Origin of the sequence: Streptomyces sp. NPDC088116, from assembly GCF_044741745.1 — a bacterium.
GTDB lineage: Bacteria > Actinomycetota > Actinomycetes > Streptomycetales > Streptomycetaceae > Streptomyces.
The window spans coordinates 992,197-1,048,150 of the sequence record NZ_JBIUTF010000002.1 but is presented as its reverse complement, the minus strand read 5'-3'; the positions used below and the strand labels follow the sequence as shown (position 1 = coordinate 1,048,150).

The window sequence follows — 55,954 nt, the reverse complement described above, 5'->3', positions numbered from 1 at the left end:
TTCCACCCGGAGTCGGTGCTGACGCTGAACGGGCCGGGGATTGTGGCGGGGCTGATCGCGGGGGCGGCTCGCTCCGCGGGTGGGCGGGGTGCGTCCGGGCGCGGGGTGGTGGAGGTGGGGGCCTCGTAGGTCGGTGCGGTTTCGCCGTCCGGCGGGGGTGGGGTCGGGTGTTTCGTAGGTGGGTGCGGTGCCGTGCGTGGTGGGTGCGGTGCCGTGCGTAGTGGGTGCGGTGCCGTGCGTTGTCGGTGCGGGGGCCGGGGGCTCCGGAGGCACGTGTCCGGACTGCATGCCGTGCTTCCCGGGGACACCCCCGGACCCCCGTACGGCGCGTGCGGATTTGTTTGTTGGGTGCGGGCCGGCGTGCGCCACGCATCACGCTTTACGTCCGGACACGTCACCTCCTGCGACCCCGTCCCCCTCCCGCCGGACCGCTGTCTGCGGGCCGGTGTCGGATGTGTGACCTGGTCTAGCCGAAGAAGACCGATACCTCCTCGTACAGTTCCGGGCCCACCGTTTTCAGTCGTGCCGTCGCCTCCGCGATCGGTACGCGCACGATGTCCGTCCCCCGCAGCGCCACCATCTTTCCGAAGTCGCCGTCCCGTACCGCCTCGATCGCGTGCAGCCCGAAGCGGGTGGCCAGCCAGCGGTCGAAGGCGCTGGGGGTGCCGCCGCGTTGTACATGGCCGAGTACGGTCGTCCTGGCCTCCTTGCCCGTGCGTTTCTCGATCTCCTTGGCCAGCCATTCGCCGATGCCCGACAGCCGGACGTGGCCGAAGGAGTCCAGCGTGCCGTCCTTGAGGACCAGGTCGCCGTCCTTGGGCATCGCGCCCTCGGCTATGACGACGATCGGGGCGTACGACGCCTTGAAACGCGAGGTCACCCAGGCGCAGACCTGGTCGACGTCGAAGCGCTGTTCCGGGATGAGGATGGCGTTCGCGCCGCCGGCCAGGCCCGAGTGCAGGGCTATCCAGCCCGCGTGGCGTCCCATCACTTCGCAGACCAGGACGCGCATATGGGACTCGGCGGTGGTGTGCAGCCGGTCGATGGCCTCGGTGGCGATGCCGACCGCGGTGTCGAAGCCGAAGGTGTAGTCCGTGGCGGACAGGTCGTTGTCGATGGTCTTGGGAACGCCGACACAGGGGATGCCGTGCGTATCGGTGAGCGTGGCCGCCACGCCCAGGGTGTCCTCGCCGCCGATCACGATCAGCGCGTCGACGCCGTGCGCGGCGAGGGTCTCCCTGATCCGGCGGATGCCGTCCTCCGCCTTGAGGGGGTTGGTGCGGGAGGAGCCGAGGATGGTGCCGCCGCGCGGCAGGATGCCGCGGACGGTGGGGATGTCGAGCCGTACGGTGTCGTCGTCCAGGGGGCCGCGCCAGCCGTCGCGGAATCCGGTGAATTCGTAGCCGTATTCCTGGACGCCCTTGCGTACGATGCCGCGGATGACCGCGTTGAGCCCGGGGCAGTCGCCGCCCCCGGTCAGTACTCCGACTCGCATGGAAAGCACTCCCCTTCGCCGTCGGTGAGGCACCCGGGCCACGGAAAAGTGACTCAGGTCACTCCGGCATGGTGCGCAGGGTGAATTGCGATGCACCAGAGGGCGGACAGGACCTAGGGTCTTTCGTTTGGATCAGGCCGGATCAGGGAGCGGGGTCTGGTGCCGTGGATCGCAAGGCGGAGGAGTGAGGCGACGCGGAGCGTCGTGGAGTGACGCGGAGCGTCGTGGAGTGACGACAACGCGGCGAGGAGCGGTGCCAGGGCACGCGAGCCCGGCAAGATCCAAACGAGAGGCCCTAGATGTCGTCCAGGCCGCGCTCTATGGCGTACCGCACCAGCTCGACGCGGTTGTGCAGTTGGAGTTTGCCGAGGGTGTTCTGCACGTGGTTCTGCACGGTGCGGTGCGAGATGACCAGGCGCTCGGCGATCTGCTTGTACGAGAGGCCCTTGGCGACCAGGCGCAGTACTTCGGTCTCCCGCTCGGTCAGTTGGGGGACGGAGGGCTCGTCGGAGCGGGCGGGGGCGGGCTCCGAGGCGAGCCTGCGGTATTCGCCGAGCACCAGGCCGGCCAGGCCGGGGGTGAAGACCGGATCGCCCATCGCCGTGCGGCGGACCGCGTCTGTCAGCTCGTCCGTACTGGCCGACTTGAGCAGATAGCCGGTGGCGCCGGACTTCACCGCCTCCAGGACGTCGGCGTGCTCACCGCTGGCGGAGAGGACGAGGACGCGCAGTCCGGGAAGGGAGCTGATCAGCTCCTTGCAGACCGTGGCGCCCGGCATACCCGGCAGGTTGAGGTCGAGGACGAGCACCTGCGGGGTGGTGGCCGTGGCGCGGCGGACCGCCTGCGGGCCGTCTCCCGCCGTCGCGACCACGTCGCAGCCGGCCGCGGCCAGGTCACGGGCGACAGCGTCCCGCCACATCGGATGGTCGTCGACCACCATGACCCTGATCGGCTTCGTACCGGGCACGCTCTGCTCACTCATCGTTCCGCCTTCCCCCGTGGGACCTTCAACTCGACTTCTGTGCCCTGGCCCGGCACCGAGATCAACTCGGCGGTGCCGCCCAGGTCCCGCAGCCGGCCGCGGATCGAGAGGGCGACGCCGAGGCGTCCCTCCCCCTCGGCCTGGGCGAGCCGGCCTTCCGGGATTCCCGGACCGTCGTCCCTGACGGTCACGATCACTTCGTCCGGCCAGTCCTCGACCAGAATCCAGGCGCGGGCGTCGGTGCCCGCGTGCCTGTGGACATTGTCCAACGCGGCACTGACAGCGGCCGCCAGCTCCCTGGCCGCCGCCGGTTCCAGCAGCACCGGAGCGCCGGGCTCCGCGAAGGTGACCTTCGAGCCGGAGTACGGCGCGAGCAGCGAACGCAGATCGCACGGGCCCCGCTCGTCGGCCCGGCCGTCGTCGGAGGGCCGGCCGCGCCCGGCGGCAGAGGTCGCGGGGCCGTGGTCCTCCGGCGTCCGGGAGGCGGGCACCAGTCCGCTGGAGACGAGGGTCCGCAGAGCGATTTCCTGCTCCCCCGCCATCCGTCCCAGCTCGGCCGCCTCGCCGCCCAGCGCCGTACCGCGCCGCTGCACCATCGCCAGCACCTGGAGCACGCTGTCGTGGATGTCCCGGGCCAGCCGCTCGCGCTCGCGGGTCGCCGCCTCGATCTCCAGGGCGCGGGCCAGGGTGCGTTCGGAGGCGCGGGCGACCTCGACGACGTATCCGATCGCGATGGAGGCGACCCACACGAGCAGGACGTCGTGGAGGGTGTCGCGGCTGGGGTGGGCGCGCTCCAGGATGTTGGCGACGGCGACGAACGAGGAGGCGACCGCGGCCCAGCGCCAGCCACCCTTGAGGGCGAAGGCGAGGACCGAGCCGGCGGTCCATATCGTCGGCAGGGTGGGCCCGTCGATCTGCTGGGCCTGCGCGTCCGCCAGTGGCGTGAGCATTATGCCGGTGAGCGCGACGACGAGGTCGGCGACCAGGAAACGCCTGGTGCAGCTGACCGCGTTGGCCACCTTGGAGAACGTGACGAGGGTCCATACCGCGAGGAACGCGAGGAACGCCACGGCGATCCAGGGGCGTTCGAACTTGTCGCGCTCGAGGACGAAGATCAGGACCGCGTAGACCATCGTCAACGGCCGGTACGCGCTCAGCGCCCGCCACAACGGCTGCTCAACCGACATGGCCCCCCCTTTTTCGCCTTGGTCCCCATGGACGGCTTCGGGGCGCTCGCCGGGTCCTCCGGCGCCCGCTGCCCGGGACGGGGCAGCGGCTCGCGCCTCGGCTCACTCGCCCTGTGCCGCGCCCCCGGACTCCTTGCCCGCGGATGCCTTTGCCTCTTCGGCCAGTTGACGCTTCGCCGCCGTCGCGTAGATGTCGACGTACTCCTGGCCGGAGAGCTTCATGATCTCGTACATGACCTCGTCGGTGACCGACCTCAGGATGAAGCGGTCGCCCTCCATGCCCTGGTAGCGGGTGAAGTCCAGCGGCTTGCCGATCTTGATCCCCGGGCGCATCAGCTTGGGGACCACCTGGCCGGGCGGCTGGATCTTCTCGGTGTCGATCATGGCGACCGGGATGACCGGCGCGCCGGAGGCGAGTGCCACGCGCGCCAGGCCGCCGGGCTTGCCCCGGTAGAGACGACCGTCGGGCGAGCGGGTGCCCTCCGGATAGATGCCGAAGAGTTCGCCCCTCTCCAGGACCTTTATCCCGCTCTGGATCGCCGCCTCGCCCGCGCCTCGCGCGCCCGAGCGGTCCACCGGCAGCTGCCCCACGCCCTTGAAGAAGGCGGCGGTGAGCTTGCCCTTCACACCGGGGGACGTGAAGTACTCGGCCTTGGCGATGAAGGTGACCTTGCGGTCGAGTACGGCCGGCAGGAAGAACGAGTCCGAGAAGGACAGATGGTTGCTCGCGAGGATCGCCGGTCCCTCGGCGGGAATGTTCTCGATGCCCTCCACCCAGGGCCTGAAGGCGAGCTTCAGGGATCCCCCGATCGAGAACTTCATTGCGCCGTAGATCAACTCGAATGCCTCCTGTTGTGCTGTCGCACGACCTTAACCCGTGGGGCCGATGTGCTCTCCGTCATGGGGGCCGGACGGACCTGGTCGGTGTCGGTCCGGTCGCGTACGGTGAAGTACATCTTCCGATCCTCACGAACAGGAGACCCCGGTGCCGGTCCTTCCTGGAGCCGAGCCGTACCGCCATGAGGGCGGCGAGGTCGGCGTACTTCTCTGTCACGGATTCACCGGTTCCCCGCAGTCGCTGCGCCCCTGGGCCGAGTATCTGGCCGAGCGCGGGCTGACGGTGTCGCTGCCGTTGCTCCCCGGGCACGGCACCCGCTGGCAGGACATGCAGGTGACCGGCTGGCAGGACTGGTACGCCGAGGTGGACCGGGCGTTGCGGGAGTTGCTGGAGCGGTGCGGCCAGGTGTTCGTGTTCGGCCTGTCGTTGGGCGGGGCGCTGGCGCTGCGGCTCGCCGCGAAGCATGGGCGGTCGGTCAGCGGGGTCGTCGTGGTCAACCCCGGGATCAAGGTGCACGGATGGGCCGCGCACGTGCTCCCCGTCGTCCGTCATCTGGTGCCGACGGCCAAGGGGGTGGCGAGCGACATCGCCAAGGAGGGCAGTGACGAGATCGGTTACGACCGGGTCCCGCTGCACGCCGCGTACTCACTGCGGAATTTCTTCCGGCTGGTGGACTCGGAGCTGCCCCAGGTGACCCAGCCGTTGCTGCTGCTGCACAGCGTGCGGGACCACGTGGTGCCACCGGCCGACTCGGCCCGGGTCCTCTCCCGGGTCTCGTCCCGGGATGTCCGTGAGGTCCTGCTGGAACAGAGCTACCACGTCGCGACGTTGGACCATGACGCGGAGCTGATTTTCGACGAGAGCCACGCGTTCATAGGCCGGCTCGCTCCGAGAGTCGGGAAGAAGGGGAGCACCAGCGGTGGCTGAGCATGACGCGGACCGCGAGCCGCAGCCGATCGACGAGGACGCGGCCTGGGCGGCGATCGTCGCCGGATACGGCGAGGAACCGGCGGATCCGCCGGGCACCAAGCCGTTCAAGCCGGTGGAGGATCTGGCTCTGCTGGAGAGCGAGCGGAACGGCTCGGGACCGGAAGGACCTGAGGGACCTGAGGGACCTGAGGGACCTGAGGGACGGTCCGAGGCCGGGCCGGACGCCGAAGGTCCGGAGGACTCCGGCCGGGACCAGGACACGGACAAGGGCCGGGCGAGGGATCGCGAGAAGGACCTGGACAAGGGGCTGGGGAAGGCCTCGGAACCGGCGAGGGATCCTGGTGACGAGAAGCCCCCGCTGGGCAGTTCGATCGCCTTCGCACCCGGTGTGGGCGGCGCGGGGCCGCGCGACTATTCGATGCCCGAGCCGCGCGACGAGGACCTCGACGGCGGTGACGGGGACGGTGACGAGGGGCATTTCGTACCGCCGGAGCCGCCGCCGCTTCCCGAGGCGGATGTGACGGCGAAGTTCGCCTGGCTCGCGGTGATCGGCGGGCCGGTGCTGATGCTGCTCGCCGTCCTGCTGCGGTGGGACATGACGTGGTGGCTGACCACGATCTGTATCGGCGGCTTCCTGGGCGGTTTCGTCACCCTGGTGGCCCGGATGGAGAAGGACGACGACGAGTCCGACGATCCGGGGCGCGGCGCGGTCGTCTGACGGGGAGGACGGCCGTCGGACGGGAAGCTGTCGTGCGTCGACTCGCCCGCCGTACCCGCCGGTTCAGGGGCGGGTACGCGCCCGTTCAGGACGCCGGCACGCGGAGCGCGGCCAGCACCGGAAGGTGGTCCGTCGCCGCCCTCAGGTCGCGCTCGGTGAGGCCCGGCAGTCCGCGCGGCACACCGCAGCCGAGAATCCCGACGCCCCGGGTGGTGAAGATCGCGTCGATCCTTTGACGCGGATCCGAGGGCGTCGAGGTGTACTCGTCCCCCCATGGCTGGGCCGTCCAGCAGTCCTGGAGTTCGTCCGCCAGCAGGCGGAAACTGCGGCCGCCGGGCCGCTCGTTGAGGTCCCCGGCCACGATCGTGTACGGCACGTCCATGGCCCGTACCCGGTCGAGGAGCATCCCGGCCTGCGCGTACCGTTCGTCGCTCCGCAGGCTCAGATGGCAGCTGAGCAGAGCGACACGGGCCCGGCCGATCCGTACCACCGCCGTCGCGAAGCCGCGCCGGTGCAGCCCGGGGGTGCGGGGCAGCAGGATGTCCTCGGTCCGCTCGACCGTGGCGCGCAGCGAGCAGAACAGCATCGGTCCGGTGGCGGGGGCGCCGCCGCCGAGCACGACGAGGCCGGTGTGCGCGGCGAGCCAGGCCGCGTGCTTGCGCCAGCGGAAGAACCGCGGTGCCTCCTGGACGAGGAGAAGATCGGGGGCGCAGGACCGGATCACCCGGGCCAGCGCCGCACGGTCGTCGCGCATCGATCGGATGTTGTAACTGAGCACCCGGACCACGGCCGAACCGTCCGGCTCGGTACGGGAGTCGGGCAGCGGAGGCATCGCCATGATCACAAGATACGGGAGCGGGGCGCGGCGGCAGGTGCCCGACACCGCGGCGCCCCAAGAGGCCGGTCCGCCCCGGACGCGGCCGTGCCCGTCGCGCCCCGGTCCGGGGCGCGACGGGCACGGTCGTACGACGTCCGGCCGGTCAGCCCTGCCGGGCCAGGTCCGCGGCCCCCACCAGCCCTGCCTCGCCGCCCAGTTGGGCCGCCAGAACCTGGGCGTGCGGACGCCACTCGCCGCCGATCAGCCAGCGCCGGAACGATTTGCGGATCGGGTCGAGGACCAGCTCGCCCTCGTCGGAGACGCCACCGCCGACGATGAACGCGGACGGGTCGAAGAGCGAGGCCAGATCGGCCAGCCCCGCCCCGGCCCAACGGGCCAGTTCACGGAAGGAGTCGATGGCCACCGGGTCGCCGGCCCGAGCCGCCGAGCTGATGTGCCTGCCCTGGATGCCGTCCGGCGTACCGTCGCCGAGGCCGAGCAGCACCCCCGCGTTCTCGGGCGTCGCGTTGGCCCGCTGGCGCGCGTACCGGATGAGGGCGCGCCCCGACGCGTACTGCTCCCAGCAGCCCTGGCTGCCGCAGCCGCACAGCAGGCCGTCGGGCACGACCCGGATGTGTCCGAACTCGGCTGCCACACCGAAGCGTCCGCGGCGCAGCTTGTTGCCGATGATGATGCCGCCGCCGAGTCCCGTGCCGAGCGTGATGCAGATGACGTCCTCGTGGCCCTGGCCGGCCCCGAACTTGTACTCGCCCCAGGCGGCGGCGTTGGCGTCGTTCTCCACGACGACCGGCAGACCGACCCGCTGCTCGACCTTGTCCTTGAGCGGTTCGTGACGCCAGTTGATGTTCGGCGCGAAGAGGACGGTGGCGCGCTTGTCGTCGACGTAACCGGCGGCACCGATACCGACGGCCTCGATCTCGTGCCCCCTGCCCGCGCCGGAGACGGCGGCGCAGATCGCGTCGACGATGCCTTCGGCGGTGTGCGGGGTGGGCACTTTGTGTGTTTCCAGGATGACGCCGTCTTCGTCGACCACGCCGGCCGCGATCTTCGTGCCGCCGATGTCGACGCCGATGGTGAGTCCCATGTGTCCCTCAGTTTTCGGTCGAGCCCCGCAGGGTCCAACCGTACCCGAGGACGGGCATCCGGCTGTCAGTCCAAGTCGATCCGGCCGTCCGGACCAGGCCCTTCGTCCCGGGGGTCCGTGGGATCGTCGGACGTCTTCGTCTCGTGCGCGGCACCCTCGTCGTCCGACGACGGATCCGAGGAGGAGGGATCCCCGGCCGACGGGCCCCGGGTCCAGCGGCTCTCCTGGGTCTCGACGGCGGAGCGGTAGGCGGCGAGCAGTTCGCCGCCCGCGGCCGCGAGGTGGTCGAAGATCTCGGGGTTGCGCTCGATGACCGGCTCGACGGCCGCCTTGGCCTGGCTCACGAACTGCTGTACGGCGCCTTGCGCGGCCATGCCGAACAGCGGGCCCGGCAGCGACGAGACCTTGTCGGCGACCGCGTCGACCAGCTTGCGCAGTTCCTCGGCGGCGGCACCGGGCTGCGGCCCGTAGGTGGCGCGGCGGCGGGCCTTCTCCGCCTCCAGATCTTCGGCGCACGCCGTGGCCCAGGCGTCCGAGTCGGCGGCGGGGCGCTCGGTTGCATCGCTCATGGGGTACTCCTGCGTCCGGGACAGGGTCCTTCCGCCATGGGCAGCGGAAGGGTTCGTACCTTTGACGGTACCCGAACGGCGATACGTCGTTCAGTCCGTACGCGGCCACAGAGCGGGGTCGGGCGTGAATCTGACCCGCAGTTCCCCGTCCGTGAGGGCCGCGCCGGTGACCGTGCAGCGGCGCAGCGCGGACGGCAGAGGAACGATTCGGCGGAACGGGCCCACGGTGAGCAGGAGTTCGTCCTCCCGGCGCACCAGCGACAGCTCGCTCTTGACCGCTCCCGGCAGTGGCAGGCACCAGACGAGCAGGTTCTCCTCGGCGAGCCTGTCCTCTGTCCGCCACGGCACGGCGGCCGGGCCCGGGGCGTCGTCGGACAGCCCGGCGCCGAGGCCGCCCGCCGGCCCGTCGCCCTCGGTGTCCGCCGGTCCGCCGTCAGGGCGATCGAGGAGGCGCAGGTCGTCGAGCCCTTGCGGATCCCGTCCCAGATGCCCGATCTCCCGGACGGAGGCCTCGGGCGCCCACTCCTCGTCCCATTCCTCCAGGCACTTGCGCTGCTGCGCGACGAGCGTCGTGAGCCAGGGTTCCGACGTGTCGCGCGGATGTATCCGGTTCGGTACGAGGGTGTCGACCCGCAGGCCGGCCAGGGCGAGTCCGGTACGGGCGGTGCGCAGTGCCCGCGCCGCGGTGGGCCCCGGCTCGGCGACCAGTCGTACCGTCGTCGTCCGGTCCTCGATCAGCGCCTGTACGGCGGCCAGCTCGGCGTCCCGCCGCGCGGCGGTCTCGTACAGCCACTGCGCCGGCATCGGTACGCCCGCGAGCTGGGCCATCATCGGGCGCAGCGCGCGGGCCGCCTGCCGTTCGCGCGGCAGCAGGCGGCGGAGATAGCGGCGCAGCTGTTCGGGCAGGGCCAGTACGGCCAAGGCGTCGCGCAGCGGCGGCAGATCGACGACGAGGACGTCCCAACGGCCCTCCGCGGCCCGGCGCAACGCCTGGAGGAGGGCGGACTGTTCGCTGCCGGGCAGTTCGGTGAGCTCCTCGTCGGCCAGCTTGCGGGCACCGAGCAGTTCGAGCGCGGTGGCCGCCTTCTCCTGGAATGTGAGGAGTTCCGTACGGAAGTGCTCGCCGGAGTCGATTCCCGCGGCCCACAGCCCCGGTGTCACCTCGACGGGGCCCGCGCCGCGAAGGGCGCCGGGCGAGGTGCCGAGGAGATCGGCGAGGGGATCGGCGGAGAGCAGCAGGACGCGCCTGCCGCGCCGGACGGCGGCCAGGGCGGTCGCCGCGGCGACGGTGGTACGGCCCGCGCCGCCGGGGCCGGTGACCAGGACCGTACGCATCGGGATCAGGCTCCGGAAGCGGATTCGACGCGCTTCTTCAGGCCCGCCAGGGCGCGGTCGATGATGACCTTCTCCGCCTTGCGCTTGATCATGCCGAGCATCGGGATCTTGACGTCGACGGTGAGCCGGTAGGTGACCTCGGTGTGGCCGGAGCCGACGGTCGCGAGGTGGTACGAGCCGTCCAGGGCGCGCAGCATCTGGGACTTCACCAACGTCCAGCTGACCTCGTTGTCCCCGGTCCAGGTGTACGCGAGGGTGTGGTCGTCCTTGATCGCTCCGGCGTCCAGCACCAGCCTGACCTGCTCGGCGCGGCCCTTGGCGTCGGTGGTGAGCACCTCGGCCTCCTTCACCTCGCCGGTCCAGTCCGGGTAGCGGGCGAAGTCGGCGATCACGCCCATGACGTCGGCCGGTGCCGCCTCGATCGTGATGCTCGAACTGGTGTGTTCCGCCATCGCCGTGCTCCTCCGGTGCTCGGGCTGTCCCGGCATCTGGGTGGGTGAGATGTGCAGGCTATCGCGAGCGGACCGGTCACCATTCCATGGCCCAGGGCCGCCCGGTCGAAGCGAAGTGCCCGACGTTCACGCACTCCGTGTTCCCGACACGCATCCGGCGGGCGAGCGGCTGATGGACATGGCCGAAGAGCGCGTACCTCGGCCTCGTCCGGCGGATGGCGTCCAGCAGGGCCCGGCTGCCGCGTTCGAAGCGACGGGCGACGGTGTCGTACGTCAGGTCGGGCAGGTCCGGCGGGATGTGCGAACACAGCACGTCCACCTCCCCGAGCGCCTCGACCTTGGCCGCGTACTCCTCGTCGGAGATCTCGTACGGGGTACGCATGGGGGTGGTGAGTCCGCCGCCGACAAAGCCGAAGACACGGCCGCCCAGCTCGACGCGCTCACCGTCGAGCACCGTGGTGCCCGCTTGCGCGAACTCCGGCCACAGGGACGGGATATCGACATTGCCGTAGGTGGCGTACGTCGGAGTGGGGAGGACGGCGAACATATCGGCGTACTGGCGTCGCACCGCTCCTTCGATGGCGGTCGCCGGATCGGCACCGATACCGGCCCACAGTTCCCGGCCGAAGTCACGGGCCTCCTCGAAGCGGCGGGCGGTGCGCAGCGCGACGAGCCGGTGAGCGTTCTCGACACCGAAGAGTTCGGGGAAGATCCCGCGCGAATGGTCCGCGTAATCCAGGAAGAGCACGAGGTCACCGAGGCAGATCAGGGCATCGGCGCCGGTGCCCGCCGCCGCCAGGTCCGCCGTGTTCCCATGCACATCGCTGATCACATTGACTCGCATGACGATCACCCTAGAGCCGTGTCCCCCACCTCGGTAGAGGGTGCCGGACCTGCGGATACCACCCCGGAGCCACCCAGGGTGGACTACTCTGCGCCAAGTACCGTCAATACTGTGTGACCCAGGGAACATCTGGCCGGGCCCCCCTATCGGTATGCCGGTACCGGTGGGTAACGTCCGGGAAGTCCAGAAGTGCTCGCCCCACCGAGCACTTGCCCGATCTTGGACCGCAGCCGGCGCGTGCACGGAGCCGTGGCGCCGGCGCCCGACGAGGAGCAGCAGTCTTGCGCGAGTTCGGCCTTCCGGCCCTGTACGAGGTCCCCTCGGACGGCAATCTGACGGATCTCATCCGCCGCAATGCCGTTCAGCATCCCGATGTCGCGGTTCTGGCCCGCAAGGTGGCCGGCGTCTGGACGGACGTGACCGCCACCCAGTTCCTCGCCGAGGTACGGGCTGCCGCCAAGGGCCTCATCGCCGCGGGCATCGAGCCCGGCGACCGGGTCGCGCTGATGTCCCGCACCCGCTTCGAATGGGTCCAGCTCGACTTCGCGATCTGGAGCGCCGGCGCGGTCACCGTCCCGGTGTACGAGACCAGCTCCGCCGAGCAGATGCAGTGGATCCTCGGCGACTCGGGCGCGGTCGCCGCGATCGTCGAGAGCGAGGGGCACGCCGCGGCGGTGGAGTCGGTACGGCTCGGACTGCCGGCCCTGCGGAACGTCTGGCAGATCGACAAGGGCTGCGTCGACGAACTCACCGCGTCGGGCGCGGAGATCACCGACGAGACGATCGACCTGCGGGCCTCGACGGCGAAGGCCGACGATCCCGCGACCATCGTCTACACCTCCGGGACCACCGGCCGCCCCAAGGGCTGCGTGCTGACCCACCGCAGCTTCTTCGCCGAATGCGGCAACGCGGTGGAACGCCTCAAACCCCTTTTCCGTACGGGCGAATGCTCCGTCCTCCTCTTCCTCCCGACCGCCCACGTCTTCGGGCGGCTGGTCGAGGTGGCGGCCGTGATGGCACCGATCCGGCTCGGCTGCGTACCGGACATCAAGAACCTCCCGGAAGAACTCGCGTCCTTCCGGCCGACGCTGATCCTCGGTGTGCCCCGCGTCTTCGAGAAGATCTACAACTCGGCGCGCGCGAAGGCCCAGGCCGACGGCAAGGGCAAGATCTTCGACAGGGCCTCGCAGACGGCGATCGCGTACAGCCGCGCCCTGTCCACCCCGCAGGGCCCGTCCTTCGGCCTCAAGCTGCGGCACAAGATCTTCGACTGGCTCGTCTACAGCAAGCTACGCGCGGTGCTCGGCGGACGCGGGGAGTACGCCATCTCCGGCGGCGCGCCCCTCGGCGAGCGGCTGGGCCACTTCTTCCGGGGCATCGGCTTCACCGTCCTGGAGGGCTACGGCCTCACCGAGTCGTGCGCGGCGACCGCCTTCAACCCCTGGGACCGGCAGAAGATCGGCACGGTCGGACAGCCGCTGCCGGGCTCGGTCGTCCGGATCGCCGACGACGGCGAGGTGCTGCTGCACGGCGAGCATCTGTTCCAGGGGTACTGGAACAACGAGGAGGCCACCGCCGAGGCGCTGGCCGACGGCTGGTTCCACACCGGTGACATCGGCACGCTCGACGAGGACGGTTACCTCGCGATCACCGGCCGCAAGAAGGAGATCCTGGTCACCGCCGGCGGCAAGAACATCGCCCCCGCGGTGATCGAGGACCGCATCCGGGGCAACGCGCTGGTCGCGGAATGCATGGTCGTCGGCGACGGCCGCCCGTTCGTGGGCGCGCTGATCACACTGGACGACGAGTTCCTCGCCCGCTGGGCCACCGACCACGACAAGCCGCCGAACTCGACGGCGGCGACACTGCGGCTGGACCCGGAACTGCTGGCCGAGGTGCAGCTGGCAGTGGACGACGGCAACGCGGCGGTGTCGAAGGCGGAGTCGGTACGGAAGTTCCGCATCCTGACGACGCAGTTCACGGAGGAGGCGGGGCACATCACGCCGTCGATGAAGCTGAAGCGGAACGTGGTGGCGAAGGACTTCGCGGACGAGATCGAAGCGATTTATCAGGGCTAGGTCGGCGCCGTTGTCGGCGGGGGCGGGATTTCGGGTGCGAGTTGTTGCCGGGTGCCGCTCCGGGGCCGTGTCCTGCACTGCATGATTTACGCCGCGTGCGGCTCAGATCTTCGTGTGACGGCTCGTAAGCGGCACAAATCACGCTTTACGTTCCGGACACGACCCCTGCACGTCCCCCTTCACCGTCCGCCACAGAGCACCCCTTGCCCCACCGGGCGGCAGGCGGACCACTGGCGGGAGGGGCTCGCGGTCGCAGGAGGTGACGTGTCCGGACATGCGCCTCCGGAGGCCCCGGCACCCGCACCACCCACACACCGCACCCTCCCCCGCCGCACGGCTAAAGCAGCTCCCGCAGCCGCCCCGCCAGCAAATCCCAGCGCCACTTCGACTCCACCCACTCCCGCCCCCGCTCCCCCATCTCCCGCCGCAGCGACTCGTCCTGAAGCAGCGTCACGATCCGCTCCGCCGACTCACGCGCCGCGACCTGCGGCGGTCCTCCGTGGACCACCCACCCCGTCTCCCCGTCCAGCACCGCGTCCGGCGCGCCGCCCGAGTCGCCCGCGACCACCGGGAGCCCGGTCGCCGAGGCTTCCAGGTAGACGATGCCGAGGCCCTCGACATCGAGGCCGCCCCGGCGCGTGCGGCAGGGCATCGCGAAGACGTCGCCCGCGCCGTAGTGGGCGGGCAGTTCCGCCCAGGGGACCGCGCCGGTGAAGCGGACCGCGTCGGCGACCCCCGTTTCCCGGGCCAGTTTCCGCAGGTCGCTCTCGTACGGTCCGCCGCCCACGATCAGCAGGACGGCGTCCGGGACATGCGCCAGGATCGCGGGCAGGGCGAGGATCAGCGTGTCCTGGCCCTTGCGCGGCACGAGGCGGGAGACGCAGACGACGACGGGCCGGCCCGTGAGCCCGAGCCGTTCGCGGATCTCCGCGCCGCCGGAGCCCGGGTGGAAGGTCTTCTCGTCGACGCCGGGCGGCAGTTGCACCATGCGTCCGGCGGCCTGAGGGGTGAGCGCCGCCGCGATGCGTGAGCGGGTGTACTCACCGAGATAGGTGATCGTGTCCGTGCCCTCGCCGATGCGCCGCAGCAGCTGCCGGGCGACGGGCAGCTGGGCCCAGCCGGCCTCGTGGCCGTGTGTGGTGGCGACCAGGCGGCGTGCGCCGGCCGCGCGCAGCGCGGGGCCCATCAGGCCGAGCGGGGCCGCCGCGCCGAACCAGACGGACTCGCAGCCGTGTGCGCGCAGCAGCTGGGTGGCGCGCCGGGTGACGCGTGGGGTCGGCAGCAGCATCGTCGTACGGTCGCGTACGACGGTGAAGGGCTGCTCGGCGTCGAACGCGGCGGTCGCCTCCGCGCCCTCCTGTCCGCGCTTCCAGGTGGAGGCGTAGACGACGAGCTGTTCGGGGTCCAGGCGCAGCGCGATGTTGTGCAGGAAGGCCTGGATCCCGCCCGGCCGGGGCGGGAAGTCGTTGGTCACGATCAGTGTCTTGTGCATCGCCGCCGACAGTACCGGGCGGCCCCGCCTCGTCGCTCCGGCACGGCCTCGCCCGGCATCATGACTCGCGCAATCACGAACGAATCGGACGAGGTGGTCATGGCGGGCTCGTACGGCACACGGTTTCCGCTCGCGGTGTGGACTCTCACCAGGGCCGCGCTGCTGCTCTGTGTCTTCAAGGTGGTCACGCCGCCGGGGCCCGACGTCACGTCCGATGTCTCGGTGATCTACCAGGGCTGGTACGAGGTGCTGAAGACCGGCACGTATCCGCTGGACGACGTGACCTGGCAGTATCCGCCCGCCGCGGCACTGGCGATCGCGTCGCCCGCCGTGCTGCCGTTCCTCGGTTACGCCTCGGCGTTCTTCGTGCTGGTGTTCCTGTGTGACGCGGTGGTCCTCGGCCTGCTGCTCCGGGCGGGCCGGGGAGGCGGCCGGTCGTCGCGGGGTGCGTGGGTGTGGGTGGCGGGCGTGCCGCTGCTCGGGCCGACCGCGTACGCGCGCTACGACCTGATGGTGACGGCGGTGGCCGTCGCCGCACTGCTCGCGGGGGTGCGGCGGCCCCGGCTGATGGGGGCGCTCGCCGGGTTCGGCGCGCTGTTGAAGGTGTGGCCGGTGCTGCTGCTGGTGGGTGTGGAGCGTGGCCGGGCCACCTGGCGATCGTGGACGGCGGCCACCGTGAGCGCGGTGGCGCTGGTCGTGGTCTGTTACGTGGCGATGCCCGGCGCGCTGGCCTTTCTGACCTTCCAGCGCGACCGGGGCACCGAGATCGAGTCGCTGGGGGCGCTGGTCTTCCAGATGGCGCGGCACTTCGGGTGGGAGGGGAGCGTACTGCTCAACTACGGTTCGGTGGAGTTCGTCGGGCCGTACGTCCAGCTGGTCAGCGGGGCGGCGCTGGGGCTGACCGCGCTGGCCTTCGGCTGGCTGCTGATGTGGCGGCTGCGGGCGCGCGAGTTCACGGCGGGCTCGCTGTGCGACGCGGCGTTCACGGCGGTGGCGCTGTTCACCACCACGAGCCGGGTGATCAGCCCCCAGTACATGCTGTGGCTGGTCTCTCTGGCCGCCGCCGCTCTGACTCTGCGGGCGAGCCGGATGGCGTTGCCGGCGGTGCTGGTGCTCGTCGCGACGGCGGTGACGCAACTCGAATTCCCGTTGCTGTTCGACCGGGTGGTGACCGGGGACCCGGTGGGCGTCGCGCTGATGGTCGTACGCAACGGCCTGCTGGTCGCCGTGTCCCTGATCGCCTGCCGTCGGCTGTGGCGGGAGACGGTCTCCGGGCCCCGGGCAAAGGGGCCGCTCAGCCCAGCCGTTGGCGCACATACGCGCGCCACCGCGCGGTGAAGTCCCGCGGTGTCGTGGACAGGACGTCGTGCAGCGCGTACTCCACGGCGCCCGCGCGCCCGCTGTGCGCGCCCACCGCGCGGTAGAAGTCGGTCAGCCGCTTCTCGCCCCAGCGTTCGGCGATCAGCTCGCAGGCCAGCCAGCCGCTCTCGTACGCCCGTGCCAGCCGGTCGGGGTCGCCGCCGAAGGCGAAGTCCCCGTCGGACGGCAGAGCGGCGGGGACCTCGCCCCGGCGGACGGCGCGCTGGAGTTCGGGGGCGATCTCGCCGGCGGTCCGGCCGGTCCCCCGGTACGCGACCCGGTCCGCGAAGCCCTCGGAGAGCCAGACCGGGGTGGCGGCGGAGGTGGCGGCGCGGGTCGCCACGTGGGCGGTCTCGTGGGTGAGGACGATCCGCTGCCCGAAGGTGCCCAGGGAGCCGTAGGCCTCGGGGTTCACGATGACCCGGTCGGCGGGCGACGCGCCCGAGCCGCCGCTCTCGCCGGTGGTGACCGCCGCGATGCCCCGGTAGCCGGCCGCGGACGCGCCCAGCAGCTCGGCCATGGATGTCAGGGAGCCGGGCACCAGCAGGACCACCCGGCGCGCCCAGGGACCCGGCCAGGCGGCCTCCACGGCGGGTACGGCCCGGTCGGCGGTGGCCGCGATCGCGCGCAGCCGCTTCTCGTCGGGCCCGACGCCGAGGACCAGGCTGTGGGCGCCGCGTACGGTCCGTACCGCGCCCTGCTGCCAGAGCTGCCGGGCGCCACCCTTGCCCGGCCGGTCACCGGTGACGTACCAGCGTCCGTCGCGCTCGGCCAGCTCCAGCGCGCGGGGCGTCGAGACCGGCGCGCTGTCGTGGCCGGCGAGCCGGTAGCGCAGTTCGGCGCGGGCGGTGGCCCGGTCGCCGGAGCGTTCGACGCCGGTGACGCGGTACTCCCAGGAGCTGAGCGGTACGTCGGCGAGGTTCGCGAACTCCCGGCGTCCGGTGGCGCGCAGGGCCGTCGCCGAGGGATCGAGGACGGCCAGGTAGGCGCGCTCGTCCCGGTCCAGGACGGCCGCCGCCCGCCGGTCCAGGGTCTGCCGGATCTCACGGGTCGCGGTGCCGGGGTCCCTCACCGGGGCCGTACAGCCCGAGCCCGGCACGAGCAGCAGGGCGGCGAGCCCCAGCAGCGCGGCGCGCCGGGGCGGGCCACCGCCGCGCGCCACGTTCCGCGGGACCGCCGTCGTACCCGGTCCGCTCGCGCTCCGTACTCCCGCCACGGTCCGCACTCCCGTCGCGGTACGCCCCTGACCTGCCACGCCGCCGATCGTACGGGGTCTTCGGCGCCGCGCTCAGACCCGCGTGACCGCCGAGACGGGCATCATGCCCACCGGGTCGTAGCGCACCGCGGCGCCGGGGTACGGGGCGTGGATCACCTGGCCGTTGCCGACGTACATCCCGATGTGGCTCGCGTCGTCGCGGTACGCCACGAGATCGCCGGGCCGTGCCTCGGAGAGCGAGACCTGGCGTCCCGCGCTCCGCTGCGCCTGGGAGGTGCGCGGCAGTCCGATGCCCGCCTGGGCGTACGACCACTGGGTGAGGCCCGAACAGTCGAAGCCCGTGGGTCCGTTGGCGCCCCACACGTACGGCCGGCCCAGCGCGCGCTGGGCCGCCTGGACGGCGGCGGCGGCCCGCGCCGAGGACGGCGCGCCGCCGGGGAGCGTGGGCAGTTCGTCGCGGCCCGAGCGTGAGGCCCGGTCGTACGGTTCGCGGTCGGCGGTGGGCAGTGAGTCCAACAGCCTTCGCGCTTCGGCGAGTTTGCGTTCGATGGTGTGTTTGTGGCGGCTGACGGTGGCCCGGCTGCGTTCCAGCTCGGTCAGATCGTGGGCGGCTTCCGTGCGCACCTGGGCCAGCCTCCGCTGGGCGTGTTGGAGTTCCCGCAGGACACCGGACTGGCGTGCGCTGACCCGGTCCAGGACGGATGCCTTGTCGAGGTAGCTGTCGGGGTCGGAGGAGAGCAGCAGGGCGAGGTCCGGGTCGATCCCGCCCGAGCGGTACTGGGCGCCCGCGACCGAACCGAGCAGTCCCCGCATCCGGTTGACGCGTTCCTGGCCCCTGGCGGCGCTGTCCTGCGCCTGGTTCACCAAGGTCCGCAGTCGGCCCGCCTGTTCGCCCGCCTCGTTGAACCGCTCGGTGGCCTTCTCGGCCTCCTGGTACAGCCGGTCGACCTTGGACCGGGCGGCCTCGGGGGTCAACTGCGGGTCGGCGCCCGCCGGGGAGGCTCCGAGCGCCGCGGCCGTGGCCGCCGCCGCGGACACGGCGGCGATGGCGCTGCCACGGGCACTGACACCGAGGCCCGGCTGTGAAGGACGGCGATGGGACACCACAGGAAGCCGCGCTCCCTTCCGCTGTACGCGCTGGCGCAGCACCTGCCGCCCGACGGGCGGACCGATGGCCGGAGCTGCGCGGAGCAGACAGTAGCCGGGCGATCACGGAGCGGCCAACGACCGCCCCGCGCACACAAAGTGGCGCCCCGCCGCAGACCTCAAGGTCATCGGCGGGGCGCGGTGTCAGCGAAGGGTGCCGTAATTCGCCCGAATGGGCGGTGTCAGCGGCGGTCCGTCGGATTCAGCGGCGGTCTGTCAGATCCGGACGCCGAACTGGAAGCTGCCGGCCCACTCCATGGCTTCGTAACGCACCACGGTGCCCGGCTTGGGGGCGTGGAGCACCTGGCCGTTGCCGACGTACAGGGCGACATGGCTCAGGCTGCTGAAGAAGACCAGGTCGCCCGGGGCCAGTTCGCCGCGCCCGATCTTGGTGCCGTCGTTGACCTGGGTGTAGGTGGTACGCGTGAGGCTCACACCCGCCTGACCGTAGGCCCACTGGGTCAGCCCGGAGCAGTCATAGGCGTTGGGGCCCTCGGCGCCGGAGACGTACGGCTTGCCGATCTGGGTCTTGGCGGCTTCCAGCGCGGCGGCGGCGCGGCCCGAGGTGGGCTTCTCGTTGCCGAGGTCGATACGGTCGTTCCCGCGGCTGGCGCGCTCCGCGTCGGCCTTGGCCAGCTCGTCGCGCTCCTGCGCGGTGAGCGTGTTCAGCAGCTTCTGCGCGGCGGCGAGCTTGGTCTGAACTTCCTTCTTCTTCTTGGTCAGTTCCTTGCGGGTCTCCGCGAGGTCGGTGACCTTGCTCTGAGCCTCCTGGCGCTGCTGTGCGAGGGTGCGCTGCTTCGCCTGGATCTGCTGGAGCGACTCGGCCTGCTTGGCGCTGACCTGGTCGAGCGTGGACGCCTTCTCCAGGTAGCTGTCCGGGTCCGAGGAGAGGAAGAGCTGTACGGCGGGGTCGACACCGCCGGTGCGGTACTGGGCGCTGGCCATCGAACCGAGGCTCTCGCGCATCTCGTTGAGCTCGTCCTGGCCGCGGGCGACCTTGTCCTGGAGGGCGTCGACCTGCTTCGCCAGCTTGTTCTCCGCCTCCTCCGCCCCGCTTGCCTTCTCGGTCGCCGCCTCCGCCTCGTGGTAGAGGTGGTCGACCTTCTCCTTGACGTCGGCCTTGCTCGGCTTCGGATCGGCCTGAGCGGACTGGGAGGTGAGGGCGACAGCGGCGGTGGCGATGGTGGTGAGCACGGTCACTCGGGCGCGGCTCGGCTGCTTGGGACGGCGGTGGGACGCCACGGAGGCGAACTCCTTCTTCCTCAGCCGCCTGCCGGGCCTTTGGGGGACGTAAGTCCCGGCTTCATGGGCTCGGCTCCCCCGCGAACATGGCCGAACTACACGAAAACGGCGGTTCCTTCACTGCCACCCCGGATGGGTGATCAACCGCGCGAAGGTTCGAGGCCTGACCTTAGTGACCTCTCTGTGATCAGTTCAAATCCTTCTCAGAAAAATCTCGGCCAGGGAACGCATAATTTACCGACACCGCACTGACAGTGATGGACATTTGACGCTGCGCCCCGCCATTACATGACCAATTCGGTCATTAACCAAAGAAGTTGATTAGACGCGCGAAAGCCGCTTCAACAACAATGCGGACGCGACCGGCCTGGCCCCCGCCTTCGCCACCCCGTCGGCGACCTCACGGTCGGTGGAGACCACCACCACCGGCCGGCCCGGCGGCTCCGCCCTGACGAGCTGACGGATCAGCTCGTCGGCGGTCACCCCCGGCTTGGAGAACAGCACCCGCACCCCGCGCGGCGGGGCCAGCAGCACCGGCGCCGCCAGCTCCGCACCGTCGAAGACGCAGGTCATCTCGGCGCCCGTCTGCGCGGCGAGCATCGCGAGACCGCCCAGCAGCCGCAGCCGCTGCTTCTCCAACGGCATCGTGGGATAGCCGGTCTTGGTCACGTTGTAGCCGTCCACGACCAGATGGGACTGCGGCAGCGCGAGCAGCTGGTCCAGCAGCGCCGGATCGGTCTCCGACAGCGCGCGGGCCGCCACGTCCTTGGGAGACATCCGGCCGGGCTCGACCGCGTCGACCGTATCGGCGGGACGCGCCGCGGCGGGCGGCAGCGCCAGCTCGCGCCGCAGTCCCTGCGCCGACTCCAGCACCGTGTCCAGCAGCAGCCGCAGCCGCATGTCCTCGACCGAGCGGCCCTCACGCGCGGCCTTGCGGCTCGCCTCGACCGCCGACTCCGCCTCACCCAGCCGCGCCTTGATCCTGCGGGTCTCACTCTCGGCGGCCGACACCTGCGCGGCGGCCTCCGCCTTGGCGGCCTCGCTCTCCGCGTTCGTACGGCGCAGGGCGGCCTCGCCCCGCTTCACATCGCTCTGGGCACTGCGCAGCTTGCGATGGAGCGATTCGGTCTCCTTACGGGCCGCCTCCAGCTCCGTACGCAACCGCTCCGTCTCGCTCTTCGTCTGCGCCCTGGCCAGTGCCAGCTCCTCGCGCAGCCGCTCCAGCTCACGCCGGGCCTCCTCGTCGGCACGCTCGGCGTCCGCCCGCTGGGCCTCCTCGCCCGCCGCGGCCACCAGCTTCACCCATCCGGGGGGACGCAGCACATACGCGGCCGCCGCCACATCCACGGGATCAGCGGCGGCGGGTGGCGAACCCGCCTCCAGCGCGCCGGCCAGCTCGGGCTGGGACTGGCCGATCCGCTCCCCGATCCGCTGCCGGAACAGCGGATCGCTCTCCAGCGCGGCGGCCATCGCGTTCCCGGCGAACTTCGCGCGCCTGGTCGGGGTGAACCGGGCGTACTGGCGCAACTGCGCGGGGAGTTCGGTGACGGTCAGCCCGCCGAAGGCGTCCGAGACCAGCGCGACGACCCGGCGCCGTACCCGGTCCGGGAGCGGGCGGTCGAGCGCCTCCGCGACGTCGCCGTCGGCGGCACCGGCCGGCTCAGCACCGCTCGCGGGCTGCTCCACGATCCGTCACCCCATCTACCCCTTTCGGGCGGCTCCCTCAGGAACCGGCCCCTGGCCTGTCAACCAGCTCGATCTGATCCACGGCGTTGCACCAACGGCAACGCACCGACTCGATGGTCTCACTGACCACCTCGCGCTCCTCGACCCTCGGCTCCCCGGCCAGGTCCAGATGGACGTATTCGACAGCCTTCGACGACCGGGTCACATCGAAGCGCGTGAGATTGCCGCACAACGTGCAGCGCCACCGAGTGTCGGCCGTCGGCTGGGGAACCGTCGTCATCGTTGCGTCCTCTTTTCGTCGTCCCTCATGCGGAGTCCCGCGGTGCGCCGTCGAACTGCGGAGAGCAATACTCCCTGCAACCCTACGGCCTCATGGGCACCCCAGACAGCGGCGAGGCACTCTGTGCCACTCGGTCCCGGTACGACATGCTCTGTCCGTGACGAATGGGCGGACAACGGCCGGCGAACCGGTGGTGACCTACGGACTGATCGGCCTGTGCCTGCTGGCCTTCCTGGTCAGCCCGGTCTCGGGGTTCAATCCGGCGTACGGAACGGGCGACTCGGTCCTCGCCGCGCAGAGCGCGCACTTCGAACAGTGGGGCGTCATCCCCAGCGAGCTGATGCGCAGCTCCCCACGGATCCTGCTCACCCCGCTGACCGCGCTCTTCGTCCACGGCAGCTGGCTGCACCTGCTGGGGAACATGCTCTTCCTCTACGTCTTCGGGGCGATGGCCGAGGAACGCATGGGCCGGACACACTTCGCGCTGTTCTACCTCACCGTCGGCTATCTCGCGCTGTTCGTGTACGCGGCGGCCAACGCCACCTCGGAGCAGACCCTGGTCGGGGCCTCGGGCGCGATCTCGGGAGTGCTCGGCGCCTTCCTCTTCCTCTTTCCCCGAGCCCGCGTGACCAGTCTCTTCCCGTTCCTGCTCTTCCTGCCGCTGCGCTTCCCCGCGTGGATCGTGCTGATCTTCTGGTTCGTACTCCAGTGGCTGGCCGCACGCGGCGCCGGGGCGGGGCCCGGCGTCGCCTACCTCGCCCACCTGGTGGGCTTCGGCACCGGCTTCCTCTACGCCTGGGGACGCTACTGGCGGAGGGATAGAGTGAGGGACCAAACCGCGGCCACCGAGGGAGAACGCCAACCGTGATCACCGCGATCGTGCTCATCAAGACCAGCGTCGACCGGATCCCCGAGATCGCGGAGTCGATCGCCGCGCTGGACAGCGTCAGCGAGGTCTTCTCGGTGACCGGTACGTACGACCTGATCGCCATGGTCCGCGTGCCCAGGCACGACGACCTGGCCGATGTCATCCCCGGCCGGATCAGCAAGATCGAGGGCGTCGAGGCCACGGACACGCATGTGGCGTTCCGTACGTACTCCCAGCACGACCTGGAAGCGGCCTTCGCCATCGGCCTCGACGCGTAGGTCCCGCGCGGGACCACGGTGCCGGGCGCGCCCGCCGACCCGGGGCGCCCGGCGGCCGGTCAGCCGCGGTCGGGGACGCAGCGGCCGTCCTCCGTGCGGTAGTTCCACCGGGCACCCTCACGCACCAGCTCGCGCACCGCCCGGACGAACCGCTCCACATGCTCGTCCGGCGTCCCGGCGCCGAAGCTGACCCGGATCGCGTTCAGCGAGCGCTCGCCCGGACCCGCCTCCGGCGCACCGCACTCCCCCGGGTCCCGCGGGTCACTGCCCAGCAGGGTCCGCAGCAGCGGGTGGGCGCAGAAGAGACCGTCCCGTACACCGATCCCGTACTCGGCGGACAGCGCGGCGGCGAAGTGCGAGCTGTTCCAGCCGTCGACCACGAACGACAGGACACCGACACGCGGGGCGTCGTCGCCGAACAGCGAGAGCACCTTGACCTCGGGCACCTCCGCCAGCCCCGCACGCACCAGATCGATCAGCCGCTGCTCACGAGCCGCCAGCGCGTCGAACCCCGCCTCGGAGAGCGCCTTGCAGGCGGAGGCGATCGCGTACACACCGATCACATTGGGCGAACCGGCCTCGTGCCGGGCGGCCGTGGCGTGCCACTCGACCTCCACCCCGCCATCGGCACGGCGTGCCACCTTGCGGCTGGCGCCGCCGCCCGCGAGATACGGCTCCGCGTCCTGAAGCCAGTCGGACCGGCCCGCGAGCACTCCGGAGCCGAACGGCGCGTACAGCTTGTGCCCGGAGAAGGCGACCCAGTCGACATCCAGCTCGGCGATGTCCACCGCGTGATGCGGCACCAGCTGCGCGGCGTCGAGCACGATCCGGGCGCCGTGGGCATGCGCGGCGGCGGTCAGCTCCCGTACGGGCCACAGCTCACCGGTGACATTGGACGCGCCGGTGACACACACCAGCGCCGGCCCCTGCGGGTCCCGTCCGGCGAGCGCGCGCTCCAGCGAGGCGACGGCCTCGTCGGGCGTACGGGGAGCGTTCAGGAACGTCACCCGGGCATCGCGCCAGGGCAGCAGCGAGGCGTGGTGCTCGGTCTCGAAGACGAACACCTCGCAGCCGGCGGGCAGCGCACCGGCCAGCAGGTTCAGCGAATCGGTGGTCGAGCGGGTGAAGACGACCTGGTCATCGGCGCGGCAGCCGAGGAACTCCGCGACCGTGCGGCGGCTGTTCTCGAACAGGTCCGTGGAGAGCTGCGAGAGATAGCCGGCGCCCCGGTGGACACTGCCGTAGTACGGGGCGTAGGCGGCGACGTCGTCCCACACCCGCTGGAGCGCCGGGGCGCTGGCCGCGTAGTCGAGCGCGGCGTAACTGACCTCGCCGCCGGTGACGAGCGGGACGCTGACATCCCGCCCGAGGACGGGAAGCGGCGCGGCGCAGGCGGGGTCGTCGACGGAGTCGGTGGTGGCGGAGACGGTGGTGGCGGCGGAATTCAGGAACGCGGACATGGCGAAATCTCCCGGCAGGACAAGTCGAAACGGCTTCAAGGACCCGCGGGCACGGCGGAGCCGTGACGGTTGCGGGGGTTGCCTCGACGCACGGAGATCACCGTGCGGAGGTGTGTTGAAGAGGGGCGTCGACGCCCTAGCGCATTCGCTTGCTCACGAGGCTGCTCCCTTGAGGACCAGGACCCCAGAGATCACAGGGGTCCGCGCTTGCCGCAGACCTCGCTGCCTACGGCCTGGTCTTCACCCGGGGCACCCCGCCACGGACGGAGGGTTGCCGGACAGCGAGCCGGGGCCTTAATCGCTGTCACTCATGACCTTGGCCGAGAGTATGGCACAGCGTGCCGAGGGGGAGCAGGGGGTGTCCGGGATGCGGGACGACTCGCCGTCCGGCGGGGGGCGGGGTGCGGGTGGGCTTGTGGTGGGTACGGGGCCCGGGGCCTCCGGAGGCGCATGTCCGGACTGCATGATTTACGCCGCGTGCGGCTCTGTTTTTCGAGTGCGGGCCGAATAGCGCCACACATCACGCTCTACGTCCGGACACGTCACCCCCTACGACCCCGACCCCCTCCCGCCGGTAGCCCACCTGCCGCCCGGTGGGGGTGACGGTGTCTACCGGTAGGCAGGCTCGGCCTGCTCTGTGAAGGGAGGGGGGCCGCTCACGAGCCGTCACACGAAGAACTGAGCCGCACGCGGCGTACCGGCCACACCCTGCCGGACGGCTACATGTTGCTCGCCGTGATCCAGCGTGTCAGTGCCCGGCCCGCCGCTCCCGAGTCGATCGACTCCGCCGCCCTCGCGATGCCCGCCGCCAGTTGCAGCTCCAGCGAGTCGCCCGTCGGGTCCAACGCCACCAGCGCCGCCGCCGAGTTGAGCAGCACCGCATCACGTACGGGACCGGTTTCGCCGGCCAGCAGCCGGCGGGCGACATCCGCGTTGTACGACGCGTCCGCGCCCCGCAGTGCCTCGACCGGTACCAGTTCCAGGCCCACCTGCCGTGGGTCGAAGGGCTCTTCGGTGACCTGTCCGTCCCGTACGACCCATACCCGGGACGTGGCCGTGGTGGTCAACTCGTCGAGGCCGTCGTCGCCCCGGAAGACCAGTGCGGACGCGCCCCGTTCGGCCAGCACGCCGGCCATGATCGGTGCCATCCGGGCGTCGGCGACGCCGGTCGCCTGCGCCCGTACCTTCGCCGGATTGGTGAGCGGGCCGAGGAAGTTGAAGGTGGTGCGGATGCCCAGTTCGCGGCGGGCGGCCGCCACGTAGCGCAGGGCGGGGTGGAACTTCACCGCGAAGCAGAAGGTGATGCCCGCTTCCTCGGCGACCTGGGCGACGCGCTGCGGGGGCAGTTCCAGGTTGACGCCGAGCTTCTCCAGTACGTCGGATGCTCCGCTGGCCGAGGACGCGGCCCGGTTGCCGTGTTTGACGACCTTCGCGCCGGTGCCCGCCACAACGATCGCCGACATGGTGGAGATGTTGACGGTCTTGGCGCCGTCGCCGCCGGTGCCGACGATGTCGACGCTCCGGCCCGGTACGTCGATCAGCTGGGCGTGCGCGTACATCGCCCGTACGAGACCGCTGATCTCCGCGACCGTCTCGCCCTTGGCACGCAGGGCCACCGCGAAACCGGCGATCTGCGCGTCGGTGGCCTCGCCGCTCATGATCCGGTCCATCGCCCAGGCGGTGGCGTCCGCGCTCTGGTCGGCGCCGCTGAGCAGCGCGTCCAGTACGCCCGGCCAGGAGTACGCCGCCACGGTGTCGCCTCCGACGGGGGTAACAGCGCTCATGCTCGCTCCTGGGTTTCGTCTGGGTGCGGGGCCACGGTAGGACCTGTCATAAGCCTATCGGCGTGCGCGGGGCCGACATGCCCGATGCCCGTACTGCGGACAACGCCGAGGGCCCCGGCCGGTTCCCTCTCGGGAGACCGGGCCGGGGCCCTCGGTGGTGGCGACCTGGGTTGGCCGGGTGGGATCAGTGGTGGCCGTGGCCGCTGGTGATCTCCTTGTACTCCTCGGCGGTGGGCTTGGGGATCTGGTTCCCCTCGCCGTAGTAGCCCTTGCTGAGCTTCGCCTTGAGCTTCTCGGTGGGCTTCACCTTGCGGCGCACACCGTTCTCGTCGACGGTGGCACCGATCTCGGCGGGCGCGTACTGCTCGTGCGCGGTGAGCTTGTGCAGGTCTCCCTGCTCCAGCGGGGTGTGGACCTCGACGAACTCACCGTGCGGCAGCCGCTTGATGACACCGGACTCGCGTCCGTGCAGCACCTTCTCGGCGTCGCGGCGCTGGAGACCCAGGCAGATCCGCTTGGTGACGATGAAGGCGACGACCGGTCCGGCGAAGAAAGCGATCCGGACGAACCAGGTGATCGCGTTGATCGACAGATGGAAGTGCGTCGCCCACAGGTCGTTGCCGCCGCCGACGAGCAGTACGAAGTACCACGTCAGCCAGGCCACACCGAACGCGGTACGGGTCGGTACGTTGCGCGGGCGGTCCAGGATGTGGTGCTCGCGCTTGTCGCCGGTGACCCAGGACTCGATGAACGGGTAGACCGCGATCGCGACCAGCACCAGCGGGAAGATGATCAGCGGGATGAAGACACCCAGGACGAGGGTGTGGCCCGCGAAGTTGATCTCCCAGCCGGGCATCACACGGATGAGGCCTTCGGAGAAGCCCATGTACCAGTCGGGCTGGGCGCCGGTCGACACCTGGTCCGGGCGGTACGGGCCGAGCGCCCAGATCGGGTTGATCGTGGCGATGGCCGAGACGATCGTGATGAGACCGAAGACCAGGAAGAAGAAGCCTCCGGCCTTGGCCATGTAGACCGGCAGCAGCGGCATGCCGACGACGTTCTTCTCCGTCTTGCCGGGGCCCGCGAACTGCGTGTGCTTGTGGTAGAAGACCAGGATCAGGTGGGCCACGACCAGGCCGAGCATGATGCCCGGCAGCAGCAGAATGTGGACCGAGTAGAAACGGGCCACGAAGTCGCCGCCGGGGAACTCCCCACCGAACAGGAACATCGACAGGTACGTTCCGACGATCGGGACCGACAGGACCGCGCCCTGCATGAACCGGACGCCGGTGCCGGAGAGCAGGTCGTCCGGGAGCGAGTAACCGGTGAAGCCGGTGAACATGCCCAGGACGAACAGCAGGAAGCCGAATACCCAGTTGACCTCACGGGGCTTGCGGAACGCACCCGTGAAGAAGACTCGCATCATGTGGACGAGCATGGCCGCGAGGAAGATCAGCGCGGACCAGTGGTGGATCTGCCGGATCAGCAGACCACCGCGGACATCGAAGCTGATGTCCAGCGTGGAGGCGAACGCCTCCGACATCATCTGGCCCTGGAGCGGGATGTAACCGCCGTGGTACTCCACCTCGTTCATCGACGGGTGGAAGAACAGCGTCAGGTACACACCCGTGAGGATGAGGATGATGAAGCTGTACAGGCAGATCTCGCCGAGCATGAAGGACCAGTGGTCCGGGAAGATCTTCCGCATGTTGGCCTTGGCCAGGGAGTAGATCCCCAGTCGGCCGTCGGCCCAGTCGGCGACCCGCTCGCCCGCGGGTGCCTGGCGCTTTTTGTCGTCCGTAGCAGTGGTGGTACTCATCCGCGCTCCCAGAAAGCAGGACCGACGGGCTCGTCGAAGTCGCCGAGCGCCTCGAGGTTGCCCTCGGCGTTCACACCGATCCGCAGCTGCGGAAGAGCGTGACCGGCCGGGCCGAAGATGACGCGGGCGCCGTCGGAGAGGTCGAAGGTGGACTGGTGGCACGGGCAGAGCACGTGGTGCGTCTGCTGCTCGTACAGGCTGATCGGGCAGCCGACATGGGTGCAGATCTTCGAGAACGCCACGATGCCCTGGTGGGACCAGTCGAGCTCGCGCTTGTCCTTGATCTCGTCCGGCTGGATCCGGACGATCATCAGGGCCGCCTTGGCGATCTCCTTCTGGAAGTCCTCGCTGTGCTCCTCCAGGCCCTCGGGCATGGCGAAGGTCAGCGAGCCCACGACGACGTCCTCGGGACGCAGCGGCTCATGGGTGTTCATGTTGATGAGCTGCTTGCCCTTGGCCCACAGCGTGGAGCGGAGCTTCTTCTCGGGCAGCGGACCCAGGTCGCGCAGCAGCACCACTCCGGAGAGCGGTACGAGCGCGAGCGCGCCGAACATGGTGTTGCGGACCAGCTTGCGCCGGCCGAAGCCGGACTCGGCGGCGCCCGCGGCGAAGTCCTCCAGGACCTTCGCCTTGACCTCCGGCGGCGCCTCGATCGGGTGACGCTCGGCCGCGGTCTCCACGTCCGACATCAGCGTGCGGGCCCAGTGGACCGCGCCGGCGCCGATGCAGAACAGCGCGATGCCCAGGGTCACACCCAGCGAGAAGTGCAGGGCGCTGACATGGCCGATGGGCCAGATGTAGACGCTCTTGTCGACCGGGAACGCCACGAACGAGGCGATGAACGCCACGGTCGCCACCATCGACAGCGCGAACATGAAGGCGATCGCACGCTCGGACCGCTTGGCCGCCCGCTCGTCGATGTCCTGTATGCGCGGTTTATGGGCCGGCAGCCCCGGGTCGGCGAACGGGTCGTCCGCCACCTGCACCGCGCCGTGCGCGGTGTCCTGCTCGCTCGGCAGGGTCTCTTCTGGAATCTCTTGGCTACTCATGACTTCTTGGCCTTAGCGGTGTGGGCCGCGACCCAGACGGCGGCTGCGATCAAAGCACCCAGACCGAAGATCCAGGCGAACAGGCCCTCGCTCACGGGGCCGAGGCCGCCCAGGCTGAGACCGCCGGGGCTCTCGGTCTCGTCGCCGTTCACCGCCTTGACGTAGGCGATGATGTCCTTCTTCTGCTGCTCCGGCATCGTGGAGTCGGGGAAGGACGGCATGTTCTGCGGGCCGGTCTGCATGGCCTCGTAGATGTGCTTCGGATCCACGCCCTCGAGGCTCGGCGCGGTCTTGCCGTGTGTCAGCGCGCCACCCTCACCGGTGAAGTTGTGGCACTGGGCGCAGTTGGTACGGAACAGCTCGCCGCCCTTGCCGATGTCGGCGCCCGCGGGGCTGTACTGCTTCTCGGTGGGCGTGATCGGACCGGCACCGAGAGACGCCACGTACGCGGCGAGCTGGTCGATCTGCTTCTGCGAGTAGATGACCTTCTTCTTCGGCACCTGCGCGCCGGGCTGCTGCGCCGGCATACGGCCGGTGCCGACCTGGAAGTCCACGGAGGCGGAGCCGACGCCGACCAGGCTCGGCCCGTCAGAGGAACCCTGACCGCCGGTTCCGTGGCAGCTGGCACAGCCCACGGAGTAGAGCTTCTTGCCCTCCTCGATGGCGAGTGACTGGGAGGTTTCGTCGGCCTGCGCCTTACTCGCGGGCGCGAACGCGGCGTACAGCCCCCCGGTGGCCGCCAGCGCGAAGAGTAGGACGACGACCGCCGCCAGCGGATGGCGTCGTCGTGCGGAGAGCTTTTTCACGGATTACCCCGGTGTCAGGATCTTCAGCGTCGGTGCTTCTGGACTGTGTGCGCTCGGGCGCGTGGCCCGGCTACTTGATCAAGTAGATCGTGGCGAAGAGGCCGATCCAGACGACATCGACGAAGTGCCAGTAATAGGACACGACGATGGCTGCGGTTGCCTGTTCGTGGGTGAATCTCCTGGCCGCGTACGTCCTGCCCAGGACGAGCAGGAACGCGATCAGACCCCCCGTCACATGCATGCCGTGGAAGCCGGTGGTCAGGTAGAACACCGAGCCGTACGGGTCGGAGGAGAGGGAGATCCCTTCCTCCTTGACCAGTTCCGTGTACTCGAAGATCTGACCGCCGATGAAGATCGCACCCATCACGAACGTGATCACGAACCAGGTTCGGAGCTTCTTCACGTCACCCCGCTCGGCGGCGAAGACGCCGAGCTGGCAGGTGAGGGAGGAGAGCACCAGGATCGTGGTGTTCGTCGCCGAGAACGGAACGTTCAGGGCCGAAGCCATTTCCTTCCAGTACGCCGCTCCCATCACCGAACGCAGGGTGAAGTACATCGCGAAGAGGGCCGCGAAGAACATCAGCTCGGAACTCAGCCAAATGATGGTTCCGACGCTGGTGAGGTTCGGCCGATTGACCGACGGGTGCGCGTGCCCGGTTTCTACTGTCGTTGCTGTCGCCACGACCGACATTATGTCGGTCGCTTATCCCGCGCTGACTCCGGGGGGTGCCGTTCGGTGTGTCCATGGGGTGTGCTCAGCACTAACGGCCTGGCGAAGCGTCGTCGTTACCCGTGCTGACATGGTGTCCGACGGAGTAGCATCCGCGCATCGGTCCGGGGCAACCGCGCCCCGGAGACCTCGCAGACACTGATGTCACGGAGGAACAATGCAGCCGACCGCAACGGTGCTGGTCTACAGCGACGACGCGAACACCCGCGAGCAGGTCAGGCTGGCTGCGGGACGCCGGCCGGCCGCCGACGTCCCACGGGTCGAGTTCCTGGAGTGCGCGACGCTGCCGGCGGTCCTCGAGGCGCTGGACAAGGGCGGTGTCGACGTCTGCGTGCTGGACGGCGAGACGGTCCCCGCAGGGGGCATGGGCGTCTGCCGGCAGATCAAGGACGAGATCTTCGACTGCCCGCCGGTGCTGCTGCTGATCGGCCGCCCGCAGGACGCCTGGCTGGCCACCTGGAGCCGCGCGGAGGCGGCGGTGACCCTTCCGGTCGAGCCGGTCGGCTTCGCGGACGCTCTGGCCTCCCTGCTGCGCGCCAGGCTCTCCGTGGAGGCGTGAGGGGCGCCGGCGCGCGGCAGGAGGCGTGAGAGGGGCTCGTGGCCGGTCGTGCGGGGGATGGACTCCGTACGGCCGGAGTTCCTTCGTACGGACGGACTCTGTGCGTCCTTGCGGTCCTCCGTAGGGTCAGACCGAGGGGCGGAGCCGCGCCGCGTCGGCGGGGCTGCTGCCGTCCCTAATACCGGCCTGGAGGACGCTGCCCTTGCGCCAGTCGTCCCACTCCATGTTCCAGTCGCCGAAGCCGTTGCCGAAGTCCTCCATGTAGTCGCCGGCGCTGTTGACGACCTGGACGATGTCGCCCGGGGTGACGGTCTCGAAGAACCAGGCGGCGTTTCCGGTGGACATGCCGACGCATCCGTGGCTGACGTTCGCGACTCCCTGGGAGCCGACGGACCAGGGCGCGGCGTGCACGTACTCACCGCTCCAGGTGACGCGGGTCGCCCAGTACACCGGCAGGTTGTAGCCCTCGCTGCCGCCGATGCCGACGGTTGAGCCGTTCATCTGCACGAACTGCTGCTTGCCCAGGACGACCTTGATGCCGTTACGGGTGGAGAAGCCGGGCTTGCCGGTGGTCACCGGGATGCTGTTGATCTCTTCCCCGTCGCGGTAGACCGTCATGTAGTGCGCGCTGGCGTCGACGATCGCCTCCAGGCGGCTGCCGACAGCCAGCTTGAGCGGCTTGACGGCGGCCCCGTACAGCTTGTCGCTGATCTTCACGCCTTCGAGGTTGCTGGTCGCCGTGATGCTCCCGTGTGCGGGCCAGTACTCCTTCGGACGGAAGTGCAGTTCCGTGTCGTCCACCCAGTGCCAGGCGCCGCCGTTCGCGACGGGGGTGGAGCGGACCTTCAGGGACCGTTCGACGACGTCCCGGGCCTTCTTCGACTTGATCGGCTCGCTGAGCGTGGCGGTGATGGGCTGGCCCACGCCGTACTCGCCCTCCTCCGGGCCGAATTCGACCTGGAGCTTCTTCTTGGCGGGGCGGGTGTCGAAGGTGAGGGTACGGGCGCCGGGGGCGCCGCTCTTGTTCTCCGTGGCGACCTTGACGGTGTAGCGGGCGCCGGCCGCCAGCGGCGCCGTCGAGTGCCAGCGCAGGCCGTCGGCGGCGAGTTCGCCGGCCAGGTAGTGGCCTGTCGCGTCGACGGCGATGACATCGGTGATCCGGCCGTCGCCTCCTTTGGAGGTGACCTCCAGGGGCTTGTCGGGATCTGCCTTGGCGCTGCCCGCGGGCGCGCTGAAGGCGATCTTCCCGGTGGCGTCGGACGGCTTGGCGGAGAGGGGGTGCTTGTCACTCCCCCCGCACGCGGTCGCGCCCGCCCCGAGGGACACGACCAGCAGGATGCAGCTGAGAACGGTGCGCGAACGCGGCGTGTGGTTCATGAGCACACGGTAAGAAGATCCGGCGTTCTTCCGCGCGATGAGCGGAGCAAACGGGGGGCCCGGACGCTCCGTGGCGGAGTGTCCGGGCCCCCCGGTTGACTACTGTGTGCTACTGGTTCTGGTTCTCGCCCCGGTAGAACTCGAAGACCCAGCCCCAGAGGCCGATCAGGAGCAGCGGCGCCGAGAAGTACATCAGCCACCAGCCCACGGCTACACCCAGGAACGCGAGCGCGCCACCGATGGCGAGCGAGAACGGCTGCCAGCTGTGCGGGGCGAAGAACCCCACCTCACCGGCCTCGTCCGCGACATCGGCTTCCTTGTTGTCCTGCGCCATCGCGTCCACCCGGCGGGCGGTGAAGGCCAGGTAGAAGCCGATCATGACGCTCAGCCCGAAGGCCAGGAACAACGCGGTCGTGCCGACCGGCTCCTTCGACCAGACGCCGTAGACGACGGCGGAGGCCAGGATGAAGAAGCTGAGCCACAGGAACATCGTGCCTTGGATCTTCACTTCCCGGCCTCCTTGCCACCGACGAGGACGCCGGAGTCGGCTCCGTGGCCGGCGTTGTCCAGCTGGTCGAGGGCGGCGATCTCCGGGTGGTGCAGATCGAACGCCGGGGATTCGGAACGGATCCGCGGCAGGGTGAGGAAGTTGTGCCGCGGCGGCGGGCAGGAAGTCGCCCATTCGAGCGAACGGCCGTAGCCCCACGGGTCGTCGACCTCGATCTTCTTGCCGTACTTGGCGGTCTTCCAGACGTTGTAGAAGAACGGCAGGATCGACAGACCGAGCACGAACGAGCTGATCGTGGACACCGTGTTGAGCGCGGTGAAGCCCTCGGAGGCGAGGTAGTCCGCGTAACGGCGCGGCATTCCTTCGGCGCCCAGCCAGTGCTGTACGAGGAAGGTGCCGTGGAATCCGATGAACAGCGTCCAGAAAGTGATCTTTCCGAGGCGCTCGTCCAGCATCTTGCCGGTGAACTTCGGCCACCAGAAGTGGAATCCGGCGAACATCGCGAATACCACGGTGCCGAAGACGACGTAGTGGAAGTGCGCGACCACGAAGTACGAGTCGGAGACCGCGAAGTCCATCGGCGGGGAGGCCAGGATGACACCGGTCAGGCCACCGAAGACGAAGGTGATCAGGAAGCCGATCGTCCAGAGCATCGGTGTCTCGAAGGACAGTGAGCCCTTCCACATCGTGCCCAGCCAGTTGAAGAACTTCACCCCGGTCGGGACCGCGATCAGGAACGTCATGAACGAGAAGAACGGCAGCAGCACACCGCCGGTCACGTACATGTGGTGCGCCCAGACCGTCACCGAGAGACCCGCGATCGCGATGGTCGCGCCCACCAGGCCGATGTAACCGAACATCGGCTTGCGGGAGAAGACCGGGATGATCTCGGAGACGATGCCGAAGAACGGCAACGCGATGATGTACACCTCTGGATGCCCGAAGAACCAGAAGAGGTGCTGCCAGAGCAACGCCCCGCCGTTGGCGGAGTCGAAGATGTGCGCACCGAACTTGCGGTCCGCCTCCAGGGCGAACAGCGCGGCGGCCAGCACCGGGAAGGCGAGCAGGACCAGTACACCGGTCAGCAGCACGTTCCAGGTGAAGATCGGCATCCGGAACATCGTCATGCCGGGAGCGCGCATGCAGATGATCGTGGTGATGAAGTTGACCGAGCCGAGGATCGTACCGAAGCCGGAGAACGCCAGACCCATGATCCACAGGTCGGCGCCGATGCCCGGCGAACGGACCGCGTCCGACAGCGGCGAGTACGCGAACCACCCGAAGTCGGCGGCACCCTGCGGCGTGAGGAAACCGCTCACCGCGATGATCGAGCCGAAGAGGTAGAGCCAGTACGCGAACATGTTCAGCCGCGGGAACGCCACATCGGGCGCACCGATCTGCAACGGCATGATCCAGTTGGCGAATCCGGCGAACAGCGGCGTCGCGAACATCAGCAGCATGATCGTGCCGTGCATCGTGAACGCCTGGTTGAACTGCTCGTTCGACATGATCTGCGTGCCGGGACGGGCCAGCTCGGCGCGCATGAAGAGCGCCATCAGACCGCCGATGCAGAAGAACGCGAACGACGTGACCAGGTACATCGTGCCGATCGTCTTGTGGTCGGTGGTGGTCAGCCACTTCACGACGACATTGCCTGGCTGCTTGCGCCGTACCGGCAGCTCACTCTCGTACGAGTCGTCAGCTGCTGCGGCGGCACCCTGGGGTTCGTTGAGGATGCTCACAGTTTGTTCGTCTCCGCATTCCTGGCCGGATCCGTCTGCTCAATGCCGGACGGGATGTAGCCGTTCTGGCCCTTCTTGGCCAGCTCTTCCAGGTGCTGCTGGTAGCGCTCCGGGGAGACCACCTTGACGTTGAACAGCATCCGCGAGTGGTCGACGCCGCAGAGCTCGGCGCACTTGCCCAGGAAGGTGCCTTCCTGGGTCGGAGTGACCTCGAAGGCGTTGGTGTGGCCCGGGATGACGTCCTGCTTCATCAGGAACGGCACCACCCAGAAGGAGTGGATGACGTCCCGCGAGGTCAGGATGAACCGGACCTTCTCGCCCTTGGGGAGCCAGAGGGTCGGACCCGGGTTGCCCGTCTGCGGGTTTTGCGTGCCCGGCACACCGGCGTCGTAGACGCCTTCGGCACCCTTGGGGAACTTCTCCTGGAACCGGTCGGGGATGGCATCGAGTTCCTTGGGGATCTCGTTGCCTGTGGTGGTCTTGCCGTCCACGTTCTCGACGTAGTTGAAGCCCCAGCTCCACTGGTAGCCGACCACGTTGATGTTGTGGACCGGCTTCTCGGAGAGGGCGAGCAGCTTCGACTCGTCCCGTGCCGTGAAGTAGAAGAGCACCGAGACGATGATGAGCGGGACGACCGTGTACAGCGCCTCGATGGGCATGTTGTACCGGGTCTGCGGAGGTACCTCCACCTTGGTGCGGGAGCGACGGTGGAAGATGATGCTCCACACGATCAGTGCCCACACCAGGATGCCCGTGATGAGCGCTGCCGCCCACGAGCCCTGCCAGAGGGAGAGGATCCTGGGAGCCTCCTCCGTCACTGGGGTGGGCATACCAAGGCGGGGGAAGTCCTTGTATGAGCAACCGGTGGCGGTCGCGAGGATCAGGCCCGCAGTCAGCACCTGCGGCAGCTTCCGCCGCATCGGGCGCCGCGACGAGCGGTCGGAGCCGTTGGGACTCACGTAGCGCCTTCCCGAGAGTCTCGCCCGCGTGGTCGGCTGCGGCCGTCTCGCTGGTCGGTCGCCGGCCCTGACACGGGCAGGGGTTTGGATGTTTATGCGGACCAAACCCTACTGGACGCAATTTGGGGTCGTGCGGGGAGGGTGCCCAACGCGCCGCCCGGCACCCCGAAGGGGTGGACCGCGCCATTCCGGGGGCGGCCGGTGGACCCCCGGAAGGCGCGGGCCGGAGCCCCGCGGGGCCGCTGGTGGCGCCCCCGCGGACCACTGACAGATCCCTGGCGGATCTCCGGTCGGCGCCGGACTCGGCGGCGCTGAAACCTTTCTGACGGACCGTCCGGTCCCGGCGGGGCGCAGGGGCGTGGCGGGGTGAGGGGCTCAGTGTCGACCCGGTGACGGGGTACGGGGTTAGCGTGGCGCCGTGCCTTACTTCGACGCCGCGTCCTCCGCCCCGCTGCATCCCGTGGCCCGTCAGGCCCTCCAGGCCTCCCTGGACGAGGGCTGGGCGGACCCTGCCCGGCTCTACCGGGAGGGCCGTCGGGCGGCGCTGTTGCTGGACGCGGCACGGGAGGCGGCGGCGGAGGCGGTCGGCTGTCGCCCCGACGAGCTGGTTTTCACTCCTTCGGGGACGAATGCGGTGCATTCCGGCATGTCCGGTGCCCTGGCGGCCCGTCGGCGCGTCGGCGCGCATGTGGTGGTGTCGGCGGTGGAGCACTCCTCGGTCCTGCACGCCGCGGAGGCGCATGCGGCCGCCACCGAGAGCACGGTGACCGAGGTCCCGGTGGACCGTTACGGGGCGAGCGCGCCGGACGCGTACGGCCGGGCTCTGCGCGAGGACACGGCGCTGGCCTGTCTCCAGTCCGCCAACCACGAGGTCGGTACGGAACAGCCGGTGGCCGCGGTGGCCGAGATCTGCCGGAGCCGGGGCGTCCCGCTGCTGGTGGACGCGGCGCAGTCGCTGGGCTGGGGGAAGGTCGGGGGCGCCTGGTCGCTGCTGGCCGCGAGCGCCCACAAGTGGGGCGGACCCGCGGGCGTCGGGCTGCTGGCCGTACGCAAGGGTGTCCGGTTCGCACCGCAAGGTCCCGCCGACGAGCGGGAGTCGGGGCGCGTGCCGGGTTTCCAGAACATTCCGGCCGTCGTGGCCGCGGTGGCCTCGCTGCGGGCGGTGCGCGCGGAGGCGGCGGACGAGGCGGTACGGCTGCGGGCGCTGGTGGACCGGATCAGGGCGCGGGTGCCGGAGTTGGTGCCCGATGTCGAGGTGGTGGGCGATCCGGAGCACCGGCTTCCGCACCTCGTCACCTTCTCCTGTCTCTATGTCGACGGAGAGGCGTTGCTGCACGAGCTGGACCGGGCGGACTTCTCGGTCTCCTCCGGTTCGTCCTGTACGAGCAGCACCCTGACCCCGAGCCATGTACTGCGGGCGATGGGCGTGCTGTCGGAGGGCAATGTCCGGATCTCGCTCCCCCTGGGCACTGCGGAGGCGGAGGTGGACCGGTTCCTGGAGGTGCTTCCGGGGGTGGTCTCGGGCGCACGGGAGCGGCTCGGGGCTCCGGTTCCGGTCTCTGCTCCAGACGAGACCAGTGGGTCCGGCGGGCCTGGACCGTCCGGCGGGTCGGCGCCGTCGCTCGTGGTGGACGCGCTGGGCCGGCGGTGTCCGATCCCGGTGATCGAGCTGGCCAAGGTGTTCGGCGAGGTGCCGGTGGGCGGGACGGTGTCCGTTCTCTCGGACGACGAGGCGGCGCGGCTGGACATTCCGGCGTGGTGCGAGATGCGCGGCCAGGAGTACCTGGGCGAACAGCCGGCGGACCACGGTGTCGCGTATGTGGTCCGCCGGGTGTCCTGAACGCCCTCTCGGACTCGGCCCTCGGGCCGGGCCCTGAGAGTCGGGGTCAGCTCAGGTGGGCCTGGACCTCGACGGCCGCGTCATGGCCGTACGCCTTGGTGAAACGGTCCATGAAGTGGGTCCGGCTGAGCGTGTACTCCTGGGTGCCCACCGTCTCGATGACGAGCGTCGCGAGCATGCAGCCCACCTGGGCGGCGCGCTCCAGGCCGACGCCCCAGGAGAGACCCGAGAGGAACCCGGCGCGGAAGGCGTCGCCGACACCGGTCGGGTCGGCCTTGACCTCCTCCTCCGGGCAGCCGACCACGATCGGCTCCTCGCCGACCTTGTCGATGCGGACACCCCGCTTGCCGAGGGTCGTGACGCGGTGGCCGACCTTGGCGAGGATCTCGTCCTCGGTCCAGCCGGTCTTGGACTCGATGAGCCCCTTCTCGTACTCGTTGGAGAAGAGGTACGTGGCCCCTTCGAGCAGGTTGCGGATCTCCTCGCCGTCCATGCGGGCGATCTGCTGCGAGAAGTCGGCGGCGAAGGGAATCCCGCGCGAACGGCACTCCTCGGTGTGCCGGCGCATCGCCTCCGGGTCGTCGGCGCCGATCAGCACCAGGTCGAGTCCGCCGACGCGGTCGGAGACCTTCTTCAGCTCGATCAGACGGGCCTCGCTCATGGCACCCGTGTAGAAGGAGCCGAGCTGGTTGTGGTCGGCGTCCGTCGTGCATACGAAACGGGCCGTGTGCAGGACGTCGGAGATACGGACCGAGGCGGTGTCGACCCCGTGGCGGTCGAGCCAGTCGCGGTACTCGTCGAAGTCCGCGCCGGCCGCGCCCACCAGGATGGGGCGGGTGCCCAGCTGGCCCATGCCGAAGGAGATGTTCGCCCCGACACCGCCCCTGCGCACATCCAGGTTGTCTACGAGAAAGGAGAGGGAGAGCGTGTGGAGCTGCTCCGCGACCAACTGTTCGGCGAAGCGGCCGGGGAAGGTCATCAGATGGTCGGTGGCAATGGAGCCGGTGACTGCGATTCGCACGGCGTAACGCTCCTGATGAGGAGAACGGTTGACCGCTTCACGCTATCGGTTCCGTCCCCGTGCGACGACTGAGGTCGTCGGCCGAGGTGTCCGGCGGGCTGAATCGGGCGGATGTTCCGCGTGATCGGGCAGGCCGTCCGAACGATCGGACGGGGATTCCGCGCGATCGTGCGGGCCGTACGGAGCGACCGCGTGACCCGTCCGGCACAGTGTGGGGAACCGCACGCTTCCCCCTTCCGTCCCACCGGTGTCCCTTGTCCAGGCGATCCACGTGTCCTGGCGATCCAGGGGACATGGGCAACGGGCGTACGGCGGGGACGGCATGGGACGACACGCGGTCGGACGGCACTCAGTCGAAGGAGCGAAGCGGTGACCAGCACGGAGCAGTCTCACGAGAGCACGGCCGAAGCCGACGGCACCGTCGGCGAGGAGACACCGCGTCGGCGGCGTACCGCGTTCGCCGCCGCGACGGTTGCGGCGGCGGTTCTGATCGCCGGGGGCGGCGGCGCGTTCTTCGCGACGAGCGCCGCCGGCGGCAGCGGTACGGAGGACAAGCGCAGCGGGAGCGGTACGGCGGGCGGTGACGGGAAGCCACCACCGCTGGCTCTCGACAGCGCGGCGACCGGGCCGGGCGCAGTGGCCGGGACCGGTGCCGCGGGCAGGACCGGTGCCTCGGCGCCTCCCGGTATCGCGCCCGGCGAGCCCGATCCGCACGGAGTCGTCTACCGCCTCAAGGGGAAACCGCCCCTGGCACCGGACGCGGCACGTGTCTACCGTACGGACGGGAACGCCAAGGTCACGGCGGCCGAGGTGGCCCGGCTGGCGGAGGCGCTCGGAGTGACGGGCACACCGCGGTCGGAGGAAACGGCGTGGAAGGTCGGTACGGAGAAGGACGGCTCGGGGCCGGTTCTCCGGGTCACCAAGCAGGCCCCGGCCACCTGGACGTTCGCGCGGTTCGGCCCGTCGCCGGGCGGCGACAACTGCCTGAAGGGCAAGAGCTGCCCGAGCGGTGGAGACAGCGGAAGCGGCAAGGGCAGCGGCCTCGGTGAGGACTCGGCCGTGAGCGAGGCCGCGGCGAAGATGGCGGCGGCTCCGGTGCTGAAGGCGCTGGGCCAGGACGACGCCGCGCTCGACGCCCGCCAGGTGAGGGGCGCGGTCCGGGTGGTGAGCGCGGATCCGGTGATCGGTGGACTGCCCACGTACGGCTGGCCCACCGGGATCCAGGTGGGCGCCGACGGCCAGGTGGTCGGCGGTATCGGGCACCTGAAGGCTCCTGAGCGGAGCGACGCGTATCCGGTGATCGGCGCGGACGAGGCGCTGAAGGAACTGAACACGTCGGCGGAGGGCGGGACCGCCAAGAAGCCGGTCGAGATCAAGAAGGCCGTCTTCGGCCTCGCGATGCGGTCCGTGGCCGGGCGCGGGGCGCTCGTACCGTCCTGGCTGTTCGAGGTGGCCCCGGGCGGCGGAGCGCCGCCGTACACGGTCACCCAGCCCGCGGTCGCGCCGGAGTTCCTGACGAAGCCGAAGCCGCCGAAGCCGCCCCGCGGGGAACAGCCGCGCGGCAACGGCGACAAGGGGATTCACGTCACGTCGTACGGCGTGGACGGGCGGACGCTGAGCCTGCGCTTCATGGGCGGCGTGTGCAGCACGTACAAGGCGAAGGCGGACGAGAGCGGTTCGGCGGTGAAGGTGAGGCTCATCGTGTCCGAGCCGGAGCCGGGGAAGGTCTGCGTGGCGCTGGCCAAGGAGCAGGACGTCACGGTGACGCTGGACAAGGCGCTGGGCGAGCGGCAGGTGGTGGACGGGGCCTCGGGCGAGCGGGTGCCGCGCCGTTAGCGGGCCTTCGCCGAACATGTGGAAGGCGGCGGTCCCGAGAGGGGCCGCCGCCTTCCACGTACGCCATGTACGGCTCTGTGCCGTCCTGGCCGTACTGTCCTGGCTGTTTAGCTGAAGGAGTCACCGCAGGCGCAGGAGCCCGAGGCGTTCGGGTTGTCGATCGTGAAGCCCTGCTTCTCGATGGTGTCGACGAAGTCGATGGAGGCGCCGCCCAGGTACGGGGCGCTCATCCGGTCGGTGACGACCTTGACGCCGCCGAAGTCCTTGACGACATCGCCGTCGAGCGAACGCTCGTCGAAGAACAGCTGGTAGCGGAGGCCGGAGCAGCCGCCGGGCTGAACGGCGACGCGCAGCGCGAGGTCGTCCCGGCCTTCCTGGTCCAGCAGGGCCTTGACCTTGCCCGCGGCGGCGTCGGACAGGAGGATGCCGTCGCTCGCGGTGGTGGTCTCGTCCGATACGGACATCTGCTTCTCTCCCGGGTTGTACGGACTGCTTGCCGACAGTGCAACCGGCGCGGCCACGGATTCATTCCGTGGCCCCAGGGCGTGTCTTTCCCCTACTTCATGCTCGCACACCACGTTCCGGAACGGCAGCGGGTGGCGGAGCCGCGCCAGGTGCTGGGGTAGCCCCGGGAATGCGTCACATCGACGCTATGGCCATCGTCAAAGTGACGTGAAGCGGCTATGATAGATAACGTCAATTAGACGAAAAGGCTCGTTTGCTGAGAAGAAAGGGTGCGTGACGTGACCACCGCCCAGCCCCGTCAGGATCTCGCCGTCCAGCCGACGCCGCTCGCTCTGCTGCTGCTCGGCCGCGAGGCCGACACCCGCAGCGAGCGAGGCGTGGAGTGCCCCGGCGACCTGCCCTCCCCGTCCGACCCCGACCTGGTGGAGCGTGCCCGCGCGGCCAAGGAGAAGCTCGGGGACAAGGTCTTCGTCCTGGGCCACCACTACCAGCGGGACGAGGTCATCCAGTTCGCGGATGTCACCGGCGACTCCTTCAAGCTGGCCAAGGACGCGGCGGCACGGCCGGGCGCCGAGTACATCGTCTTCTGCGGCGTGCACTTCATGGCGGAGTCCGCGGACATCCTGACCACCGACGACCAGAAGGTCGTCCTGCCGGACCTGGCGGCGGGCTGCTCCATGGCCGACATGGCCACGGCGGAGCAGGTCGCGGAGTGCTGGGACGTACTGACGGAGGCCGGCATAGCCGACCGGGTCGTGCCCGTCTCGTACATGAACTCCTCCGCCGACATCAAGGCCTTCACCGGCAAGCACGGCGGCACGATCTGCACGTCCTCGAACGCCGAGCGCGCCCTGAACTGGGCCTTCGAGCAGGGCGAACAGGTCCTGTTCCTGCCGGACCAGCACCTCGGCCGGAACACGGCGGTACGGGAGCTGGGGATGTCCCTGGACGACTGCGTCCTCTACAACCCGCACAAGCCCAACGGCGGCCTCACGGCTCAGGAGTTGCGGGACGCGAAGATGATCCTGTGGCGCGGCCACTGCTCGGTGCACGGCCGCTTCTCGCTGGACTCGGTACGGGACGTACGGGAGCGGATCCCGGGCGTGAACGTCCTGGTGCACCCGGAGTGCAAGCACGAGGTCGTGGCGGCGGCGGACTACGTCGGCTCGACGGAATACATCATCAAGGCGCTGGAGGCGGCCCCGGCGGGCTCGAAGTGGGCGATCGGCACGGAGCTGAACCTCGTACAGCGCCTGGCGAACCGTTTCGCCCCCGAGGGCAAGGAGATCGTCTTCCTCGACAAGACGGTCTGCTTCTGCTCCACGATGAACCGGATCGACCTGCCGCACCTGGTGTGGGCGCTGGAGTCGCTGGCCGAGGGCAACGCGGTCAACGTCATCGAGGTGGAGAAGGAGACGGGGGACTTCGCGCAGCTGGCGCTGGAGCGGATGCTGGCGCTGCCGTAGGGGGTGGGGCGAGGGGTGGGATGGGCGCTATGCCGGAATGCGCGGAAGTGGGTAAGGGCGGGCGCGTGGCCGCGTAAAGTGGCTGGCCGGCTTGTGTTGTCCCCGCGCGTGCGGGGTTGGTCCCACCAGGCACCAGGTCCACGCCATACACCAGGGGTTGTCCCCGCGCGTGCGGGGTTGGTCCCGGGCCGTCTGGTCCATGAGCGCCTGGTGGATAGTTGTCCCCGCGCGTGCGGGGTTGGTCCCTTGATCCCCTCGATGAGCCGCGAGTTGATGAAGTGGTCCCCGCGTATGCGGGGCACCACCTCCTCCACCCCCGCTTCGTCCACAGTCTCTGCATCTCGACCGCCCAGGCGTTCTTGAGCGCGGGCTTCGCCCCCGCTCCGCCCGGGAAAAACGGTTTGACGGTTCCCGGAGCACGTTGATGCTCCAGCAATCCCCCTCCCCTGCGTTCCCGGCCATTTCCCGTTCCGGAAGCCAGAGGTCTTCTCGTCATGCCCCGTTCCCGGCTCGTCGCCGCACTCGTACTGCTCTGTTTCGTCGGCCCTTTGTCGACCGACATGTATCTGCCCGCCTTTCCACGGATGGCCGCCGAACTGCGTACCGACGCTTCCGGGGTCCAGCTCACGCTCACCGCGTTCCTGGTCGGCATGACCGTCGGGCATTTGGTCTTCGGGCCGCTGTCGGACCGGTACGGGCGGCGGGGGCCGCTGGTTGTGGGGGCCGGGTTGTGTGCCGTCGCCACCGGGTTGTGTGCCGTCGCCCCTGGGCTCGGGTGGCTGGTCGTGTTGCGGTTCGTGGCCGGGTTCGGTGGGGCGGCGGGGGTGGTGATCGGGCGGGCCGTGGTCTCGGATGTGGCCGAAGGGGCTGCGGCGGCACGACTGTTCGGGGTTCTGATGACGCTGGCCGGTACGGCACCGGTGCTCGCCCCACTCGCGGGCGGCGCGGTGATCGGGGCGGGCGGGGCCGGGTGGCGGGGTGTGTTCCGGGTGCTGGCCGGGGTGGCGCTGCTGGTCGTGGTGGCCGTGCTGGTCGCCCTACCGGAGAGCCTGGCGGTGTCACGGCGACGGGCAGGCGGCGGCCGGGAGTTGCTGCGGACCGTACGGGACGTGGCGCGCGATCGCGCGTACGTCGGCTACTCGCTGGCGTTCACCTTCGCCTTCGGCGCGCTGTTCTGCTACATCGCCGGTGCGCCGTTCCTGCTTCAGAACGTGCTGGGGCTGAGCGTCGGCGTCTCGTCCGCGTACTTCGCCTTCGGCGCGGTGTTCATGGCCCTGTCCAGCGCGAGCGGCGCCAGGCTGGCGGGCCGGATCGCGCCCGAACGGCTGCTGAGCGCAGGCCTGTACGCGATGTTCGCCGGCGCGGTGGCCCTGCTCGCGATCGCCATGGCGGACGTGCTGACCGTGGCCGTATATCTCCCGCTGGTGGCTCTGGTCTGCGGCGGCCTCGGGCTCGTCACCGGGAACGCGTCGTCCTTGGCGATCGCGCGGGTGCCGGGCGCGGCGGGCACGGGCTCGGCCCTGCTCGGTACGGCGCAGAGCGCGTTGGGGGCGGTGGTGGCGCCGCTCGTGGGGCTGGGCGGGGCGGATGCGGCGGTGCCGGTGTTCGGCGGGATGGCGGTGTGCGGTGGGTTGGCGGCACTGGCGGGGCGAACTGCCGGGCGGGTGAGGGCTGTTGCGTGAGCCCCCCGGGATCGGTCCCGATCCCGGGGCAGGGCTCCCCCGGCGCGAAAGGCCCACCACGCGCGGGAAGTGCTCACGGAGTCCTCCCACCCATCTTCGACAGCACTCCGGGCAGCGTCACACGGGCTGGTCGGGACCGGTCCCGACCACCCGGCGCCCGACCGCTGCCCGACGAGGCACACGCGGTCACCATCCCGGACGGAGACCCGTACCGGAATTCCCGCGTGACGGGAATTCCAGTACACAAACGGGCACGCACCGCCCTGTTCATCCGTGTCAGGCGCGGGGGCCGACAGTTGCCATGGCGCGGGCTCCGAAGTCAGGCGCGGGGGCCGACAGTTGCCATGGCGCGGGCTCCGAAGTCAGGCGCGGGGGCCGACAGTTGCCATGGCGCGGGCGATCGCGTCGGCGAAGGAGCCTTTCGCGCCGGAGGCGAGCCAGGAGTGCTGCGCGGCCACGAGGCATCCGAAGGCCGCCGCCGTGAGCGCGCGGGGCGTCGGGTCGTCGGGGGCGTGGGGTGTGCCGGCCGCCTCCGCGCGTTCGAGCAGTTCGGCGACGACGGCGTCCTGTATCTGCTGCAACTTCTGGAGGTAACCGGCGAGCAGCACGGGGGTCTCGAAGATCACCCGGTGCATCGGCTCCACCATTTCCTCGTGGCCCGGCGCCTCCGCGAGGGAAACCAGCACGTCGAACACGTGGTGCAGTGATGTCCAGACCGTCTCGTCGGCCGGGCGTGCGCGCAGGGCGGCGAGCATGTCGTCCACGACGAGGTCGAACTTGCCGAGGACGATCTCCTCTTTCGTGGCGAAGTAACGGAAGACGCTGCGCTGGGACATGCCGACGGCCGCCGCTATGTCGTCGATGGTCGTGGCCTCGTAGCCGCGCTCGACGAACAGCGCACTGGCGGTCTCGGCGATCTCCATCCGCACCGCCCTGCGGGTGCGCTCCCGGAGACCGGGCAGTTTCTCGTTCATGATGCACCGATCGTAACAGGCACAGCCTGATGTGACAGCAGCTGACAGGGTCGGCGTATGCTGCCATCATCCAGGGTCACTTCAGCGCCGGAGGAAGAACATGAGCCAGAACAAGACCATCGTCATCACCGGTGCCAGCGACGGCATCGGCGCCACGGCAGCCCGTCGGCTCCACCGGAACGGACACCGCGTCGTCATCGTCGGCCGCTCCCCGCAGAAGACCCAGGCCGTCGCCCGTGAAATCGGCGCGGACCACTACCTCGCCGACTTCACGCGGCTCGACGATGTCCGTGAACTCGCCGCCGAACTGACCACCAGGTATCCGCGCATCGACGTACTCGCCAACAACGCCGGCGGCATTTTCGGCGACCGCACCAAGACCGCCGACGGCTTCGAGAAGACCTTCCAGGTCAACCACTTGGCGCCGTTCCTGCTCACCCAGCTGCTGATGGACAGACTCATCGCCGGCCAGGCGACGGTGATCCAGACATCGAGTCTCGGCGCGCGCATCAGCGGCAAGGTCGTCATCGACGACCTCGACCACGACCAGGACTTCACCGCGCTGCGGGCCTACGGCACCGCCAAACTCGAGAACATCCTGTTCACCAAGGAACTGCACCGCCGCCACCACGAACAGGGCATCTCCACCGCCGCCTTCCACCCGGGCACCGTCGCGACGAACTTCGCCACCGAGTCCGACAGCTTCCTCAGACACATCACAGGAAACCGCCTCGCCCGAGCCTTCCTGATCACCCCCGAGAAGGGTGCCGAGCAGCTCGTCTGGCTCGCCGAGGGCCGGCCCGGCACCGACTGGGTCTCCGGCACCTACTACGAGAAGCGCAAGCCCGCGAAGCGCAACAACCCGCAGGCCCTCGACGCCGACCTCGCCCGCGAACTCTGGGACCGCTCCGAAGAACTGCTCGCCCCGAAGCTCGGCTGAAGCTCACGCACCTCCGCGAACCGGCCTCGCAAGCCTCACAAATAGAGCTGCTGTGCGCAGGTGCGGCAGCACGTCTTGCCGCCACACAGCTCGGTCTCGCGATGCTCACAGGGCTGCCCCGTGTCTGCGCCCGGCAGCCGGCCGCCCCGGCTTACGGCGATCCGCCACGTGGCACTCAGCGCCCCCGCGAGGCACGCGACCATACGGCGCAACTCCTTCGGGTCCGCACTCGGACCGGGAGGCAGCGACTTGGCGGCGTCCGCCAGGAGGTGCTCCACCGAAATGAGCAGGTCTTCCTCCACCTCGTCGGCCAGCCTGGACATCCGACTGTCGGGGCCGTTGGCACTCAGGTAGCACGGGTTGCCCTCCGCCGTCGTCCACGGCAACAGCCGCAACGGGACGCCCTGTGCGTCGCGCAGCATCATCGCGTGGCCACCCCCCTGCAACTGCGGTCCGTGGATGGGGCATTGCGCCTCGCTGTACGTGGGACCATCTCGGCCTGCTCCTGATCAGACGAGCCAGCCCCCGGCCCCAACCCGGGGCTGAGGGTCTGGCATTGCGCGAACACCGGCGGTTACCGTGTGCGCCAACATCGTCACTCTGTGGCGTTCGACCTCAACAGGGGCACGCCGTCCCAGCGTTGAGAATGGGATGATTGCGAGGCAAACAGCCATGAAATTCAAGCCCCAGGCCCTGAACCCGTACCTGTCGGCCCGTCACTACTTCGGCTCGGAGCAGCGCCGCCACCGTGAACGAGCGGATCTGTCGCTCGTACGGCTGGCGGAGATCCTGAACTCCAGCAAGAGCACGCTCGCGCGCATCGAGACGGCGGAGTTGATGCCGCCCCCTGATCTGCCGCGCAAACTCGACGCGGCGTTCGGTACGGACGAGCACTTCCACGACCTGTACCAGCTGGCCAAGCGCGAGGCGCATCCGGATCAGTACCGGCGGTACATGGACTTCGAAGCGAGCTCCGAGATCATCGAGCAATACGGTGCGCAGGTCCTGCCCGGTCTGTTGCAGACCGAGGCGTATACGCGCGCGTTCTTCGGTTTTCTGCCCGGCCTGACCAAAGAGAAGCTCGAAGAGCGTGTCGCCGCCCGGATGGCGCGGCAGGAGCGCCAACGATCAGATTTGCCCCCGTACCGATGGGCAATCATCGACGAGTCAGCTCTACGGCGACCTGTCGGTGGCAGAGAGTGCATGTTCAATCAACTGGCTTCGCTGCTCCGCCAGGTGGATACTCCGGACAGTAAGGTTCAGGTGATGCCGTTCAGCGCGGGCCCACATTCGCTGATGGGCGGTGCGTTGACGCTACTGACACTCACTGATGGCTCCACGGCGGCCTACGAAGAGGGCATCGAAAGTGGCCACCTCTACGAGGACCTGGAAGCGGTGAAGAAGTGGCGGAAGCGGTACGAGGTGCTGCGTGCCAACGCTCTCTCGCTGACGGAGTCGGCTGAGTTGATCCGGAAGGCAATGGAGGACTACCAGACATGCGACACAGCCCCGAGCTGAGCACCGCCCGTTGGCGTAAAAGCAGCTACAGCAACATCAACGGGGGCGAGTGCGTCGAGATCGCCGAGGGCTTCCCCGGCCTCGTCCCCGTACGCGACAGCAAAAACCCCCACGGCCCCGCACTCATCCTCCCCACCGCGTCGTGGACGGCGTTCGTCGCAACCCTCAAGGCATAGGCGCAGGCATACCTAAGGTCCGCCCGTCTCTCCGCGCTGCCGTGGGAGACGGGCTGATCCATCCCTGTGGAGGACTTCCAGCCATGCGACACAATCCCCTGCTGGCCACGGCCCGTTGGCGCAAGAGCAGCTACAGCAACACCAACGGGGGCGCGTGCGTCGAGATCACCGAGGACTTCCCCGGCCTCGTCCCCGTACGCGACAGCAAAAACCCCCACGGCCCCGCGCTCATCCTCCCCACCGCCTCCTGGTCCGCATTCGTCGCGGCCCTCAAGGCGTAGAACTCGACGCGTAGGCACACTCCCCCAGCTCAGGCCGTCCCGGTGCCACCCCGGGACGGCCCACGTCCGCCACCTCGGCGCTGGGGAAAACGGGGTTGCCCCGGAGCGGCCCGATCAACGGGACCGCTCCGGGGCAACCGGCAGTCAGCGACCAGCAACGCGCCTTACGCGTTGGCCGGCTCCGGGTCCGGCTCGGGCGCCGGGGTCGACGAGGCCGGCGGATCGGTCGGGCCCTGGTCCCGCTTGCCGTCCCGCTTCGCCGCCTTCTTCTTCGCGCGGCGCTCCTTGCGCAGTTCGACCATCGCGTACAGCGTCGGCACGAGCAGCAGCGTGAGCAGCGTCGACGTCACCAGACCGCCGATCACCACCACCGCGAGCGGCTGCGCGATGAAGCCGCCCTCGCCCGTGACGCCCAGGGCCATCGGCAGCAGCGCGAAGATCGTCGCCAGCGCCGTCATCAGGATCGGGCGGAGCCGGTGGCGGCCACCCTCGACGACCGCGTCGACCACGCTCAGGCCCTGCGACCGGTACTGGTTGATCAGGTCGATCAGCACGATCGCGTTGGTCACCACGATGCCGATCAGCATCAGCATGCCGATCATCGCCGGGACGCCCATCGGCGTACCCGTCAGGACCAGCAGCCCGATCGCGCCGGTCGCCGCGAACGGGATCGACACCAGCAGGATCAGCGGCTGCACCAGCGAACGGAACGTCGCGACCAGCAGCATGAAGACGATCGCGATGGCCGCCAGCATGGCCAGGCCGAGGTTCGCGAAGGCGTCGTCCTGGTCCTGCGAGACACCGCCGATGGACGCGGTGGCGCCGTCCGGCAGGTCCAAGGCGTCGATCTTCGTCTGAAGCGCGGTGCTGACCGCGCCGGTGTTGTCACCGACCGGCCGGGCCGTGATCGTCGCGGCGCGCGCACCGTCGATCCGGGTCATGGAGACCGGTCCGGGAACCAGCTTCACATCGGCGATCTGACCGAGCTTCACCGCGCCCAGCGACAGGTTCTTCAGCTCGGCGATCGTCGTGGCCGGCTTGGCCGAGGTGATGACGACATCGCGCTCGGTGTCGTCCAGGATCGCCTTGCCCGACTCGGTGCCGCGTACCGCCTGGCCGACGGCCAAACCGAGCGTCTGGTCGTTGAACCCGGCCTCGGCGGCCTTGGCGTTGGCCTTGACCGAGATGCGGGGGACGGACTGCGAGAGGTCGCTCTGTACGTCCGTGACGTCATCCAGCTTCGCGACGGCGTCCTTGACCTGGTCGGCGGCCTTGCGGAGCGTGCCGGCGTCGGAGGCCTTGACCACGACGCTCAGGTCCTGGCTGCCGAAACCGTCGCCCGCGGCGATCGTCGTCTGACCGACGCCGTCGAGCTTGGCCAGCTCGTCCTCGATGTGGTCCCGCGTCTTCTCGTACGTCGAGGAGTCCTTCAGGGTCAGCTGGTACGACGCCTGGTTGGCACCCGTACCGCCGCCGAAGGCCGCCATGAAGCCGGAGGAACCGACGGTGACCTGGTAGTTCTTGATCTCGTCGACACCGGAGAGGACCTTCTCGACCTTCTTCGCGGCGGTGTCGGCCGACTCCAGGCTGGTGCCCGGTTCCAGCTCCTGCTTGACGGTCAGGACTTCCTGCTCGCCCTGGTCGAAGAAGTTGGTCTTGAGGAGCGGCGCCATGCCGAACGTGCCGAGCAGGACGACGATCGAGAGCGCGACGCTGGTGATCCTGCGCCGGGTCGCGAAGCGCAGCACCGGGACGTACAGCCGCTGGAGCCTGCTGCGGCCCTCCTTCTCCTCCGCCTGGCGGCGGGCTTCCTCGGCGTCGACCCCGGCCACGGACTTCGGCGGCCGCAGGAACCAGTACGAGAGGACCGGTACGACGGTCAGCGAGACCACGAGCGAGGCGAGCAGGGCGGCCGTCACGGTCAGGGAGAACGAGCCGAACATCTCGCCGACCATGCCGCCCGTGAGACCGATCGGCAGGAACACCGCGACGGTGGTGAGGGTGGAGGCGGTGACCGCGCCCGCGACCTCCTTGACCGCGGTGAGGATGGCGCCCTCGCGCTCCTCGCCGTAGCCCAGGTGCCGCTTGATGTTCTCCAGGACGACGATCGAGTCGTCCACGACACGGCCGATCGCGATGGTCAGCGCGCCGAGGGTGAGCATGTTGAGCGACAGGTCACGCGTCCACAGCACGATCAGCGCGAGGACGACGGACAGCGGGATGGAGACCGCGGTGACGATCGTGGAGCGGAGCGAGGCCAGGAAGACCAGGATCACGATCACGGCGAAGACCAGGCCGAGCGCACCCTCGGTGGTCAGTCCGGAGATCGACTTGGAGACGGCCGGGCCCTGGTCGCTGACGACGGTCAGGCCGGCGCCGGAGCCGAGGTCCTTGCGGAGGCCGGGCAGCTTGTCCTTGACCTCGTCCGAGATGGCGACGGCACTGCCGTCCTTGTCCATGGTGACGGAGACGGCGAGGCTGGGCTTGCCGTCCGTACGGGTCAGGGAGGTCGCGGCGGACGGCTTCTGCTCGACGGTCGCGATGTCACCGAGGCGTACGGGCTCGGGCTGCCGCGCCGAGCCGCCTCCGGCCGCGCCTGCTCCACCGGCGGCGCCGGCCTGCGGTGCGATCCGCAGGTCCTGGATCTGCTTCAGCGAGGTGAACCCGCCGCCGACCTGGACCGTACGGCTCTTGCCGTCCTCCGTGAACGAACCGGCCGGGAGGGTCGCGCCGCCCGCCTTGAGGGCCTCGGAGAGCGCCATGGTGTTGAGGCCCGCGGCGGCGAGCTTCCGGTCGTCGGGGGTGACGGAGACCTGAAGGTCCCGGACGCCGTCGACGGTGACCTGTCCGACGCCCTCGATGTCCTCCAGGGCCGGGACGACCGTACGGTCCAGCTGGGCGGCGAGCGCCTGCTGGTCCTTGCCGGAGGTGACGGCGAGGACGACAGTCGGGATGTCGTCCGTCGAACCGGCCACGACCTGCGGGTCGACAGTGTCCGGGAGCTGGACCCGGGCCCGGTTGACGGCCTGCTGGATATCGGCGACGAGCTGCTTGGTGCCGCCGCCCCCGAAGTCGAAGCTGGCCATGATCACGGCGTTGCCCTCGCTCGCCGTGGAGGTGACACCGCTGATGCCGTCAACGGTCTCGATGGAGTTCTCGAGCGGTTCGACGACCTGCTTCTCGACCACATCGGGGGAAGCACCCTGGTAGGGGGCGAGCACCGACACCATCGGGAGTTCGATGGAAGGCAGCAGCTGCTGCTTGAGCTGGGGTATCGCGATGGCCCCGAAGACGATCGCAATGATCGATATCAGCCCTATCAGGGCCCGTTGCGCGAGGCTGAATTTCGACAGCCAGGACATTGGGTCTCTCTTCTGTGGTGTACGCGGCAGGCTTCTGTGGTGTACGCGGCGGGTGTGCGCGGTGGCCCGGTCGCGGGCGGTCCGGTCGCGGGCGGTCCGCGGTGGTCCGTCCGCGGATCGTCCGGACCGCGAATGGTCCGGCCGCACGGGTGGCCGGGACCGCAAGTGGTCCGGCCAACGGGTGGTCCGGCCAACGGGTGGTCCGGACCGCAAATGGTCAAGTCCGCAAGTCGTCAGGTCCGCAAATGGTCCGGTTCGCAGATGGTCTTTCGGTAAGGAACGCCCCCGGGCAGCCCCATGGGCGGGCAGCCCGTCCCGGGTCTGTCCGTCGCAGAGTTTCCCCGCTTCGGATGACCCGTGGATGGAACGGAGGGGAACAAAGGCCCCTCTATACGATCAGCCATCCGGGGCGTCCGGTTCGTAGGCCCCAGGTCCAGTTCCTTATGCGCCGCATACCGCGCCTGTAGTACGTGAGGGCGGGCCTTCACTCCACCCTTGGACGTACCAGGCCCGATTCGTAGGCGATTACCACCAATTGGGCGCGGTCGCGGGCGCCGAGTTTCGCCATCGCACGGTTCACATGGGTCTTGACGGTCAGCGGACTGACCGCCAGACGCTCCGCGATCTCGTCGTTCGAGTGGCCGGCGGCGACCTGGACGAGGACCTCGCGCTCCCGCACGGTGAGGGCCGCCAGCCGCTCGGAGTGCCTGGCCGCGCCGGAGCCGCCTTCGGCCGAACCGCCGCTCTGGGCCAGGAAAGTGGCGATGAGCCCCTTCGTCGCGACCGGCGACAGCAGTGCCTCACCGGCGGCGGCGATACGGATGGCGTTGAGCAGTTCCTCCGGCTCCGCGCCCTTGCCCAGGAAGCCGGAGGCCCCCGCGCGCAGCGACTGCACCACGTACTCGTCGACCTCGAACGTCGTCAGCATGACGACCCGTACCCCGGCGAGATCCGGATCCGCGCTGATCATGCGGGTGGCGGCGAGGCCGTCCGTACCGGGCATCCGGATGTCCATCAGGACGACATCCGCGCGGGCGGAGCGGGCGATGTCCACAGCCTGCGCGCCATCGGCGGCCTCCCCGACGACCTCCATGTCGGACTCCGAGTCCACCAGCACGCGGAACGCGCTGCGCAGCAGCGTCTGGTCGTCGGCGAGCACCACCCTGATCGTCACGCGCTCTCCCCCGTACGGTTCTTGTCCGGCACCGGCAGTATCGCCTGGACACGGAAACCGCCGCCGAAGCGGGGTCCGGCACTGAGGGTTCCGCCGAGGGCGCCGACCCGCTCGCGCATACCGACGAGGCCGTGGCCGCCGCCTTCGGTGTCGTCGGCGTGGGGAGTGTCGGCGGCCTGCGGGGCGGGCCCGCCCCCGCCGGTGTCCAGCACGGTTATCTCGACCGTCGTGCCGACCCGTACGACGCTGACCTCCGCCTTGGCCGAGCTGCCCGCGTGCTTGCGCACATTGGTCAGCGCCTCCTGGATGATCCGGTACGCGGCCAGGCCGACAGCCGCGGGAAGCAGACCGGCGGCGTCCGCCGTCTCGTCCACGGCGAACTCCACGGGCAGCCCCGCGTTACGGAACGTGTCGAGCAGCCCGTCCAGATGCGCCAGCCCGGGGGCCGGTTCCGTGGGAGCCTCCGGGTCGCCGGACTGGCGCAACAGCCCGACCGTGGCGCGCAGTTCGTTGAGCGCGGAACGGCTCGCCTCCCGTACGTGGGCCAACGCCTCCTTGGCCTGGTCGGGCCGCTTGTCCATGACATGGGAAGCCACCCCGGCCTGGACGTTGACCAGCGCGATGTGGTGCGCGACGACATCATGCAGATCGCGCGCTATCCGCAGCCGCTCCTCGGCGACCCGGCGCCGGGCCTCCTCCTCGCGGGTGCGTTCGGCCCGCTCCGCACGTTCGCGTATGGCATCGACGAAGGCGCGACGACTGCGTACGGCATCGCCCGCGGCGCCCGCCATACCGGTCCAGGCGAAGATCCCCAGGCTCTCCTGGAAGTACCAGGGACCCGGGCCCAACCCCATCGGAATCACGGTCAGCACGGTCAGGGTCGCGAGGCCGACACGCCAGGTGGTGGGGCGGTCGGTGTGCCCGGCGACGGTGTAGAGCGCGATGGCGGCGCTGAAGACGACGGGGGCGGGCGGATAGCTCGTGAGGAGCTCCGTGAGGGTCAGCCCGGCGGCGCAGAACAGTACGGGCACCGGTGCGCGGCGGCGGAAGACGAGCGAGGCGGCGCCCAGCACCATGAGTACGACGCTGAGAGTGCTGGGGGTACGGGAGCCGAAATCCGGGCCGGGGTAGTGGGGACCACCACCGTGCCGATCGCTGAACGATCCGCCGAGCATGCAGACGAAGACGATTACGGCGAGGGCCGCGTCGGCAGCGAGGGGATGCGTGCGCACGCTGCGGCGGGCGCGGGCGCAGGCGGTTCCTAGGGGGGTCACGTGTGGCAACGGTACGGGTCGCCGTCCGGCGGGGGTGCGGTGCGCCGTCCGGCGGGGGCGGGTGCGGGTGTGCCGTGGTGGGTGCGGGGCGGGGGCTCTCCGTCTGCGAGTCGGTCTCGCGCGCACCAAGAGACCCCCGCCTGTGGCGGGGGTCTCTTGGTGGAGTGGTGGACGTGCGGGAGCGCGTCAGAGCGAGGGGATCAGGCCATCGTCGTTCAGCAGCTCGCGGACCTCCTCCAGGGTGGCGTCCGGAGCGGGCAGGATCAGTTCGGAGGGCTCCAGGGAGTCGTCCGGCAGCGGCTCGCCGAGTTCGCGGACCTTGGCCAGGAGCGCGTGGAAGGTACGGCGGAAGCCGTCCCCGTCCCCGTCCCTGACCTCGGTCAACAGCTCGTCGTCGAGCTTGTTCAGTTCGGCGAAGTGGCCGTCGGCCAGCTTCACCTGGCCCTCCCCCATGATCCGTACGATCATGACGAGTCCCTACTGCTTGTCGAATTTGTGCTGGCTCGGCGGTGCGTCCTGAGTGTCGGCCTGGCCGCCCTCGATCGCCTGCTTCGAGGACTCGCCGCCCGCCAGTTCCGCCTTCATGCGCTGGAGTTCCAGCTCGACATCCGTACCGCCGGAGATCCGGTCCAGCTCTGCGGCGATGTCGTCCTTCGCCATCCCGGACTGGTCGTCCAGGGCGCCGGAGGCGAGCAGCTCGTCGATCGCGCCGGCCCGTGCCTGGAGCTGCGCGGTCTTGTCCTCCGCGCGCTGGATCGCCATGCCGACGTCGCCCATCTCCTCGGAGATGCCCGAGAAGGCCTCCCCGATCCGGGTCTGCGCCTGCGCGGCGGTATACGTGGCCTTGATCGTCTCCTTCTTCGTGCGGAAGGCGTCGACCTTGGTCTGGAGGCGCTGCGCGGCGAGCGTGAGCTTCTCCTCCTCGCCCTGGAGCGTCTGGTGCTGCGTCTCCAGGTCGGTGACCTGCTGCTGGAGCGCCGCGCGGCGGGAGAGCGCTTCTCGCGCCAGGTCCTCCCGGCCGAGCGCCAGCGCCTTGCGGCCCTGGTCCTCCAGCTTGGACGACTGGCCCTGCAGCTGGTTCAGCTGCAACTCCAGCCGCTTGCGCGACGTCGCCACATCGGCGACACCGCGGCGTACTTTCTGCAGCAGTTCGAGCTGCTTCTGGTACGAGTAGTCGAGGGTCTCGCGCGGATCCTCAGCCCGGTCAAGGGCCTTGTTTGCCTTCGCGCGGAAGATCATTCCCATACGTTTCATGACACCGCTCATGGGCTTCGCGCGCCCCCTTCTGACGGACTCCAGCTCCAGCACTCCAACAGAACCCACAGTACGGGCCCTGCCTCTATTACCGCACTGTTCCAGCTCGGATGCGCTCCTCCCCAAGGACGACTGCGCCCCCTCCGCGATCCGGCGCAAGGAGTAGATGACCATCAGGGAAAGGGGCGGCAACGTCCCCGTCTGTCCGGGGTAGACACACGGTGTCCGAGTAAGGACACAGGCCGTTGCGGGATCGTTCCCCGTGGGGGTGGGGTCCAACCTCGGCACCCCGTACCCTTGGGCTTTGTGTTCCGTAGCCGTTCCAAAGAAGAGAAGGCCGCCGTCACCTCGGTGAGTGCGGACCTCTCCACCCAGTCCCGCGATCCGCAGGCCCCCAAGGGCCGACCGACCCCCAAGCGCAGTGAGGCGCAGACGCAGCGGCGTCGTGCGTCCACGACGCCGACCGACCGCAAGACGGCCATGAAGCGCCAGCGTGAGGCACGCCGCGCCGACCTGGCCAAGCAGCGCGAGGCGCTGGCGAGTGGCGACGAGCGTTACCTGCCCGTCCGCGACAAGGGGCCGGTGCGCCGCTTCGTCCGCGATTACGTCGACTCCCGCTTCTGCATCGCGGAGTTCTTCCTGCCGCTCGCCGTGGTGATCCTGGTGCTCAGCATGGTCAGGGTCGGCCAGCTCCAGAACATCGCGCTGCTGCTCTGGCTCGGTGTGATCGTGCTGATCGTCGTCGACTCGATCGGTATCTTCATCCGGCTGAGGAAGCAGCTCGCCGAGCGCTTCCCGGACTCGCCCAAGCGTGGTGCCGTGGCGTATGGCCTGATGCGTACGCTTCAGATGCGTCGACTGCGACTGCCCAAGCCGCAGGTCAAGCGCGGAGAGCGGCCCTGAGCACGGATGTTTCCGGTTTCGCGGGTGGCTCGGCCACCTGGCTGGCCGGGCTCGGCGGACTGCGCAATGTCGTACGTC

At 69.8% G+C, this 55,954-nt stretch carries 53 protein-coding genes, 1 CRISPR repeat array and 1 riboswitch (2 of these 55 running past the window's edge); of the genes, 18 read left to right on the top strand and 35 right to left on the bottom strand.

What is annotated here, in order from left to right:
• Positions 1-129: the end of an anthranilate synthase family protein gene (locus tag ACIOJD_RS10930; RefSeq protein WP_401911730.1), read on the top strand. It extends 1,803 nt beyond the left edge of the window; only the last 129 of its 1,932 coding nucleotides appear in the window; its start codon lies beyond the left edge, outside the window; its stop codon occupies positions 127-129.
• A 337-nt stretch (positions 130-466) separates the two neighbouring features.
• Here ACIOJD_RS10930 and ACIOJD_RS10925 read toward each other — a convergent pair whose 3' ends face one another.
• The 4 genes from ACIOJD_RS10925 to ACIOJD_RS10910 form a co-directional block, all read right to left on the bottom strand.
• Positions 467-1,495, bottom strand: a complete 1,029-nt coding sequence (locus ACIOJD_RS10925) for a 6-phosphofructokinase (RefSeq protein ID WP_401910884.1) — start codon at positions 1,493-1,495, stop codon at positions 467-469.
• Positions 1,496-1,790: 295 nt separating this feature from the next.
• The gene (locus tag ACIOJD_RS10920) at positions 1,791-2,477 is read right to left on the bottom strand and encodes a response regulator (protein ID WP_401910881.1); all 687 of its coding nucleotides are present in this window, start codon (positions 2,475-2,477) and stop codon (positions 1,791-1,793) included.
• A complete protein-coding gene (gene macS, locus ACIOJD_RS10915; RefSeq protein ID WP_401910879.1) occupies positions 2,474-3,664 on the bottom strand; it encodes a MacS family sensor histidine kinase in 1,191 nt (396 codons plus the stop codon). Before macS ends, ACIOJD_RS10920 begins: the two co-directional genes overlap by 4 nt.
• Before the next feature lie 102 nt (positions 3,665-3,766).
• A complete protein-coding gene (locus ACIOJD_RS10910; RefSeq protein ID WP_401910876.1) occupies positions 3,767-4,501 on the bottom strand; it encodes a lysophospholipid acyltransferase family protein in 735 nt (244 codons plus the stop codon).
• A 148-nt stretch (positions 4,502-4,649) separates the two neighbouring features.
• On the opposite strand from ACIOJD_RS10910, the gene ACIOJD_RS10905 reads away from it, so the two are divergent.
• Positions 4,650-5,429 (top strand): alpha/beta hydrolase, encoded by a 780-nt coding sequence (locus ACIOJD_RS10905; protein ID WP_401910873.1) that lies wholly within the window; start codon positions 4,650-4,652, stop codon positions 5,427-5,429.
• Positions 5,422-6,150, top strand: coding sequence for a hypothetical protein (locus tag ACIOJD_RS10900; protein ID WP_401910871.1), 729 nt, complete (start codon positions 5,422-5,424; stop codon positions 6,148-6,150). Before ACIOJD_RS10905 ends, ACIOJD_RS10900 begins: the two co-directional genes overlap by 8 nt.
• Positions 6,151-6,235: 85 nt before the next feature.
• Here the strand turns inward: ACIOJD_RS10900 and ACIOJD_RS10895 are convergent, their stop codons facing one another.
• The 6 genes from ACIOJD_RS10895 to ACIOJD_RS10870 all read right to left on the bottom strand — a co-directional run bounded on the left by ACIOJD_RS10895 (position 6,236) and on the right by ACIOJD_RS10870 (position 11,272).
• Complete coding sequence (locus ACIOJD_RS10895) at positions 6,236-6,988, bottom strand: endonuclease/exonuclease/phosphatase family protein (RefSeq protein WP_401910869.1); 753 nt, start codon at positions 6,986-6,988, stop codon at positions 6,236-6,238.
• 142 nt (positions 6,989-7,130) lie between these two features.
• A complete protein-coding gene (locus ACIOJD_RS10890) occupies positions 7,131-8,072 on the bottom strand; it encodes an ROK family glucokinase (protein WP_401910867.1) in 942 nt (313 codons plus the stop codon).
• Positions 8,073-8,137: 65 nt separating this feature from the next.
• Positions 8,138-8,641, bottom strand: coding sequence for a DUF5304 domain-containing protein (locus ACIOJD_RS10885; RefSeq protein WP_401910864.1), 504 nt, complete (start codon positions 8,639-8,641; stop codon positions 8,138-8,140).
• Positions 8,642-8,731: 90 nt separating this feature from the next.
• Positions 8,732-9,976, bottom strand: coding sequence for an ArsA family ATPase (locus ACIOJD_RS10880; RefSeq protein WP_401910862.1), 1,245 nt, complete (start codon positions 9,974-9,976; stop codon positions 8,732-8,734).
• A gap of 5 nt (positions 9,977-9,981) precedes the next feature.
• Positions 9,982-10,428 (bottom strand): SRPBCC family protein, encoded by a 447-nt coding sequence (locus ACIOJD_RS10875; protein WP_401910859.1) that lies wholly within the window; start codon positions 10,426-10,428, stop codon positions 9,982-9,984.
• Positions 10,429-10,504: 76 nt separating this feature from the next.
• Entirely contained in the window at positions 10,505-11,272 is a 768-nt protein-coding gene (locus tag ACIOJD_RS10870) for a metallophosphoesterase (RefSeq protein WP_401910856.1), read from the bottom strand.
• A gap of 281 nt (positions 11,273-11,553) precedes the next feature.
• Here ACIOJD_RS10870 and ACIOJD_RS10865 point away from each other — a divergent pair, with 281 nt between their 5' ends.
• Positions 11,554-13,350, top strand: coding sequence for an AMP-dependent synthetase/ligase (locus ACIOJD_RS10865; RefSeq protein WP_401910854.1), 1,797 nt, complete (start codon positions 11,554-11,556; stop codon positions 13,348-13,350).
• Positions 13,351-13,687: 337 nt separating this feature from the next.
• On the opposite strand, the gene ACIOJD_RS10860 is transcribed toward ACIOJD_RS10865, so the two are convergent.
• Positions 13,688-14,842 (bottom strand): glycosyltransferase family 4 protein, encoded by a 1,155-nt coding sequence (locus ACIOJD_RS10860; RefSeq protein WP_401910852.1) that lies wholly within the window; start codon positions 14,840-14,842, stop codon positions 13,688-13,690.
• Positions 14,843-14,941: 99 nt separating this feature from the next.
• Here ACIOJD_RS10860 and ACIOJD_RS10855 point away from each other — a divergent pair, with 99 nt between their 5' ends.
• Positions 14,942-16,180: a glycosyltransferase 87 family protein gene (locus ACIOJD_RS10855; RefSeq protein WP_401911729.1), complete on the top strand. Its 1,239-nt coding sequence runs from the start codon at positions 14,942-14,944 to the stop codon at positions 16,178-16,180.
• On the opposite strand, the gene ACIOJD_RS10850 is transcribed toward ACIOJD_RS10855, so the two are convergent.
• From ACIOJD_RS10850 to ACIOJD_RS10830, 5 genes are all read right to left on the bottom strand, one after another.
• Positions 16,137-17,363, bottom strand: coding sequence for a hypothetical protein (locus tag ACIOJD_RS10850; protein WP_401911727.1), 1,227 nt, complete (start codon positions 17,361-17,363; stop codon positions 16,137-16,139). The genes ACIOJD_RS10855 and ACIOJD_RS10850 overlap by 44 nt on opposite strands.
• 126 nt (positions 17,364-17,489) lie before the next feature.
• Complete coding sequence (locus tag ACIOJD_RS10845; protein WP_401910850.1) at positions 17,490-18,524, bottom strand: NlpC/P60 family protein; 1,035 nt, start codon at positions 18,522-18,524, stop codon at positions 17,490-17,492.
• A 255-nt stretch (positions 18,525-18,779) separates the two neighbouring features.
• Positions 18,780-19,805 carry an NlpC/P60 family protein gene (locus ACIOJD_RS10840; RefSeq protein ID WP_401910848.1) on the bottom strand — a complete coding sequence of 342 codons (1,026 nt, stop codon included), beginning with the start codon at positions 19,803-19,805 and terminating at the stop codon, positions 18,780-18,782.
• A 321-nt stretch (positions 19,806-20,126) separates the two neighbouring features.
• Entirely contained in the window at positions 20,127-21,491 is a 1,365-nt protein-coding gene (locus ACIOJD_RS10835) for an NYN domain-containing protein (RefSeq protein WP_401910846.1), read from the bottom strand.
• A gap of 37 nt (positions 21,492-21,528) precedes the next feature.
• Positions 21,529-21,771: a hypothetical protein gene (locus tag ACIOJD_RS10830; RefSeq protein ID WP_401910844.1), complete on the bottom strand. Its 243-nt coding sequence runs from the start codon at positions 21,769-21,771 to the stop codon at positions 21,529-21,531.
• Between the two features lie 157 nt (positions 21,772-21,928).
• Between ACIOJD_RS10830 and ACIOJD_RS10825 the strand changes: the two genes are divergently transcribed.
• The gene (locus ACIOJD_RS10825; protein ID WP_401910841.1) at positions 21,929-22,639 is read left to right on the top strand and encodes a rhomboid family intramembrane serine protease; all 711 of its coding nucleotides are present in this window, start codon (positions 21,929-21,931) and stop codon (positions 22,637-22,639) included.
• The gene (locus ACIOJD_RS10820) at positions 22,636-22,917 is read left to right on the top strand and encodes an Lrp/AsnC family transcriptional regulator (protein ID WP_401910839.1); all 282 of its coding nucleotides are present in this window, start codon (positions 22,636-22,638) and stop codon (positions 22,915-22,917) included. The genes ACIOJD_RS10825 and ACIOJD_RS10820 overlap by 4 nt, the downstream gene beginning before the upstream one ends.
• 59 nt (positions 22,918-22,976) lie before the next feature.
• Here ACIOJD_RS10820 and ACIOJD_RS10815 read toward each other — a convergent pair whose 3' ends face one another.
• The 6 genes from ACIOJD_RS10815 to ACIOJD_RS10790 all read right to left on the bottom strand — a co-directional run bounded on the left by ACIOJD_RS10815 (position 22,977) and on the right by ACIOJD_RS10790 (position 30,526).
• Positions 22,977-24,377: an aminotransferase class V-fold PLP-dependent enzyme gene (locus tag ACIOJD_RS10815; RefSeq protein ID WP_401910837.1), complete on the bottom strand. Its 1,401-nt coding sequence runs from the start codon at positions 24,375-24,377 to the stop codon at positions 22,977-22,979.
• Positions 24,378-24,575: 198 nt separating this feature from the next.
• Positions 24,576-24,693, bottom strand: a riboswitch (SAM riboswitch).
• A gap of 403 nt (positions 24,694-25,096) precedes the next feature.
• Positions 25,097-26,161, bottom strand: a complete 1,065-nt coding sequence (trpD, locus tag ACIOJD_RS10810) for an anthranilate phosphoribosyltransferase (RefSeq protein ID WP_401910836.1) — start codon at positions 26,159-26,161, stop codon at positions 25,097-25,099.
• A 184-nt stretch (positions 26,162-26,345) separates the two neighbouring features.
• Positions 26,346-27,980, bottom strand: a complete 1,635-nt coding sequence (locus ACIOJD_RS10805) for a cytochrome bc complex cytochrome b subunit (RefSeq protein ID WP_401910834.1) — start codon at positions 27,978-27,980, stop codon at positions 26,346-26,348.
• Entirely contained in the window at positions 27,977-29,029 is a 1,053-nt protein-coding gene (locus ACIOJD_RS10800; protein ID WP_401910832.1) for a Rieske 2Fe-2S domain-containing protein, read from the bottom strand. The genes ACIOJD_RS10805 and ACIOJD_RS10800 overlap by 4 nt, the downstream gene beginning before the upstream one ends.
• The gene (locus tag ACIOJD_RS10795) at positions 29,026-29,835 is read right to left on the bottom strand and encodes a c-type cytochrome (protein WP_401910830.1); all 810 of its coding nucleotides are present in this window, start codon (positions 29,833-29,835) and stop codon (positions 29,026-29,028) included. Before ACIOJD_RS10795 ends, ACIOJD_RS10800 begins: the two co-directional genes overlap by 4 nt.
• 70 nt (positions 29,836-29,905) lie before the next feature.
• Positions 29,906-30,526 (bottom strand): heme-copper oxidase subunit III, encoded by a 621-nt coding sequence (locus ACIOJD_RS10790; protein WP_401910828.1) that lies wholly within the window; start codon positions 30,524-30,526, stop codon positions 29,906-29,908.
• 196 nt (positions 30,527-30,722) lie between these two features.
• Here ACIOJD_RS10790 and ACIOJD_RS10785 point away from each other — a divergent pair, with 196 nt between their 5' ends.
• Positions 30,723-31,124 (top strand): hypothetical protein, encoded by a 402-nt coding sequence (locus tag ACIOJD_RS10785; RefSeq protein WP_401910826.1) that lies wholly within the window; start codon positions 30,723-30,725, stop codon positions 31,122-31,124.
• Between the two features lie 126 nt (positions 31,125-31,250).
• On the opposite strand, the gene ACIOJD_RS10780 is transcribed toward ACIOJD_RS10785, so the two are convergent.
• The 4 genes from ACIOJD_RS10780 to coxB form a co-directional block, all read right to left on the bottom strand.
• Positions 31,251-32,501, bottom strand: coding sequence for an Ig-like domain-containing protein (locus tag ACIOJD_RS10780; RefSeq protein WP_401910823.1), 1,251 nt, complete (start codon positions 32,499-32,501; stop codon positions 31,251-31,253).
• 109 nt (positions 32,502-32,610) lie between these two features.
• Positions 32,611-33,009: a cytochrome c oxidase subunit 4 gene (locus tag ACIOJD_RS10775; protein ID WP_401910822.1), complete on the bottom strand. Its 399-nt coding sequence runs from the start codon at positions 33,007-33,009 to the stop codon at positions 32,611-32,613.
• Positions 33,006-34,751: a cytochrome c oxidase subunit I gene (gene ctaD / locus ACIOJD_RS10770; protein ID WP_401910820.1), complete on the bottom strand. Its 1,746-nt coding sequence runs from the start codon at positions 34,749-34,751 to the stop codon at positions 33,006-33,008. The genes ACIOJD_RS10775 and ctaD overlap by 4 nt, the downstream gene beginning before the upstream one ends.
• A complete protein-coding gene (gene coxB, locus ACIOJD_RS10765) occupies positions 34,748-35,710 on the bottom strand; it encodes a cytochrome c oxidase subunit II (RefSeq protein ID WP_401910817.1) in 963 nt (320 codons plus the stop codon). Before coxB ends, ctaD begins: the two co-directional genes overlap by 4 nt.
• 418 nt (positions 35,711-36,128) lie before the next feature.
• Here coxB and ACIOJD_RS10760 point away from each other — a divergent pair, with 418 nt between their 5' ends.
• Positions 36,129-37,550, top strand: a complete 1,422-nt coding sequence (locus ACIOJD_RS10760) for a cysteine desulfurase/sulfurtransferase TusA family protein (RefSeq protein ID WP_401910815.1) — start codon at positions 36,129-36,131, stop codon at positions 37,548-37,550.
• Between the two features lie 46 nt (positions 37,551-37,596).
• Here the strand turns inward: ACIOJD_RS10760 and ACIOJD_RS10755 are convergent, their stop codons facing one another.
• Positions 37,597-38,571 carry a carbohydrate kinase family protein gene (locus tag ACIOJD_RS10755; protein WP_401910812.1) on the bottom strand — a complete coding sequence of 325 codons (975 nt, stop codon included), beginning with the start codon at positions 38,569-38,571 and terminating at the stop codon, positions 37,597-37,599.
• A gap of 369 nt (positions 38,572-38,940) precedes the next feature.
• Here ACIOJD_RS10755 and ACIOJD_RS10750 point away from each other — a divergent pair, with 369 nt between their 5' ends.
• The gene (locus ACIOJD_RS10750) at positions 38,941-40,407 is read left to right on the top strand and encodes a hypothetical protein (RefSeq protein WP_401910810.1); all 1,467 of its coding nucleotides are present in this window, start codon (positions 38,941-38,943) and stop codon (positions 40,405-40,407) included.
• 107 nt (positions 40,408-40,514) lie between these two features.
• Here the strand turns inward: ACIOJD_RS10750 and ACIOJD_RS10745 are convergent, their stop codons facing one another.
• Entirely contained in the window at positions 40,515-40,871 is a 357-nt protein-coding gene (locus ACIOJD_RS10745; RefSeq protein WP_401910807.1) for a HesB/IscA family protein, read from the bottom strand.
• A 279-nt stretch (positions 40,872-41,150) separates the two neighbouring features.
• On the opposite strand from ACIOJD_RS10745, the gene nadA reads away from it, so the two are divergent.
• Positions 41,151-42,338 carry a quinolinate synthase NadA gene (nadA, locus tag ACIOJD_RS10740; protein ID WP_401910805.1) on the top strand — a complete coding sequence of 396 codons (1,188 nt, stop codon included), beginning with the start codon at positions 41,151-41,153 and terminating at the stop codon, positions 42,336-42,338.
• Positions 42,339-42,433: 95 nt separating this feature from the next.
• Positions 42,434-42,584: a CRISPR direct-repeat array (repeat unit 29 nt; unit sequence GTTGTCCCCGCGCGTGCGGGGTTGGTCCC).
• Positions 42,585-42,832: 248 nt separating this feature from the next.
• Positions 42,833-44,020 carry a multidrug effflux MFS transporter gene (locus tag ACIOJD_RS10735; RefSeq protein WP_401910802.1) on the top strand — a complete coding sequence of 396 codons (1,188 nt, stop codon included), beginning with the start codon at positions 42,833-42,835 and terminating at the stop codon, positions 44,018-44,020.
• A 362-nt stretch (positions 44,021-44,382) separates the two neighbouring features.
• On the opposite strand, the gene ACIOJD_RS10730 is transcribed toward ACIOJD_RS10735, so the two are convergent.
• Positions 44,383-44,994, bottom strand: coding sequence for a TetR/AcrR family transcriptional regulator (locus ACIOJD_RS10730; RefSeq protein WP_401910799.1), 612 nt, complete (start codon positions 44,992-44,994; stop codon positions 44,383-44,385).
• Between the two features lie 100 nt (positions 44,995-45,094).
• Here ACIOJD_RS10730 and ACIOJD_RS10725 point away from each other — a divergent pair, with 100 nt between their 5' ends.
• Positions 45,095-45,934 (top strand): SDR family NAD(P)-dependent oxidoreductase, encoded by an 840-nt coding sequence (locus ACIOJD_RS10725; RefSeq protein WP_401910797.1) that lies wholly within the window; start codon positions 45,095-45,097, stop codon positions 45,932-45,934.
• Between the two features lie 35 nt (positions 45,935-45,969).
• Here the strand turns inward: ACIOJD_RS10725 and ACIOJD_RS10720 are convergent, their stop codons facing one another.
• A complete protein-coding gene (locus ACIOJD_RS10720; protein WP_401910794.1) occupies positions 45,970-46,356 on the bottom strand; it encodes a hypothetical protein in 387 nt (128 codons plus the stop codon).
• A gap of 250 nt (positions 46,357-46,606) precedes the next feature.
• Here ACIOJD_RS10720 and ACIOJD_RS10715 point away from each other — a divergent pair, with 250 nt between their 5' ends.
• The 3 genes from ACIOJD_RS10715 to ACIOJD_RS10705 all read left to right on the top strand — a co-directional run bounded on the left by ACIOJD_RS10715 (position 46,607) and on the right by ACIOJD_RS10705 (position 47,909).
• Positions 46,607-47,452: a Scr1 family TA system antitoxin-like transcriptional regulator gene (locus ACIOJD_RS10715; RefSeq protein ID WP_401910791.1), complete on the top strand. Its 846-nt coding sequence runs from the start codon at positions 46,607-46,609 to the stop codon at positions 47,450-47,452.
• Positions 47,431-47,628 carry a DUF397 domain-containing protein gene (locus ACIOJD_RS10710; protein WP_401910788.1) on the top strand — a complete coding sequence of 66 codons (198 nt, stop codon included), beginning with the start codon at positions 47,431-47,433 and terminating at the stop codon, positions 47,626-47,628. The genes ACIOJD_RS10715 and ACIOJD_RS10710 overlap by 22 nt, the downstream gene beginning before the upstream one ends.
• Positions 47,629-47,711: 83 nt before the next feature.
• Positions 47,712-47,909, top strand: a complete 198-nt coding sequence (locus ACIOJD_RS10705; RefSeq protein WP_401910785.1) for a DUF397 domain-containing protein — start codon at positions 47,712-47,714, stop codon at positions 47,907-47,909.
• A 164-nt stretch (positions 47,910-48,073) separates the two neighbouring features.
• Here the strand turns inward: ACIOJD_RS10705 and ACIOJD_RS10700 are convergent, their stop codons facing one another.
• The 5 genes from ACIOJD_RS10700 to ACIOJD_RS10680 all read right to left on the bottom strand — a co-directional run bounded on the left by ACIOJD_RS10700 (position 48,074) and on the right by ACIOJD_RS10680 (position 54,985).
• Entirely contained in the window at positions 48,074-51,271 is a 3,198-nt protein-coding gene (locus ACIOJD_RS10700; protein ID WP_401910782.1) for an efflux RND transporter permease subunit, read from the bottom strand.
• A gap of 484 nt (positions 51,272-51,755) precedes the next feature.
• Positions 51,756-52,445: a response regulator gene (locus tag ACIOJD_RS10695; RefSeq protein WP_401910779.1), complete on the bottom strand. Its 690-nt coding sequence runs from the start codon at positions 52,443-52,445 to the stop codon at positions 51,756-51,758.
• The gene (locus ACIOJD_RS10690) at positions 52,442-53,719 is read right to left on the bottom strand and encodes a sensor histidine kinase (protein WP_401910777.1); all 1,278 of its coding nucleotides are present in this window, start codon (positions 53,717-53,719) and stop codon (positions 52,442-52,444) included. The genes ACIOJD_RS10695 and ACIOJD_RS10690 overlap by 4 nt, the downstream gene beginning before the upstream one ends.
• Before the next feature lie 186 nt (positions 53,720-53,905).
• On the bottom strand, positions 53,906-54,187 hold the full coding sequence (locus ACIOJD_RS10685; protein ID WP_401910775.1) for a hypothetical protein: 282 nt from the start codon (positions 54,185-54,187) through the stop codon (positions 53,906-53,908).
• Positions 54,188-54,196: 9 nt separating this feature from the next.
• Entirely contained in the window at positions 54,197-54,985 is a 789-nt protein-coding gene (locus tag ACIOJD_RS10680; protein ID WP_401910773.1) for a PspA/IM30 family protein, read from the bottom strand.
• A gap of 294 nt (positions 54,986-55,279) precedes the next feature.
• Here ACIOJD_RS10680 and ACIOJD_RS10675 point away from each other — a divergent pair, with 294 nt between their 5' ends.
• Together ACIOJD_RS10675 and ACIOJD_RS10670 are read left to right on the top strand one after the other, a co-directional pair.
• Positions 55,280-55,876, top strand: a complete 597-nt coding sequence (locus ACIOJD_RS10675; protein WP_401910770.1) for a DUF3043 domain-containing protein — start codon at positions 55,280-55,282, stop codon at positions 55,874-55,876.
• Between the two features lie 41 nt (positions 55,877-55,917).
• A protein-coding gene (locus ACIOJD_RS10670) for a class I SAM-dependent methyltransferase (RefSeq protein WP_401911724.1) crosses the window boundary here: on the top strand, positions 55,918-55,954 show its 5' portion. The gene runs 716 nt beyond the window's last position; the window shows 37 of its 753 coding nt (coding positions 1-37); the start codon lies at positions 55,918-55,920; its stop codon lies beyond the right edge, outside the window.

What these genes read in the sequence shown, in the direction of transcription:
- ACIOJD_RS10925 (WP_401910884.1), bottom strand. Translation starts at nt 1,495, where the DNA reads ATGCGAGTCGGAGTACTGACCGGGGGCGGCGACTGCCCCGGGCTCAAC.
- ACIOJD_RS10920 (WP_401910881.1), bottom strand. Translation starts at nt 2,477, where the DNA reads ATGAGTGAGCAGAGCGTGCCCGGTACGAAGCCGATCAGGGTCATGGTG.
- macS (WP_401910879.1), bottom strand. Translation starts at nt 3,664, where the DNA reads ATGTCGGTTGAGCAGCCGTTGTGGCGGGCGCTGAGCGCGTACCGGCCG.
- ACIOJD_RS10895 (WP_401910869.1), bottom strand. Translation starts at nt 6,988, where the DNA reads ATGGCGATGCCTCCGCTGCCCGACTCCCGTACCGAGCCGGACGGTTCG.
- ACIOJD_RS10890 (WP_401910867.1), bottom strand. Translation starts at nt 8,072, where the DNA reads ATGGGACTCACCATCGGCGTCGACATCGGCGGCACGAAGATCGCGGCC.
- ACIOJD_RS10885 (WP_401910864.1), bottom strand. Translation starts at nt 8,641, where the DNA reads ATGAGCGATGCAACCGAGCGCCCCGCCGCCGACTCGGACGCCTGGGCC.
- ACIOJD_RS10880 (WP_401910862.1), bottom strand. Translation starts at nt 9,976, where the DNA reads ATGCGTACGGTCCTGGTCACCGGCCCCGGCGGCGCGGGCCGTACCACC.
- ACIOJD_RS10875 (WP_401910859.1), bottom strand. Translation starts at nt 10,428, where the DNA reads ATGGCGGAACACACCAGTTCGAGCATCACGATCGAGGCGGCACCGGCC.
- ACIOJD_RS10870 (WP_401910856.1), bottom strand. Translation starts at nt 11,272, where the DNA reads ATGCGAGTCAATGTGATCAGCGATGTGCATGGGAACACGGCGGACCTG.
- ACIOJD_RS10860 (WP_401910852.1), bottom strand. Translation starts at nt 14,842, where the DNA reads ATGCACAAGACACTGATCGTGACCAACGACTTCCCGCCCCGGCCGGGC.
- ACIOJD_RS10855 (WP_401911729.1), top strand. Translation starts at nt 14,942, where the DNA reads ATGGCGGGCTCGTACGGCACACGGTTTCCGCTCGCGGTGTGGACTCTC.
- ACIOJD_RS10830 (WP_401910844.1), bottom strand. Translation starts at nt 21,771, where the DNA reads ATGACGACGGTTCCCCAGCCGACGGCCGACACTCGGTGGCGCTGCACG.
- ACIOJD_RS10815 (WP_401910837.1), bottom strand. Translation starts at nt 24,377, where the DNA reads ATGTCCGCGTTCCTGAATTCCGCCGCCACCACCGTCTCCGCCACCACC.
- trpD (WP_401910836.1), bottom strand. Translation starts at nt 26,161, where the DNA reads ATGAGCGCTGTTACCCCCGTCGGAGGCGACACCGTGGCGGCGTACTCC.
- ACIOJD_RS10805 (WP_401910834.1), bottom strand. Translation starts at nt 27,980, where the DNA reads ATGAGTACCACCACTGCTACGGACGACAAAAAGCGCCAGGCACCCGCG.
- ACIOJD_RS10800 (WP_401910832.1), bottom strand. Translation starts at nt 29,029, where the DNA reads ATGAGTAGCCAAGAGATTCCAGAAGAGACCCTGCCGAGCGAGCAGGAC.
- ACIOJD_RS10790 (WP_401910828.1), bottom strand. Translation starts at nt 30,526, where the DNA reads ATGTCGGTCGTGGCGACAGCAACGACAGTAGAAACCGGGCACGCGCAC.
- ACIOJD_RS10785 (WP_401910826.1), top strand. Translation starts at nt 30,723, where the DNA reads ATGCAGCCGACCGCAACGGTGCTGGTCTACAGCGACGACGCGAACACC.
- ACIOJD_RS10780 (WP_401910823.1), bottom strand. Translation starts at nt 32,501, where the DNA reads ATGAACCACACGCCGCGTTCGCGCACCGTTCTCAGCTGCATCCTGCTG.
- ACIOJD_RS10745 (WP_401910807.1), bottom strand. Translation starts at nt 40,871, where the DNA reads ATGTCCGTATCGGACGAGACCACCACCGCGAGCGACGGCATCCTCCTG.
- ACIOJD_RS10735 (WP_401910802.1), top strand. Translation starts at nt 42,833, where the DNA reads ATGCCCCGTTCCCGGCTCGTCGCCGCACTCGTACTGCTCTGTTTCGTC.
- ACIOJD_RS10730 (WP_401910799.1), bottom strand. Translation starts at nt 44,994, where the DNA reads ATGAACGAGAAACTGCCCGGTCTCCGGGAGCGCACCCGCAGGGCGGTG.
- ACIOJD_RS10725 (WP_401910797.1), top strand. Translation starts at nt 45,095, where the DNA reads ATGAGCCAGAACAAGACCATCGTCATCACCGGTGCCAGCGACGGCATC.
- ACIOJD_RS10720 (WP_401910794.1), bottom strand. Translation starts at nt 46,356, where the DNA reads ATGCTGCGCGACGCACAGGGCGTCCCGTTGCGGCTGTTGCCGTGGACG.
- ACIOJD_RS10715 (WP_401910791.1), top strand. Translation starts at nt 46,607, where the DNA reads ATGAAATTCAAGCCCCAGGCCCTGAACCCGTACCTGTCGGCCCGTCAC.
- ACIOJD_RS10710 (WP_401910788.1), top strand. Translation starts at nt 47,431, where the DNA reads ATGCGACACAGCCCCGAGCTGAGCACCGCCCGTTGGCGTAAAAGCAGC.
- ACIOJD_RS10705 (WP_401910785.1), top strand. Translation starts at nt 47,712, where the DNA reads ATGCGACACAATCCCCTGCTGGCCACGGCCCGTTGGCGCAAGAGCAGC.
- ACIOJD_RS10700 (WP_401910782.1), bottom strand. Translation starts at nt 51,271, where the DNA reads ATGTCCTGGCTGTCGAAATTCAGCCTCGCGCAACGGGCCCTGATAGGG.
- ACIOJD_RS10685 (WP_401910775.1), bottom strand. Translation starts at nt 54,187, where the DNA reads ATGATCGTACGGATCATGGGGGAGGGCCAGGTGAAGCTGGCCGACGGC.
- ACIOJD_RS10680 (WP_401910773.1), bottom strand. Translation starts at nt 54,985, where the DNA reads ATGAGCGGTGTCATGAAACGTATGGGAATGATCTTCCGCGCGAAGGCA.